A 41,887-nucleotide genomic window follows, 5' to 3' on the forward strand; every position below is an offset into this window, starting at 1 on the left:
TTAGCATGAGTAGTTTTACAGGCAAAGCCGAAACGGATGATAACCACCTACTGAAGTAGGTGGTTTAGGGCTGAAAAACAAAAAGAGCGACCGATATGGTCGCTCTTTTCTAAATCTAAGTGGGTACCAAGCTAACTAAGCCGATAATGATGCTATCACTTGGTTGACTTCTTTAAAGATGGTGAGCCTTTTATGATCGTTGACGTCAGGTAGTAACACTTTGCCATTGTCGAACTGAAAACAGCCAACCCCAACAATAAAAAATTGACCTTTGAACAACGTTTTAACAAAACGGGCCACTTGTAATGGTCGATATACAGCAAACTCACGTAGCATAACTCACCTCAATTCCTTTGAGAAAACACGGATTGCTTATTTTTCCTCTGCAATCTTAATGCGCAATTTGCGACGGAACTCATTTTAGCAAATTCTAAATATAACGCAAGATTACACCACTCCATACGTTAAATAAATGTTATCAACGGTCCTACAAATTTCTAGGATCTGGATATATACTGGAAGCTTCCAAACCTCGTACGGAATATAACAATATGAAAACTAAGACTCTCCTACCTCTACTACTGGCCTTAACGCCAAGCTTGACCTTTGCACACAACTTGTCAGTGGGAAAAAGCGTTCCTCCTGTCAATGTTGCCGCTTACGGCGAGATTGTTTTACAAGGCGAAGGCGTTGCATACCAACCCTGGGCAACTCAACATATGCAAGGCAAAGTTCGTGTTATTCAAGCCATCGCAGGCCGTAGCAGCTCAAAAGAGATGAATGCCCCTTTAATGTCGGCAATAACAGCGGCAAATTTTCCACAAGAAAGCTACCAGACCACGACTATCATCAACCAAGATGATGCAATTTGGGGGACAGGCTCGTTCGTGAAGTCTTCAGCTCAAGACAGCAAAAAAGAGTTTCCTTGGTCATCCATGGTTCTTGATGAAAATGGCGTAGTTGCTAATACTTGGGACCTGAAAGAAGAAAGTTCGGCCATTATTGTTCAAGACAAAACGGGCAAAGTTCTGTTTGTCAAAGAGGGCGCACTTGAGCAAGATGAGATAACAAAAGTCATTGAGCTTATTAAACAGAACATCTAGCTTCATTGAATGGCTCCTTGTTCCTGTTGTAAGGAGCTATATGAATTTGATTAGAAGCATGGGCAGTGATAACTCTGCTCTTTATAAGTGCGACACTTCCATCAGAGAGTATTACCAATATTTTTCGGCACGTATGTGTTGAGTTAAATTTTTCTGCTAGCCAACAAAAGAGTGAACTTTTATTCATTATGGGTGTTATATTATAACAGTCGGTAAGAGGAGCTCAGATGTACCACCACCAGCAAAAAATACTAAGATATTGGTATCGCACTGCTTTATTTTTCAGTGTTGCGTTGCTGATCGCTTGGAACTTTGCGGTTGTACTTCATCAAGTCGATCTGACGCCCGAGCATCATACCCATCATCATTGCCAATTATTTTCTGGTGTTCAGCACGGTATAGCAAAGGTACAACCTACCCTCTCTACACCGACTTTTACGCGCGCCCAGCATCATCATGTTTTTTTGCATCTCGTGTACCGCGAAGAAGTTCTTGGCGCTGCTCGTGCCCCTCCTTATTTTGCTTAATTTCCAAACTATTCCACACTCAAAATTATTGAGTTCATTTCCGCACCTAGTGTGTCAGGAACAATAACTTAGTGAAACTCGAATCTGAGCAATACCGCCTTTGGTTAATGCCAGTAAAATTAGGAAAAATACAATGTCATCAAAACACGTTTTAGCCCTTGCTATTGGCCTCACTTTATCGACAGCAGCGAATGCAAACGAATACCGCCAGCATGGTGCTCATGTGCATGGTCACGTCGAGTTTAATATCGCCCAAGATGGCAAAGATCTGTTAGTAGAGATCACAGCTCCTGGAGCTGATGTTGTGGGTTTCGAACATGCTCCAGAAAACGCACAACAAGAGCAAGCGCTTAAACAAGCCGTCGCTACACTCGAAGACAGCAACGCATTGTTCGCTATTAACTCACAAGCTGATTGTAATATTGAAGAAGCTTACGTGAGCCACAACCTAAGCGAAACTCATGAGGAACATGATCATAGTGAGCACGACCATGATGACCATGCACATCACGATCATGAAGGGCACGAACACCATGATCATAATGAACATCATGATAAACATGACCACCATGACGCTCATGATGAGGCGCACGATCATGGCGGTCACGGTGAATTTTCGGTGCAATATCGCTTCAGTTGCGAACAAGTTAATCAGCTTAGCCAAATCCAAACCGATTGGTTTAACCAATTCCCAACTACAGAGTCCATCAGCGTCAATATATTCACTGATACCATGCAATCAGCAATTAAATTAAGCAAAGATAACACCCAAATCGTAATCAAATAACACGAGTGGCGTGTAAGTACCCACTTACACGCCACAGCTTTGGTGATTTAATATGACTGAAACCACACCAAATGTTGTCGAGCTAGAGGATGCCCAATTTTTCTGGCCCGGTTCAACCAACCCAACCATCCACATCCCCAAATTACACATTACACAAGGCGAGCATGTGTTTATCAAAGGTCCAAGTGGCTGCGGTAAATCGACCTTGCTCGCTTTGTTGACGGGGATTAACACATTAACTTCAGGCTCTCTATCTGTACTCGATACTGACCTTGCTAGTTTAAGTGCCAGTCAGAGAGACCGCTTTCGCGCCAATCATATTGGCTACATCTTTCAACAGTTCAATTTATTGCCGTACCTTAACGTACTTGAAAACGTATTATTGCCATGTCAGTTCAGTAAAATACGACGTGACCGTGCCCATTTAGGTGCCTCATCTCAAACATTAAATGAACAGGCTCAGGCCCTACTAGAACGACTGCACTTGCCAAACGAGCTTCATACACGCCCTGTCTCTGAATTGAGTATTGGTCAACAACAACGTGTGGCTGCGGCTCGAGCTCTGATAGGACATCCAGAGTTAGTGATCGCTGACGAACCAACCTCAGCTTTAGACTATGACAATCGTAAAGCATTTATTGAGCTCCTTATGGAGCAAGCGAATCAAGCCAATGCCACACTGGTATTCGTTAGCCACGACCCAACACTCGAACCCTTATTCGATCGCACGCTTAATCTACCCGACATTAATCAAGTATCTAGCCTAGGAGCCATATCATGAGTGCTGTTGTAAAGCTCGCCTGGAAAAGCTTGATGAACCGCAAAGCGACGGCAATTCTAACCATCATGACCGTTGCGATTTCAGTGGTACTCCTCTTGGGCGTCGAGCGTATCCGAACTCAAGCCAAGGATAGCTTCGCCAATACAATTTCAGGCACTGACCTCATTATTGGTGGACGCTCTGGGCAAGTGAACCTATTGCTCTATTCTGTGTTTCGTATTGGTAATGCGACCAACAACATCGATTGGAAAAGCTACCAAGAGTTTGCCAATCATCGTTCAGTCGATTGGGCTATTCCAATCTCGCTTGGCGACTCGCATAAAGGCTTCCGAGTTATGGGAACCAATCACAGTTACTTTGAGCATTACAAGTTTGGAAGTAAGCAACCACTAACATTTAACAAGGGCAGAGAATTCAATGGTTTATTTGAAACCGTGCTAGGTTCTGATGTCGCTAAACAACTTGGTTATGATATCGGTAGCGAAATCATCATTGCCCACGGCATTAGCGACGTTGGCTTTAGCCGTCATGACAATCTGCCATTTAAAGTTGTCGGTATCCTTGCACCTACAGGAACACCAGTCGACAAAACTGTCCATGTATCATTGGAAGCCATCGAAGCCATTCACGTCGGATGGGAAAGTGGTGCGCGTTTGGGCCCGACACCCAAGGCACAAGATCTCAAAAACAGAGACTTTCAGCCCAAACAAATTACCGCTATGCTCGTTGGTTTGAAATCTCGTATTCAAACTTTCGCCCTGCAAAGACAAATTAACACCTACCCCAAAGAGCCGCTTAGCGCCATTATGCCCGGCGTTGCGTTGCATGAGTTATGGGGAATGATGTCTGTTGCAGAGCAAGCCCTAATGGCAGTATCTGGTTTTGTCGTGATCGCAGGGTTGTTAGGTATGTTAAGCAGTCTATTAACTAGCCTACAGGAACGCCGCCGTGAAATGGCGATTTTGCGTGCCATGGGAGCAAGGCCTCGTCATGTTTTCTCACTCTTAATTAGTGAAGCCAGCTTGCTTACTGCTGCTGGTATTATTACTGGCGTTACTGGGCTGTATGCCATTCTTGCTATCGCGCAGCCGATCATCCAACAGCACTATGGAATACATCTCACCTTAAGCATCTTATCTACTTATGAGTGGATGCTATTAGGTTTCGTACAATGCGCTGGTATTGTGATTGGTTTCATTCCCGCACTCCGCGCCTACCGACAGTCACTGAGTGACGGAATGACAATAAGGATTTAATAAAATGTGGAAAAAAATTCTCGCAAGTTGCTTGCTGGTCGTCGCATTCACAGCGCCTGTTATGGCCAGCGAAGAACCATTGAAGCTTGACTGGATTGACCTTGTTCCAGAAAAAGAGCGTAAGTTATTCGACAGTATAGGCATGCCCGCATCTGATCACAGTGGTGGCGCAGCCCAGCAGTCCAAGATTGGTAACGTTCGACCAGAACTGAACGGAAGCCAAGTTAAAATTCCAGGGTTTGTTATCCCACTTGAAGGTGATGCCGATACCGTCACCGAATTTTTATTGGTGCCATATTTTGGAGCTTGTATTCACGTGCCACCACCGCCTCCAAACCAGATCATTTACGTGAAGTTTCCGAAAGGCGCGCCTGTTCAAGAGTTGTGGGATGTCATATATGTGGTTGGAACGTTGAAAACCGAGACGATAAACCACGAACTGGCAGAAACGGCTTACGTTATTGAGGGATCAGAAATAGAAGCCTACGACGATATGTAATTTAAGTCGTCGATAAGCCTCGCTACACCTAAGGCGTCACACTGGCGCCTTTTTTAGCTTTGTGCTACACGATATAACGAGATAAATACGCTAATACGCCCACATAAATAACCAAAAGAAACGCTATCGACAGGTGCTTTTTGAGTTTACCTGCTTCTGAGAACTTCATAGCCCCTCCAAAATAACGATAACAATTTTAACAACTCATTATCATTTTGAATAGCCCTATTCGTTCAAAAACTGAGAACTCCTGTCTGGTCGCTTGGTCAGATAAGGTGTAAATTTAAACGTGCGAACCGCGCAGTTCTTGGTAGGAAAACGAATGGCAGACCCGACAAAGCAACCTGTTGTCATCGAACATCAGTCAGACACAAAAAAAAATACGCAACAAGAAAAGAAACAAGGCTACATAAAAGACAGTGCTAGTAAGGTAAAAACCATAGCCCAAATACACGGTCTTGACGCCTTACTGCAAACCGAACCGCCAGCCAAATCTGCGTTTGAAAGAGCCCAATTGCGAGAGCAAAGACGCCAAGAACAGCGACAAAAAAACTTAGAACAGATTTTAAAATTAGCGCACAGTTCATGCCGAGATGAGACAGCGGGAGAGCCAGACCAAGATTGGTTGCATCGATTTTTTGAGATGGCTCAAGACATCCATAACAGCGCGATGCAAAAGCTATGGGCTCAAGTGATGAAGCGTGAAGTGACCAATCCGGGTTCAACGTCCATGAAAGCGTTGAAAACCCTCAAGGATATGTCACCAAAGGAAGCACAAACTCTGCAAAGAGCCGCCTCTTTAGCGTGCAGTTTTGGAGGGGATCACAGCAGAAAACTGCTGATTGGTTACAAAGCGCAAGGAGGCATATTTAGCTTCGGCAAGCGAGACGTCGCTAACAGCCTAAATATGGGAAGTTTTCAACTGCCCTATTCAAGCTTGTTGCTCTTAATTGAATTAGGGCTGCTGCACAGTGCCGAACTTGAATCTGGCGAAATTAGTATCGAGACACCGTTGGTCCTCACCTACCAAGGTAAAAACTTGTCACTGAACGTAAACAGTAAAGGTGTCCGCCTTTTATATTACCGCTTCACACCCACAGGTAATGAGCTCTGTACCTTGCTCGGAAACAAACCACATGCCGAATACTACGCTCAAATGCTTGCACTGTTAAATCATAGATTTAGTGTCCATAGTGAAGCTAAAAGTACGGTTCATCATACCGTCTAGCCAGCTTGAGAAGCATTTGATCACCTATGATCCAAATACTTCTCAAGCAGCTCAAAGAGCTTTAGGTCACCTATGATCTAAATGCTTTTTTATCGGATCACACCGCGTTGTTTAAGATCGATTAAGCACAAATCCACCAGCTCATCGACACTCTTTTCTCCCGCGGGCAAATCGATTTCAGGGTTCTCTGGCGCTTGATATTCCGAATCAATACCAGTGAAATTAGGAATCTCTCCCGCACGGGCTTTACGGTATAAACCCTTAGGATCTCGACCTTCGCAAACCTCTAGAGATGCATTGACATACACTTCGATAAACTCGCCTTCTGGCAATAAATCGCGTACTAACTTCCGCTCTGCACGATGCGGTGAAATAAACGCCGACAGAACAATTAAACCCGCATCTGCCATCAACTTCGCCAGTTCACCAATACGACGAATGTTCTCGCGCCGGTCCTGTTCAGAAAAACCTAAATCGCTACACAAACCATGTCGTACATTGTCACCATCCAATAAATAGGTGTGGTAACCCAATGCTGCAAGGCGATTTTCCAACGCCCCAGCTACGGTTGATTTACCCGCTCCAGATAAACCAGTGAACCACAATACGGCAGGTTTTTGCTTCTTTAATTCAGCACGAAACTGTTTATCAACCGAATGCTGGTGCCAAACAATGTTTTCATCTTTTACCGTCGTTTCGGCAGTCATAACGTATCCTTGTAAATATCGGAATTAAAACGGGAAAAAGACCGGGATCAAAGTAAGTACTAATACAGAGTACACAATCGAAATTGGCACTCCAATTCTCACGTAGTCGGTCAATTTGTAATTTCCTACGCTGTACACCAGCAGGTTAGTTTGGTAACCGTAGGGAGAGATAAAGCTCGCACTCGCGCCGAACAAAACCGCCATGATGAATGGCATCGGATCCACGCCATAACCCACCGCCATGCTATAGCCGATAGGAAAAGAAAGCGCAGCCGCGGCATTGTTTGTCACCAATTCAGTGAGTACCAATGTCATGATATAAGTCGCCACCAAGGCACCAAATACTCCCCAGCCATTAAACGCTTCAATAAACATCACTCCCATTCTTTCTGACAATCCAGAAGAGATCATCAGTTGAGCAATAGACAAAGCGGAACCGACAATCACGACGATATCGATCGGAAAACGGCGGCGCAGTTCTGAAATCTGCACAATACCAAACGCAATAAGCGCGATAAGGTACGCAGCTAGACCTTTAATAATCGGCACTAACTCTAATAGAGCGCATCCAATTACGGCTGCAAAGCCCAGTAATACAATGGAAGACTTATTCGTATCAAGCCGAGCGCTAGAGTCCAAGTCATGCACTAAAACAAACTCTTTACGATGAGCTCGGCGTTCAGACTCAAAACGCTTGCCTGGAACCAGAACTAACGTGTCCCCTGGCGCTAAGGTAATGCTACCCAAGCCACCTTCTAGGCGTTCGTGGCCTCGGCGAATCGCCACAACAACGGCATCGAATCGGTCGCGGAATCGGCTCTCTTTGAGGGTTTTGTAGCAAAATGTCGCCGACGAGCTCACCACAACTTCGATAAAGTTTTGCCCATTTAAGTGCTGCTGACCAAACAACTTGAGGCCCGGAATTTCTTGCAGGGTCGCGACGCTCTCAACATCGCCACAAAATAACAGGCGGTCTTTTGCGTTGAGCACAAAATCCGGTCCCACAGAAGAAACAGTAACACCATCGCGCACCACTTCTGCAAGAAACAGTTTGCGCAGCGCACGTAAATTATTCTCGCTGATCGTACGCCCAACTAGCGGTGAGCCAGGCTCAACGCGAGACTCAAGAAAGTAAGGTAAATCTTCTTGGTTTTGATCATCATAATTCGGTAGCAAGTAGCTCAGTGGAATAAGAATCAGCATCCCTCCCACCAGCACAGCCAAACCTATCATCGTAGGTGTAAAAAAGCTCAGGCTCGGTAAGCCTGCGTCTTCGACAAAGCTGTTGATGATTAAGTTAGTCGACGTACCAATCAAAGTTAATGTGCCACCAAAAATGGCGGCGTAAGACAAGGGGATAAGTAATTTCGAAGGTGCATGCTGCTGATTACGCTTAATCGCCCCAATCAATGAAACAACCACAGCGGTATTATTCGTAAATGAAGAGAGCAAGGCGGTCGACACACCGAGCTTAGCAATCACGCTGCCTAACTGGCCCTCAGAGATACTTCGGCTCACCCAACTGATCAGCAGTGTTTTTTCTAGAGCACAGGATGCAAGAATCAATAGAACCAGGGTTAACAATGAAGAGTTGGTAAAATTGGATGCGATAGTGGCTGAATCCATCATCCCAGCCATGAATGCAATAAAAGCGGCACCCGCAAAGACATAACTAGGCTTAATTTTCGTGACAAGCAAGCAAGTGATAATGCCAAGCAAAATCGCTAACACAAACCCTTGTTCCCACATAGCCTTTCCTTACCAAATAGCCCTAAAGGGCACAACAACGACTCATTTATCCATGAATCACCGACAAACGAGCAAACAGACAAAAATCAGCGCAAGCGAAAAGAACATCAGAATGCTCGGTTTCTTGGGCTCCACCGAAGCATTCTGGTATTAGGAGAATACCTAACGACATTTCGCAATTCAGTTAGGTAGCGACGCCCCAAGTACAACAGCAAACAGTGCCTGAAATTATCGTACTTGGGTGAGCCAGTTACTTTTTCAGAAACTGGCTGACGTCTTTTGCTTCCCAGTGTGGGAAGTGTTTACGGACAAGCGCATTAAGCTCAACTTCAAACGCAGAGATGTCCGTCAAATCGCGCTCAACCACGGCGAGGCTCTCTTTAACCATGCCAGCACCAACCGTCACGTTTGTCAGACGATCGATAATGATAAAGCCACCGGTATCTGCACAGTCTTGATAATTGTCCAGCGCGACTGACTCATTAAGGGACCATTCACACAAACCAATACCATTCAATGGCAGCTCTGCCGAGCTATGAGTCGAGAGATTATTAATGTCATATTGATGACGAATCGCTTCAACATGACCTACGGTTTTCTTACCTGCGATTTTGATGTCATAGTCACGACCCGGTTGCAGGGGTTGCTCTGTCATCCACACGACATCGGCAAGCAAATGGTTTGTGGTTTCCACTTGAGCATTATCTAGAACAATTAAGTCGCCACGGCTAATATCGATCTCATCGCTTAGCGTCAGAGTGACAGCTAATCCGGCACGAGCTTCTTCGATATCACCATCAAAGGTCACAATACGTGCCACTGTTGACGTTTTACCCGATGGCAATGCTTTAATGGCATCACCGACTTTGATCGAACCAGAAGAAATGGTCCCCGCAAAACCACGGAAATCTAGGTTAGGGCGATTAACGTATTGCACAGGGAAGCGGAATTCACCCGCGCCTTTTTCTTGATCCACATCGACCGTTTCAAGAAGCTCAAGCAATGATGGGCCTTTAAACCAAGTCAGGTTTTGGCCTTTATCCACCACATTGTCCCCTTCAAGCGCTGAGATCGGGATGATTTGAATATCAATATCCCCTGTCAGATTCTCAGAGAACTTCAAATACTCGTCGCGGATCTCTTCAAAGCGCTCTTGGGAGTAATCCACTAAGTCCATCTTGTTGATCGCCACAACAAAGTGCTTCAAACCCAACAGGTTGGAAATGAAAGAGTGACGACGAGTTTGATCGAGAATGCCCTTACGTGCATCAACCAGAATCACAGCTAAGTCACATGTCGATGCACCTGTAGCCATGTTACGTGTGTACTGCTCGTGTCCAGGAGTATCTGCAATGATGAATTTACGTTTCTGCGTCGAGAAATAGCGGTAAGCCACATCAATCGTGATCCCCTGCTCGCGCTCAGCTTGTAAGCCATCGACCAACAACGCAAGGTCAGGCTTTTCACCCGTGGTGCCCACACGTTGGCTGTCTGAGTGCACTGCCGCTAGCTGATCTTCATAAATTTGTTTTGAGTCATGGAGTAAGCGACCGATTAATGTACTTTTACCGTCATCCACCGAGCCACAAGTCAAGAATCTAAGTAACGACTTGTACTGGTGTTGTGTTAAATAGCCTTCGATACCAAGCTCGGCTAATTGAGCTTCAACTGCACTGTTCATTATCTTTCCTTAGATCCTTTAGAAGTAACCTTGACGTTTCTTAAGCTCCATCGATCCTGACTGATCGTGGTCGATCGCTCGGCCTTGGCGCTCACTCGACGTTGCCACCAGCATCTCTTCGATAATGCCAGTTAAAGTGTTTGCTTCAGACTCGATGGCCCCGGTCAATGGATAACAACCAAGGGTACGGAAGCGCACGCTCTTCTCTTCAATCACTTCACCCGGTTGAAGCTCCATACGATCATCATCCACCATGATCAGCATGCCATCGCGTTCAACAACTGGGCGTTTGTCCGCGAGGTAAAGCGGCACGATCTCGATGTTTTCTAAATAGATGTATTGCCAGATATCAAGCTCAGTCCAGTTAGACAGTGGGAATACACGAATGCTCTCACCCTTATTAACCTGACCGTTGTACGTCTTCCATAGCTCAGGACGTTGGTTTTTAGGGTCCCATGTATGGTTCTTATCGCGGAATGAATACACGCGCTCTTTCGCCCGTGATTTCTCTTCGTCGCGGCGCGCACCACCAAAGGCAGCATCAAAACCGTACTTGTTCAGCGCTTGTTTTAAGCCTTGAGTCTTCATGATGTCAGTGTGCTTAGAAGAACCATGAACAAACGGGCTACAGCCCATGGCTAGACCTTCTGGATTCTTATGAACCAAAAGCTCAAAGCCGTATTTGGCCGCGGTACGATCACGAAATTCAATCATCTCGCGGAACTTCCAATCGGTGTCGACATGCAGCAATGGAAATGGAATCTTACCTGGGTAAAAAGCTTTACGCGCTAGGTGCAGCATCACTGATGAGTCTTTACCAATCGAATACATCATGACTGGGTTATCAAACTCAGCCGCAACTTCGCGGATAATATGGATACTCTCCGCTTCGAGTTGTTTAAGGTGAGTTAAACGTTGTTGGTCCATGTTTTGTATTTCCTTTTTAAGCTTGAAGGCGCATTACGTCTCTAATCTTTGGTCTGAAATTATATGGAGCTGGCAATAGCACTTTTGTTGAATTCAGTACTAGACAAAAACCAGTCTAACTTTTGAGACAGTCGCACTACCTCTCCGACAACAATCAAAGATGGCGATTGTGCTTCCTTCGATAAATCAGAGAGTTGGGAGAGTTCTCCCGTAAATACTTTTTGTTGAATCTGCGTGCCACGCTCAATAATGGCAATCGGAGTCGACGCTGAACGGCCATGCTTAATGAGTTGATTCTGAATATAGTGTGATTTCATCAGCCCCATGTAGATCACTAAAGTCTGATTCCCACGCGCCAACGTGGACCAATCCATCTCATCACTTTCTTCTTTCAAGTGGCCAGTCACAAAGATGGCCGATTGCGCATAATCACGATGAGTCAGTGGAATACCAGCATAAGCGGTTGCGCCAGCTGCTGCGGTAATGCCAGGGACAACTTGAAAACGAACGCCGGCATCAGCAAGCACTTCTAACTCTTCACCACCACGACCGAATACAAACGGATCCCCACCTTTAATGCGCACTACTTTGTAGCCCTGCTTGGCAAAATCCACCAAAAGCTGATTCGTCTTCTCCTGCGGCACACTGTGATGCCCAGCTCGCTTCCCAACGCACACCAAAATCGTATCGCTTGGAATCAATGCCATGATTTCTTCAGACACCAAGTAGTCGTACAAAACCACGTCAGCTTGCTGCAAGCAGTTCAGTGCTTTCACCGTCAGAAGTTCAGGATCGCCTGGTCCTGCACCTACTAAGGCGACTTCACCAGGCTGTAGCGATTGCTTTGCAAAACGAGTAACACCAGCGACTGGGTTGTCAGAAACTAACCGGGGCTTTGGTTTAGGAAAAGAAGTGACTGAATCGTTCGTTGCCATGTGCTTGCTCATCGTCCATTGATATCGTTATGCAAGCATTATGGCGGGGCGTTTATATTACCTGAAATTCTAAAATTTCATTTTTTATTCAAAAATCTGCTAAGAAGTTTTTGTTTGGTCTCATTCAAAAGCGTGAAAAAGTCGGCGGTTAATATGAATAAGGTTCAGTAAACTGATTAATGTTCACAGTTTTCTGTATCTTTATCATCGAGTTGCACCTGTGTTTGATACATTACGCAGTACGATTTCCCCTTATCATTGAATTGGAGCACCAAATGAAAGTGGCAGTTCATCCTATTTCCCTCGCAGTTTTAAGTGGCATGCTAACGCTTGCTGGCCCAGCAATGGCCGATACCATCAAGCTTCGTATTATCGAAACCACCGACATTCACACCAACGTGATGGATTACGATTACTACAAAGACCAACCATCACAGCAAATCGGTTTAAGTCGCGCAGCAACAATAGTGAAACAAGCTAAGTCCGAGGCAGAAAACTCGGTACTAGTAGATAACGGTGATTTAATTCAGGGCAGCCCAATGGGCGATTACATGGCATCAAAGGGGATTAATCCCGGCGACGTGCACCCAGTCTACAAAGCGATGAACCAGCTAGACTACGATGTGGGCAACATTGGCAATCATGAGTTCAACTATGGCTTAGATTTTCTACAAAAGACGTTGAAGGGGGCAAACTTCCCTTACATCAACGCAAACGTATTTGATAAACAAACCGGTGAGCATTACTTCAAGCCTTACCTCATCAAAACTCACACATTTAAAGACACAAACGGCGAAGCGCATCAAATAAAAGTGGGTTACATCGGCTTTGTACCACCACAAATTATGGTGTGGGATAAGAAGAACTTAGAAGGCAAAGTCTTTGCTAAAGACATTAAGGAAACAGCAGAGAAACTGATTCCTCAAATGAAGAAAGAAGGCGCAGACGTGATTGTGGCGATTCCACACTCGGGCATTTCTACTGATCCATACAAACTAGGCGCTGAAAACTCTGTTTACTACCTCACAGAAGTTGAAGGTATTGATGCGATTGCTTTTGGTCACTCTCACGCCGTCTTCCCAGGGAAAGACTTCGCAAACCTACCTGGTGTTGATATAGATAAAGGGACCATCAATGGTGTAACGTCAGTGATGCCTGGTCGCTGGGGAAGTCACGTAGGTGTGATGGATTTGATGCTGAAAGAGAAAGACGGCAGATGGCAAGTCGTCGAAGGCCAAGCAGAAGCACGCCCTATCTTCGATAAAGTAAATAAGAAGTCATTAGCTAAAGCCGATGCAGATATTGTGAAAGCGTTAGAAGAAGATCACAAAGGCACTCGTGAATTTGTAAACCAACCAATCGGCAAAGCAAATGATGTCATGTACAGCTTCTTGGCATTAGTGCAGGACGACCCCACCATTCAAATCGTTAACCTTGCTCAGAAAGACTACGTAGAACGCTTTATTCAAGGCGACCCAGACCTTTCTGACATTCCAGTACTGAGTGCGGCAGCACCATTTAAAGTCGGCGGTCGTAAGAACGATCCGAATAACTTTACAGAAGTAGAGTCCGGTCAGCTCACCTTCCGTAATGCGGCCGATCTTTACTTATACCCAAACACCTTGGTTGCGATGAAAGTGAAAGGTAAAGAAGTTCGCGAATGGCTAGAGTGCAGTGCGGGTCAATTCAACCACATCGACATCAACAATCCTAAACCGCAACCTTTGATTGATTGGGATAATTTCCGTACTTACAACTTCGATGTTATTGATGGGGTTAACTACCAAATCGACGTTACCCAACCGCCGAAGTACGATGCAGATTGTAAAGTGATTAATCCAGATTCTCAGCGTATTGTGAACCTGACGTTCAATGGTAAGCCTGTCAATCCGAAGCAAGATTTCATCATCGCAACCAATAACTACCGTGCTTATAGCAATACTTTCCCTGGTACAGGCCCAGATTTCATTGCGTTTGACGCACCAGATGAAAACCGCTCTGTCGTCGCCACTTATATTTCTCGCGTGAGTGAAGAAAAAGGAGAAGTGACACCAAGCGCTGACAACAACTGGTCTTTCGCACCGATTAAGTCCGATAACAAGCTAGATATTCGTTTCGAAACCTCCCCTAGCGATAAAGCGGCGCAGTTCATCAAAGAGAAAGGACAATACCCAATGAAACGCGTGTCAACAGACGACATTGGTTTCGCAATTTATCAAATCGATCTGAATAAATAAGGTTGATTTGACAACAACACTAAGCGGCTCTCATGAGCCGCTTTTTTGTTATCAATAAAACCCGTTAAAATAAAGAAAACCGTTTCTGAGTTATCACATGCACAGCGATCTTTTTTCAGACTTAGTCAAACATGGCTTTTTAGAGACAGAAGCAAACCAACTTATTGAAAATGGTGAGTTGCTCGAACTGCCTACACGCCACATTCTTAATCACCAAGGGGAGTTTAGCTCACACCTTTACTTCATCATTGAGGGGTTATGCCACGCAAGCTATCTTACTGAGCACGGCAAAGAATTTAGTAAAGAATTTTATTGGGAGAAGGACTGGGTTATCGGGTTTGAGAGCATAATAAAGGACCAACCTTCGCCTTACTTATTGGAAACGCTGAACGCTTGTCAGCTATTTTGCTTGCCAATTGAAACGTTGCATCACTGGCGAGCAGAAAAGCACGCCATTTACTTAAAGCTACTCGAAAACCAACTGGTTAATAAAGAGAACAAAGAACGCTTTATGTTGCTCTACTCTCCAGAAGAACGATATCAATTATTTTGCGCTCATTACCCAGATTTAAAGCAACGTATTACCGATAGTCAAATTGCGGCCTACCTCGGCATTACGCCAATCAGTTTGAGCCGAATCAAAGCGCGCTTAACCAAAGATCACACTCTCAAATAAACTCAAAAAAGAAAAAAGCTCTTCAAACGAAGAGCTTTTTCTCTGCTATTTGAGCTATTTAAGAATTCGCGCCCGGAACTGTCGCCCTTTCATCTTGCCGTTACTAATGGTCTGTAGAGCCTTTTTAGCCACAGACTTTTCGACGGCAACATAAGCGCGTACAGGGAACAGGTGAATCTTTCCGACTTGAGAGCCTGGAATACCATTTTTTCCTGTCAAACAACCTAAAATATCACCCGGTCGTACTTTCTGTTTCTTACCGCCATCAATGTTAATCGTCACCATCTTCGCTTGGTATGGCTGCTGATTTGATTTGGCAGGCAATGTTGCTGGTACCACGTCCATCTCTAGGTATTCTTCAATACGAGCTACACGTAAACCGTCTTTCTCACCAAAAAAGCTGAACGCTAAACCTTTACTACCCGCACGACCTGTACGACCAATACGGTGCACATGAACCTCAGGATCGCGCGATAGCTCAAAGTTAAAGACAGCATCAAGATTATCAACGTCCAAACCACGCGCCGCAACGTCTGTTGCAACAAGGATAGACACACTCTTGTTAGCAAACTGCACCAATGCTTGGTCGCGTTCACGCTGCTCTAAGTCCCCATGGATATCGATAACGCTGAATCCTTTGTGATGCAACTCATCTGCGACACTTTGAACTTCTTTTTTGGTATTACAAAAAACCACCGCGGACTCTGGTTGGTGAGTCAGCAGCAAATTAGCCAACGCTTCATCACGTGCTTCCGAGCCTTCAACTTTATAGAAGTACTGCGCAATGCTTGAGGTATCATGCGTCGATTCCACCTTAATCACTTCCGGTGTCTGCATTATACGCTGCGCAATTTGCTCAATTTTTTCTGGAAAAGTAGCACTGAAAAGTAGAGTTTGACGCTGCTTTGGCGCTGCATCGATGATTGCATCTAATGCGTCTTGGAACCCCATGTCCAACATGCGATCAGCTTCATCTAGCACCAAGGTATTCAGTTCGCTAAGATCAATTCGGCCTTTTTCAAGGTGATCCAAAATACGACCAGGAGTACCAACTAGGATATGCGCACCATGCTCCAGCGAACCAATTTGTGGCCCCATAGGCATCCCACCGCAGAGAGTAAGCACTTTAATATTATGAATGCCGCGACCTAAAGTACGAATTTCCTTCGCTACTTGGTCTGCAAGCTCACGCGTTGGACACAATACTAATGACTGGACACGAAAGCGTTTGACGTTGAGGTTCGATAAAACCCCTAAACCAAATGCAGCGGTTTTACCTGAGCCCGTTTTACCCTGCCCGATGACATCACGATGTTTTAGGATTGTAGGCAAGCTCAAAGCTTGAATTGGCGTCATGTGGGTATAGTTCAGGGAATCAAGTGTGGCAAGTAACGCTGGGTTAAGCCCTACTTGATCGAATGTTTGTTTGCTCACGGGGATATCCTCAGGTGAGATGGAAAGAGGGCACATTATCACCAGATTTGGTGGGAAAACCAGTGCTAATTAACCTTTGTTAATGAGTATGAGCTCAAAACAAAGTAAAGTCAGTCACTCTATTCTCATTACGGATGACAACATGCTCACTTGGATTACTTTGCCCTTTGCTCAGCTAACAACCACACAGCTGTATGAAATGATGAAATTGCGTGTGGATGTATTCGTTGTTGAACAAACCTGCCCTTATCCTGAACTTGATGGTAAGGACACGCTGGAAGGCGTTTATCATCTAATAGGCTATCACGGTGATGAACTGGTTGCTTGCGCACGATTACTGCCCGCAGGCACTACGTATGACAATGTGAGTATTGGTCGAGTGGTGACAAAGCAGACCGCGCGAGGCGGTGGCTTAGGTCATAAGTTATTGGACAAGGCATTGGCACAATGCGAAACATTATGGCCAGGGCAGACAATAGATATAGGTGCTCAAGAACACCTCATCCAGTTTTATGCAAGTCATGGATTCAAGGTTATCTCAGAGTGCTACCTTGAAGATGGTATCCCTCATGTGGATATGCGGAAAGAATCCGTAGCGCTATAAGTTTCAATTCGATTGGTTACTATGAAAACTAATCGAATTAAAAAACTAACTAAAAAGACGCGATATATTCGCGTCTTTTCATTTGAAGCGTTTACTTGTTACGCCCAAAGGTCCCATCCGACAAACGGAAAAACATAACGGACCGCCCGCTTTTTTCCAGCTGTAGCATATCTAACTCGCCTTCGTCACTAAGCTTAAAGCGAATCAACTGTCCCTGCTTTATTTGGCTTAGCGGCTTATCACTGCCTTCTATTTTGACCAGAGCGCTAAGATCCGCCATAGAGAGCTGATTACTTCTGAAAACCTGCGCTAATGTATCACCATTTTTAACCGTGTACTCTTTCCAGTCTTCAGATTTCGGTCCAGAGTTCTGAGAGGTTCTCTGCTGGCTTAAACTCTGCGCGTTCAGCTCAATCGCTACGCGTTGATGATCGACCTCAGTCTGCTCAACTGGTTGATCTGTTTTATTTGGCAAAGGAATAACAAGGAGTACCAGAATCAATGGCACTAAGACCATCAAAGCACGCTGATGAAATTTAGGCAGACGCAACCAAAACTGCTTAACAGGCTGTATACGCTCCAACCGTTGCTCTTTGTTGAACGGCTGCTTCCAGTCGATAGCAGCGAATTTTTGTTTAACCAATTCGACATAGTCGACTTGCTGCTTTTTCTTTCTGCGACGATTCATTGTAATGAGTCCCTTAATACTTCTACGGTCAGTATAAAAATACCGACGCGGAGAGTATATGTTTTTCACCAAACTAAAATGGAATTGGGATTAAATTAGCAGAAATTTCACTTGGAGTAAGAGATAAGTCACAACCTGGCCGCCTCAATTAAGCATTCAGTCGCAATCATTTAAACCTAAGCTCGAAACTGATATCCTGTCACCTTTATCACTCCTAATAAGAGCGACATTCATGTCTGAAATTAAATTTGAAACTGCAGAACAAAAAGCAAGCTACGGCATTGGTCTGCAAATGGGTCAGCAACTTGCAGGCTCTGGTCTTGAAGGTCTTAGCGTTGATGCTATCGCAGCAGGTATTGCAACAGCACTAACTGGTGACATGCCATCAATCGAAATTGATGAAATCAACAAAGCACTACAAGAACTTCACACTCGTGCAGAAACAGCTCGCCAAGAAGCAGCAAAAATTGCGGCAGCAGAAGGCGAAGCGTTCCTAAAAGACAACGCTCTACGACCTGAAGTTAACGTTCTAGACTCTGGTCTTCAGTACGAAATCATTTCTGAAGGTACTGGTGCAGTTCCTACAGCAGAAAGCTCAGTTCGCGTTCACTACCACGGTGAGCTAACTGACGGTACTGTATTCGATAGCTCTGTATCTCGCGGTCAACCTGCTGAATTCCCTGTTACAGGTGTAATCAAAGGTTGGGTAGAGGCACTACAACTAATGCCTGTTGGCTCTAAGTGGAAGCTATACGTACCACAAGATCTTGCGTACGGTGAGCGTGGCGCTGGTGCGGCTATCCCTCCATTTGCAGCTTTAGTTTTCGAAGTAGAACTATTAGATATTATCTAATTGAAACCATTTTCAATTATGATTAAATAAAACGGCGCACTAGCGCCGTTTTTTTTGTCTAAACTGAATAGACTTTCTCACCTCTGAACCTTTCACTCTGATAGCCTTTAAAAATAAAATCACTTTTAAAAAACGCTCAACCTTTGGAGGTACTATGCGTAAAACACTCCTAACTCTAGCACTCCTATCAATCAACATTGGTAGTGCGCACGCATTCTTAGATTCAGTCACTCAAAAAAGTAAAGAAAGTGGCCTGATGGACATGGTCGGCAGCAGCTTGAACACCGAGTCATCTCCATTAACAGACATGCTAACTAGCCAATTACCAGTATCCACTGAGCAAGCAGCCGGAGGCAGTGGTGCGCTACTCGCTTTGGCTCAAAGCCAGCTTTCGCAAGAAAATAGTAGTGAATTACAGTCTTTGATTCCTGGACTTTCAAACTTGCAAGGAGCACAAAGCTTACTAGGAAATATTGAGAATATCAGTGCAGTCAAAAGTGCATTCGATACGTTAGGTTTAGACCCATCTATGATCAGTCAGTTTGCTCCAGTCATCTTGGATTACTTGAACAAGCAAGGCGCTAGCGAAGGGCTTCTAAGTTCGTTGGGCGGATTGTGGAATACTAGTAAATAAGCGTAAGTGATAATCACTTTTTAAATTGCCAGTCTGCATGGGTTGAAATAAATGCAGACTGGATATAAAGGTTTACTGAATTACAGATACAAAAAAGCCGAGCTAATGCTCGGCTTTCTCGTTCTTACGAACTGATTACTCAGCAGCTTCTTCAGCAGCTGGGCGATCTACAAGCTCAATGTAAGCCATTGGAGCTTTATCACCAGCACGGAAGCCAGCTTTTAGGATACGAGTGTAACCGCCCTGACGAGCAGCAAAACGTGGACCTAGTTCGTTAAATAGTTTTGCAACTACTTCGTTGTCACGAGTACGTGCAAATGCTAGACGACGGTTAGCAACACTGTCAGTCTTAGCTAGTGTAATCAAAGGCTCAACTACGCGACGTAGCTCTTTTGCTTTTGGCAAAGTAGTCTTGATAACTTCATGACGTACTAGAGAGCTAGCCATGTTGCTGAACATCGCTTTGCGATGTGAGCTGTTGCGGTTGAGTTGACGACCACTCTTACGATGGCGCATGACCTAATCCTTCTAACTAGTATCGATTAATCTTCAGCGATTGATGCAGGTGGCCAGTTTTCTAGGCGCATGCCCAGAGACAGACCACGTGACGCAAGTACGTCTTTAATCTCAGTAAGAGACTTTTTACCAAGGTTAGGCGTTTTAAGTAGCTCAACCTCAGTACGTTGTACTAGATCACCGATGTAGTGAATCGCTTCTGCTTTCAGACAGTTAGCAGAGCGAACTGTTAGTTCAAGATCGTCTACAGGACGCAGTAGGATCGGATCGAATTCTGGCTTCTCTTCCTTCTCCTCAGGAACTCGTACATCACGAAGATCTACGAATGCATCCAATTGTTCAGCTAGGATTGTAGCTGCACGACGGATTGCTTCCTCAGGTTCTAGAGTACCGTTTGTTTCCATATCGATAACAAGCTTGTCTAGATCAGTACGCTGTTCTACACGAGCTGCTTCTACAGCGTAGGCAATTTTGTCTACTGGGCTGTAAGTAGCATCTACTAGTAGGCGACCGATAGGACGCTCGTCTTCTTCGTTATGGATACGCGCAGAAGCTGGAACATAACCACGACCACGTTCAACTTTGATACGCATTGCGATCTCAGCGTTGTCATCCGTTAGGTGACAAATTACGTGTTCAGGGTTAGCGATCTCTACATCACCATCATGGGTGATGTCACCTGCAACCACAGGGCCCGAGCCTGATTTGTTCAAAGTAATGAACACTTCATCTTTGCCTTCGGCAACGCGCACAGCCAAACCTTTAAGGTTTAGAAGAATTTCAAGAATATCTTCTTGAACGCCTTCTTTCGTGCTGTACTCATGAAGTACGCCTTCAATTTCTACTTCTGTTACAGCACAACCTGGCATAGAAGATAGAAGGATGCGGCGAAGTGCATTACCCAGAGTATGACCAAAGCCACGCTCTAATGGCTCAAGAGTTACTTTTGCGTGAGTCGAGCTGATTTGTTCGATGTCAACTAGACGTGGCTTAAGAAATTCTGTTACAGAACCCTGCATTGTGTCCTCTCTTTAGTTTAAACCTTACTTAGAGTAAAGCTCGACGATCAATTGTTCGTTGATGTCAGCTGATAGATCAGAACGCTCAGGCATACGCTTGAATGTACCTTCCATCTTGCCACCATCTACTTCAATCCAAGTTGGTTTTTCACGTTGTTCAGCAACTTCTAGAGCTGCTTTGATACGAGCTTGCTGTTTAGCTTTCTCGCGAATAGAAACAACGTCATTAGCCGCTACTTTGAAAGAAGGAACGTTTACAACTTTACCGTTTACTAGGATAGCTTTGTGGCTAACTAGCTGACGTGCTTCTGCGCGAGTTGCGCCAAAGCCCATGCGGTAAACTACGTTATCAAGACGACCTTCAAGAAGCTGAAGTAGGTTTTCACCAGTGTTGCCTTTTAGGCGAGCAGCTTCTTTGTAGTAGTTACGGAATTGTTTTTCTAGAACGCCGTACATACGACGTACTTTTTGCTTCTCACGAAGCTGAACGCCATACTCAGATAGACGACCGCGACGAGCGCCGTGTACACCTGGTGCGTTATCAATTTTACACTTGGTATCGATCGCGCGAACACCAGACTTAAGGAATAAGTCAGTGCCTTCACGACGGCTAAGCTTCAGCTTAGGACCCAAATATCTTGCCATGATTCTTCTCCAATTGTCCTAGAAACGTTATACGCGACGTTTCTTAGGTGGACGACAACCGTTATGAGGGATTGGTGTAGCATCAACGATGTTTGTGATGCGGAAACCAGCGGCGTTTAGTGCACGAACAGTAGATTCGCGACCTGGACCAGGACCCTTAACCATAACTTCCAAGTTCTTTAGGCCGTATTCTTTAGCCATTTCAGCACAACGCTCAGCAGCAACCTGTGCAGCGAACGGAGTAGACTTACGAGAACCACGGAAACCAGAACCACCTGCAGTAGCCCATGCAAGAGCGTTACCTTGACGGTCAGTAATGGTTACGATTGTGTTATTGAAAGAAGCATGGATGTGCGCAACGCCATCTGCAACTTGCTTGCGTACGCGCTTACGAGCGCGAGTTGGTTGTTTAGCCATTGTACTCTACCTTCCCGATTATTTCTTGATCGGCTTACGCGGACCCTTACGGGTGCGAGCGTTGGTTTTAGTACGCTGTCCACGTAGTGGTAGACTGCGACGATGACGAAGACCACGGTAACAGCCAAGGTCCATAAGACGCTTGATGTTCATAGATACTTCACGACGTAGATCACCTTCTACAGTGTACTTAGCTACACCATCACGCAGTTGATCGATCTGCTCTTCAGTTAGTTCACTGATCTTAACATTTTCAGCAATACCCACTTCAGCTAGGATAGCTTGAGAGCGAGTTTTACCGATGCCGTAGATCGCTGTTAGAGCGATTACTGCATGTTTCTGATCAGGAATGTTAATGCCTGCTATACGGGCCATTATTCACTCCTAAGTGTTTCTATAAAAGAATTAGCCGCAGCAAAGCCCGTTATGGATACGCTGCGGAATACTACTTCTTTTGCACGCAAAAGGTAGGCCGAGGAATATACTCGACCCAACCTTCATTTTCAAGTAAAAATTTCTGCTAATTAGCCTTGGCGCTGTTTGTGCTTTGGCTCACTGCAAATCACGCGAACGACACCGTTACGCTTGATTACTTTACAGTTACGGCAGATTTTTTTAACGGAAGCACGAACTTTCATTGCTAAACTCCGTAAATGAAACTGAGTCTACCGCCGGATTAACGGCCGTAGCCTTTCAGATTCGCTTTCTTCAACACAGAATCATACTGTTGAGACATCAGATGAGTCTGTACCTGTGCCATAAAGTCCATAATTACAACAACTACGATTAGTAGCGATGTACCGCCGAAGTAGAAACGTACGTTCCACGCGACCATCATGAACTCGGGAATCAGACAGATAAAGGTAATGTACAGTGCACCAGCAAGGGTTAAACGTGTCATTACTTTATCAATGTATTTCGCTGTCTGCTCACCTGGGCGGATACCGGGTACGAATGCACCAGACTTCTTCAAGTTATCTGCTGTTTCACGCGGGTTGAAAACCAACGCAGTGTAGAAGAAACAGAAGAAGATAATTGCTGCTGCATAAAGCATTACATACAACGGTTGACCAGGGCTAAGAGCCAAAGACACGTCAGTTAACCAACCGAACGCGCTGCTCTCACCGTTTTGACCAAACCACTGAGCCAATGTTCCTGGGAACAAGATAATACTTGATGCAAAAATCGCTGGAATTACACCTGCCATGTTAATTTTAAGAGGCAAGTGCGAGCTTTGCGCAGCAAACACTTTACGACCTTGTTGACGTTTCGCATAGTTAACGACGATTCGGCGTTGACCACGTTCCATGAAAACAACGAAGTAAATTACTGCAAAAGCTAATACCGCGATTAGCAACAGAAGAAGTACATGCAATTCACCTTGACGCGCTTGCTCGATTGTTTGACCGATTGCAGAAGGCAATCCAGCAACAATACCTGCAAAAATCAGTATCGAAATACCGTTACCAATTCCGCGCTCTGTAATTTGTTCACCTAACCACATCAAGAACATGGTACCGGTTACTAAACTTACGGTAGCAATTAGCGTAAACATGGTTTGGTTGATAACAACCAGATTGTCGACCATGTTTGGTAGGCCAGTTGCAATACCTATAGCTTGGAAGGTTGCAAGTACAAGCGTGCCGTAGCGTGTGTATTGGCTTATCTTACGACGGCCTGCTTCACCCTCTTTTTTGAGTTCAGCTAACGCTGGATGAACTACAGTTAGCAATTGGACAACAATAGATGCCGAAATATACGGCATGATGCCCAATGCTAATATAGATGCACGCTCAAGAGCACCACCGGAGAACATGTTAAACATTTCAACGATGGTACCTTTTTGCTGTTCGAACAAATCGGCAAGTACAGCAGCGTCAATACCAGGAATCGGCACAAAAGAGCCGGCTCGGAATACTAAAAGTGCACCAATTACGAATAACAAGCGCGACTTTAGTTCACTTAAGCCGCTCTGAGCACTACGAAAATCTTGTCCTGGTTTCTTAGCCATCTGTACCTCGTTCCTCGAGATTATTCCTCGATTTTACCGCCTGCAGCTTCGATTGCAGCTTTAGCGCCTTTAGTCACACGTAGACCTTTAACAGTCACTGCTTTGTTGATTTCACCAGAAAGAACAACTTTTACAAATTCGATGTTCTTAGTGATGATGTTAGCAGCTTTAAGACTGTTTAGATCAACTACGTCACCAGAAACTTTCGCTAGCTCAGCTAGACGAACTTCAGCAGACACTAGGCTCTTACGAGAAGTGAAACCGAATTTTGGTAGACGTTGTTTCAGAGGCATCTGACCGCCTTCGAAACCTGGACGAACACTGCCGCCAGAACGTGATTTTTGACCTTTGTGACCACGGCCACCAGTTTTACCTAGGCCTGAACCGATACCACGACCTACTCGCTTCGCAGAAGTTTTCGCGCCAGCAGCCGGTGCTAGAGTATTCAAACGCATTCTGATTACTCCTCAACTTTAACCATGTAGTAAACCTTGTTGATCATACCGCGAATACACGGAGTATCTTCAAGTTCTACTGTGTGGTTGATTTTACGAAGACCTAGACCGCGCAAAGTAGCTTTGTGCTTTGGCAGACGACCAATTGAGCTTTTAGTTTGAGTTACTTTAATAGTTGCCATGGTGTTCTTACTCCGAAATAGATTCAACAGTTAGACCACGTTTAGCAGCAACCATTTCTGGTGACTTCATGCTACCTAGTGCATCGATCGTTGCACGAACGATGTTGATAGGGTTCGTAGAACCGTACGCTTTAGATAGTACGTTGTGTACACCAGCAACTTCTAGTACTGCACGCATCGCACCACCTGCGATAACACCAGTACCTTCTGCAGCAGGCTGCATGTAAACTTTAGAGCCCGAATGGCGACCTTTCACTGGGTGGTGAAGAGTGCCTTCGTTTAGAGCGATCGTAGTCATGTTACGACGCGCTTTTTCCATTGCTTTTTGAATCGCTGCAGGTACTTCACGAGCTTTGCCGTAACCGAAACCTACACGACCGTTACCGTCACCAACTACTGTTAGTGCAGTGAAGCTCATGATTCGACCACCTTTAACCGTTTTAGAAACACGGTTAACTGCGATTAGCTTTTCTTGCAAATCATTCGCTTGAACTTGTTGTTCTTTAGCCATCTTCCAACCCTACCTTAGAATTTCAGACCAGCTTCGCGAGCAGATTCTGCTAGCGCCGCTACTCGACCGTGGTATTGGAAACCAGAACGATCAAATGCAACTGCAGTTACGCCCTTCTCTAGAGCGCGCTCAGCAATAGCTTTACCCACTGCTTTAGCTGCATCAACGTTACCAGTGTATTTCACTTGCTCACGGATCGCTTTTTCTACAGTAGAAGCTGCTGCGATAACCTCAGAGCCGTTAGCCGCGATAACCTGTGCGTACACGTGACGAGGAGTACGGTGTACAACTAGGCGAGTCGCACCCAGTTCTGCAATCTTACGACGTGCACGTGTAGCACGACGGATGCGAGATGCTTTCTTATCCATAGTGTTACCTTACTTCTTCTTAGCTTCTTTAGTACGCACATTTTCATCTGCGTAACGAACACCTTTGCCTTTGTATGGCTCAGGCTCACGGTAAGAACGAATGTCAGCCGCAACTTGACCAACTAGTTGCTTGTCAGCACCAGTGATCACGATTTCAGTTTGGCTTGGACATTCAGCTTTAATACCCGCTGGCAACTCGTGCTCAACTGGGTGTGAGAAGCCTAGTGTTAGACCTACAGCGTTGCCTTTGATAGCAGCACGGTAACCTACACCTTTAAGAGTTAGCTTCTTAGTAAAGCCTTCAGTAACACCAACAACCATGTTGTTAACTAGAGCGCGAGCAGTACCTGCTTGAGCCCATGCGTTAGCAACACCTTCTTTAGGACCGAAAGTCAGGTTATTTTCTTCCTGAGCGATTACAACTGCGTTGTTAAGAACGCGAGTTAGTTCGCCTTTCGCACCTTTTACAGTGATTTCTTGGCCGTTTAGTTTCACCTCTACGCCAGCTGGAATAGCGACAGGTGCTTTTGCAACACGAGACATAGTCTACTCCTTATTAAGCTACGTAAGCGATGATTTCACCACCAAGACCTGCTTTACGTGCAGCGCGGTCTGACATAAGACCCTTGGAAGTAGAAACGATAGCAATACCAAGACCACCCATTACAGAAGGAAGTTCATCTTTCTTCTTGTAAACACGTAGACCTGGACGAGAAACACGTTTAAGTTGCTCGATTACTGGTTTAGCTTGGAAGTACTTAAGTGTAACTTCTAGCTCAGGTTTTGCTTCGCCTTCAACAGCGAAGTCAACGATGTAACCTTCAGCTTTTAGTAGTGCAGCAATTGCAACTTTAAGCTTTGAAGAAGGCATTTTTACAGCAACTTTGTTTGCTGCCTGACCGTTACGAACGCGGGTCAGCATATCCGAAATCGGATCTTGCATGCTCATATGATTTACTCCAAATGATTAAGTGGCAATTACCAGCTAGCCTTACGAAGACCCGGAATCTCGCCTTTCATGCAAGCTTCACGAACCTTAATACGGCTTAGACCGAACTTACGTAGGTAACCGTGTGGACGACCAGTTTGGTTGCAACGGTTGCGCTGACGTGATGCACTTGAATCACGTGGAAGAGATTGCAGTGTAAGAACCGCGTTCCAACGATCTTCTTCAGATGCGTTTACATCGCTGATGATAGCTTTTAGCGCTGCACGCTTTTCAGCGAACTTAGCTACTAGCTTCGCACGTTTTGCTTCACGTGCTTTCATTGAATTTTTAGCCATAACAGTAACCCTTCACCTTACTTACGGAATGGGAAGTTAAAGGCAGCCAGCAGAGCACGGCCTTCCTCATCAGTACCAGCAGACGTCGTAATAGTGATGTCTAGACCGCGTACTCGATCAACTTTATCAAAGTCGATTTCCGGGAAGATGATTTGCTCGCGAACGCCCATGCTGTAGTTACCGCGACCGTCAAAAGACTTAGCGCTAACACCACGGAAGTCACGTACACGTGGAAGAGCGATGTTAATTAAACGCTCAAGAAAATCCCACATACGTTCGCCACGCAAGGTTACTTTACAACCGATAGGGTAGCCTTCACGGATTTTGAAACCTGCAACAGATTTGCGCGCTTTTGTGATAAGTGGCTTTTGACCAGAGATCGTTGCCATATCAGACGCTGCATTTTCTAGCAGTTTCTTATCGTTGATTGCTTCACCAACACCCATGTTTAGGGTGATTTTCTCGATTCTAGGGACTTGCATGACGCTTGTGTAACCGAACTGTTTGGTCAGTTCAGCGACTACAGACGACTTGTAGTAATCATGCAGTTTCGCCATAGTAGAACTCCAAATTACTTCTATTAGTTAGAAACGGTTTCGCCGTTAGACTTGAAGAAACGAACTTTTTTGCCGTCTTCAAAACGGAAACCGATACGGTCAGCTTTACCAGTAGCTGCGTTAAAGATAGCCACGTTAGAAACGTCGATAGCTGCTTCTTGCTCTACGATACCGCCTTGGATACCCATAGCTGGAACAGGTTTCTGATGTTTCTTAACTAGGTTGATACCTTCAACGATAACTTTACCAGTTGCTAGAACCTTAGTTACTTTACCTTTCTTGCCTTTGTCTTTACCAGCAAGAACGATTACTTCGTCATTACGACGGATTTTAGCTGCCATTTCTACGTGCTCCTTACAGAACTTCTGGAGCCAGTGAAACGATCTTCATGAACTTATCGCCACGAAGTTCGCGTGTCACAGGACCAAAGATACGTGTACCGATTGGTTGCTCAGTATTGTCGTTTAGCAATACGCAAGCATTTCGGTCGAAGCGAATGACAGAACCGTCAGGACGACGTACGCCTTTACGGGTGCGCACTACCACCGCCTTCAGAACATCACCTTTTTTAACTTTACCGCGAGGGATTGCTTCCTTCACAGTAACTTTGATGACGTCACCGATATGTGCATAACGGCGGTGAGAGCCACCCAGAACCTTAATACACATTACGCTGCGTGCGCCTGAGTTATCAGCTGCGTCCAGCATACTTTGCATTTGGATCATGTTAGTGCTCCGCTAAATATTAATAACTAGACCCATCACGGGTCGGGCTGCCTCTTTAAAAGGGACGCGAATTGTACCACCCTTTTTTGTGATTGGGTAGTCAAAAAATAAACGGCTCCAAAAATATTTTGGAGCCGCTTTAGTTTCATAGAATTAACGAGATTAAATCTTCGCCTTTTCTAGAACTTTTACCAAAGTCCAAGACTTAGTCTTAGACAGTGGACGACACTCTGCGATTTCAACTGTGTCGCCTAGGCCACACTCGTTGTTCTCGTCATGTGCGTGTACTTTAGTCGTACGTTTTACGTATTTACCGTAGATTGGGTGTTTTACGAAACGTTCGATAGCAACAGTGATAGACTTGTCCATCTTGTCGCTAACAACACGACCTTGTTGAGTACGTTTTACTTCGCTCATTATGCGCCTGCCTTCTCAGTCAAAACAGTTTTCACACGTGCGATATCACGGCGTACAGCTTTCAGAGTATGAGTTTGCTGTAGTTGACCAGTCGCAGCTTGCATGCGCAAGTTGAACTGTTCGCGTAGCAAATTCATTAGCTCAGCGTTAAGCTCTTCAACGCTTTTCTCGCGTAGATCTTGTGCTTTCATCACATCACCTGCTTAGTTACAAATGTAGTTTTGAAAGGCAGTTTACGTGCCGCAAGACGGAACGCTTCACGTGCCAATTCTTCAGGTACACCACCCATTTCGTACATAACCTTACCAGGTTGGATTTGGGCTACCCAGTACTCAACGTTACCTTTACCCTTACCTTGACGAACTTCAAGTGGTTTTTCTGTGATTGGTTTGTCTGGGAACACACGGATCCAGATTTTACCTTGACGCTTAACGTGACGTGTCATTGCACGACGTGCCGCTTCGATTTGACGAGCAGTTAGACGACCACGGCCAACAGCTTTAAGACCGAATTCGCCGAAGCTTACATCAGTACCTTTAGCTAGACCACGGTTACGACCAGTCTGAACCTTACGGAACTTAGTACGTTTAGGTTGTAGCATCTGTCGACTCCTTACTTACGGCCTTTACGCTGCTTCTTAGGCTTGTCGCCTTTAGGCTCTACAGCGTTAGCTGCTGGCATACCACCTAGGATTTCACCTTTGAAGATCCAAGTTTTAATGCCGATCACACCGTATTGAGTGTGAGCCGAAGAAGTTGCGTAATCAATGTCAGCACGTAGAGTGTGTAGAGGCACACGGCCTTCACGGTACCACTCTGAACGTGCGATTTCAGCGCCGCCTAGACGACCGCTTACTTCCACTTTGATACCTTTAGCGCCTAGGCGCATTGCGTTTTGTACTGCGCGCTTCATAGCACGACGGAACATAACACGACGCTCTAGCTGAGACGCGATGCTATCACCAACAAGTTGCGCATCTAGTTCAGGCTTACGTACTTCAGCGATGTTAATTTGCGCTGGTACACCTGCAATTTTAGCTACAGCTGCGCGTAGCTTCTCAACGTCTTCACCTTTCTTACCGATAACAACGCCTGGACGAGCAGTGTGAATAGTCACACGGATGCTCTTAGCAGGACGCTCGATAACGATACGTGATAGAGACGCTTTTTTCAGTTCACTTGTAAGGAACTGACGTACCTTGAAGTCGCCGTCTAGGTTGTCAGCGAAATCTTTGGTGTTAGCAAACCATGTAGCATTCCAAGGCTTAACGATGCCTAGACGAATACCATTTGGATGTACTTTTTGACCCATTGCTTACTCTCCTAGTCTCTAGCGATCTGCTACAACAACAGTGATGTGGCTTGAACGCTTCAAGATACGATCCGCACGACCTTTAGCACGAGGCATAATACGCTTCATGGTTGGGCCTTCATCTACAAAGATTTTTGCGACATTCAGATCGTCAATATCTGCACCTTCGTTGTGCTCCGCGTTAGCGATAGCAGACTCTAGAACTTTCTTAACTAGTGCAGCAGCTTTTTTGTTGCTGAACGTTAGGATTTCTAGAGCTTGGTCAACAGATTTACCACGGATTAGATCCGCAACTAAGCGAGCTTTCTGAGGCGAAATGCGAGCAAAGTTATGTTTAGCAATTGCTTCCATTATCTACTCCTTAGCGCTTCTTAGCTTTCTTATCCGCAGCGTGACCGCGGTAAGTACGTGTTGGTGCGAATTCACCCAGTTTGTGACCGATCATTTCATCAGTTACAAATACTGGTACGTGCTGACGACCATTATGGACAGCGATGGTCAAACCGATCATCGTAGGGATGATCATTGAACGACGGGACCAAGTCTTAATAGGCTTTTTGTCTCCGCTTTCCACCGCTTTCTCTACCTTCTTCAGCAAGTGTAGGTCAATAAAAGGACCTTTCTTGAGAGAACGTGGCATGGCGATTCCTCTTTATATAGATTACTTGTTACGACGACGTACGATGTACTTGTCAGTGCGTTTGTTCTTACGAGTCTTGAAGCCTTTAGTAGGCATACCCCAAGGAGATACTGGGTGACGACCACCAGAAGTACGGCCTTCACCACCACCATGTGGGTGGTCAATCGGGTTCATTACAACACCACGAACCGTTGGACGGATACCGCGATGACGTGATGCACCTGCTTTACCAAGTTCACGTAGCATGTGCTCAGAGTTACCAACTTCACCGATTGTTGCACGGCCTTCAGAAAGAACTTTGCGCATCTCGCCAGAACGTAGACGGATAGTTACGTACGCACCGTCGCGAGCAACGATTTGAGCGTAAGCACCAGCCGAACGAGCTAGCTGACCACCTTTACCAGGCTTAAGTTCAACGTTATGTACTGTTGAACCTACTGGGATATTACGCATTGGTAGAGTGTTACCAGCTTTGATTGGTGCATCAACACCAGACTGAATAACATCACCAGCTACAACACCTTTAGGTGCTAGGATGTAGCGACGCTCACCGTCTTTGTAAAGAACTAGAGCAATGTTTGCGCTACGGTTTGGATCGTATTCAAGACGCTCAACTGTCGCTGGAATACCATCTTTAGTACGTTTGAAGTCAACTACACGGTAGTGATGCTTGTGACCACCGCCGATGTGACGTACTGTGATACGACCCTTGTTGTTACGACCACCGTTCTTAGAGTTTTTCTCTAGAAGAGGTGCGTATGGCTTGCCCTTGTGTAGGTCAGCGTTAACAACTTTAACAACGTGACGACGACCAGGGGAAGTCGGCTTACATTTAACAATAGCCATTTTTAACTACTCCTGTTATTCCGCGCCGCCAACGAAGTCAAGATCTTGACCTTCTTTCAAAGTAACGTACGCTTTCTTAACGTCGCTGCGGCGACCTTGGCGTAGACCTTGACGTTTGGTCTTACCCTTAGTGATAAGAGTATTTACAGACTTAACTTCAACTTCAAATAGCTTTTCTACAGCTGCTTTGATCTCTTTTTTAGTCGCATCTTTAGCTACTTTGAAAACGATAGTGTTCGCTTTCTCAGCTGCCATAGTTGCTTTTTCAGAGATGTGCGGTGCACGTAGAACTTTTAGGATACGCTCTTCAGTGATCATGCTAGCATTTCCTCTACTTGCTTAACTGCTTCTGCAGTCATTACAACTTTGTCAAACGCGATTAGAGATACTGGATCGATACCAGCAACATCACGTGCGTCAACTTTGTATAGGTTACGAGCAGCTAGGAATAGATTCTCATCTACTTCGCTAGTCACGATTAGAGCGTCAGTTAGCTCAAGCTCTTTAAGCTTAGCAACTAGCTCTTTAGTCTTTGGTGCTTCAACTGAGAAGTTATCAACAACGATTAGACGCTCTTGACGAACAAGCTCAGAAAGAATGCTCTTCATAGCACCACGGTACATTTTTTTGTTTACTTTTTGGCTGTGATCTTGTGGTTTCGCAGCAAAAGTAACACCACCTGTACGCCAGATTGGGCTACGGATTGTACCAGCACGCGCACGGCCAGTACCTTTTTGACGCCATGGCTTAGCGCCACCGCCAGAAACTTCTGAACGTGTTTTTTGAGCACGAGTACCTTGACGAGCACCTGCTGCGTACGCAACAACTACTTGGTGTACAAGAGCTTCGTTAAACTCACGTCCGAAAGTAGTTTCGGAAACAGTTAGTGCATCGGCACCTTTAACCATTAGTTCCATTACTTACTCCTGAGACGTTATGCTTTAACAGCTGGTTTAACGATCACGTTGCCGCCAGTTGCGCCTGGGACTGCACCTTTAATAAGAAGCAGGTTGCGCTCAGCGTCAACACGTACGATCTCTAGGTTTTGAGTCGTTACACGCTCAGCACCCATGTGACCTGCCATTTTCTTGCCTTTAAATACGCGACCTGGAGTCTGACATTGACCGATAGAACCAGGAGCACGGTGAGACAATGAGTTACCGTGAGTCATATCTTGAGTACGGAAGTTCCAACGCTTAACAGCGCCTTGGAAACCTTTACCCTTAGATGTACCAGTAACGTCTACTTTCTTAGTTTCGTTGAATAGTTCAACAGTTAGTTCTGAACCAACTTCGAACTCTTCGCCGTTTTCTAAACGGAATTCCCAAAGACCGCGACCAGCTTCAACGCCAGCTTTAGCAAAGTGACCTGCTTCAGCTTTGTTTACACGGTTAGCTTTCTTAGAACCAGCTGTAACCTGGATTGCTGCGTAGCCGTCAGTTTCAAGAGTTTTCACTTGAGAAACACGGTTAGCTTCAACCTCAACAACTGTTACTGGGATAGAAACGCCTTCTTCAGTAAATACGCGGGTCATGCCCACTTTACGACCGATTAGACCAATCATACTTCTAATCTCCCTTAACCTAGGCTAATTTGAACGTCAACGCCCGCAGCAAGGTCTAGACGCATTAGAGCATCAACAGTCTTGTCTGTTGGCTCAACGATGTCGATTAGACGCTTGTGAGTACGGATTTCGTACTGGTCACGTGCTTTCTTGTTAACGTGTGGAGAGATAAGAACTGTGAAACGCTCTTTACGAGTTGGCAGTGGGATTGGACCACGAACCTGTGCGCCAGTGCGCTTAGCTGTTTCAACGATTTCCGCTGTAGAAGCATCGATTAGTTTGTAATCGAAAGCTTTTAGGCGGATACGGATACGTTGGTTCTGCATGAGACAGAGCTCCAAATTTAATAAATTACACAAACAATATCGCCACTCAAACTCGTCAAGACGAGAGAATGCCGATTGATTTATGTGAAACCGTAGCATCCAAGATTAGGACGCATTGTCAGTTAATTTTCGATTAACTATCCCTATATGCCAAAGTCACCTTTGAGGATAGTTTTTCCGAAGAAAAGATAGCTAATTGTATTAACCGCGAACATAAGCTGAGTATACATTACCTCACAAATCCTTAGATTTGCTCGCTCCTCACTGCTCATTGGTTCACAACTGGCTTAACCAGTGCGCTGCATTATACAGATCACACTTTAGGTTGCAAGCGCTGAGTGAAAAATAATCGGGAATATTCCAAATCCCATACATTCCTCTTCGCTTGGTAGCCATTAAAACAAAAAGGACGCCGAAGCGTCCTTTTCTAAACTGTAATCGTAATAGCGGCTGCTATTATTTCTTACCGCTTGATAGTGCACCGAAACGCTTGTTGAAGCGATCAACACGGCCGCCTGTATCAACGATACGTTGCTTACCAGTGTAGAATGGGTGACACTTGTCACATACGTCTAGGTGGATAGACTCTTTACCTAGAGTAGAGTTGAACTCAAAAGAGTTGCCGCAAGAACAAGTCGCTTTTACTGCTTTGTATTCTGGGTGGATACCAGCTTTCATGGGATAACCTCAATAGTAGGCCGTGTCGCTATACGAATCTAAGCCGCACACCACACGCAATTAATAATAAAATGGGATACCGCATCAACTAATTGCCGAAGCCATATCTCAAGGCGCGATATAGTAAAGAATCACATTGCTCGGATCAACACATTTGGCAACTTTTTCGCCACTTTTTTAGCCAGACTAATCATAGAGGCACGATTCACGCTGAATCGCATTGCTTTACTCGAATTTCCATACCGATTTTAATAGACTCTCATTTCCTTTCCCTCTTTTTTAATAGCTAAGAATTTATGCGTCCAACCATTGCTAGAGTGGCATTACCCGTTCCGCTCGACAAACAATTTGATTACGCCATTCCGGGGCACCTGTTTCCGATCATTGGTGGACGCGTTTCCGTACCTTTTGGACGCCAAACGTTAGTTGGCATCGTCACCGCGATGGTTAATCAATCGGACTTTCCCAAAGATCAACTCAAGCCAATCAAAGCAGTTCTTGATTCTCAGCCGATATGGTCTGAAAAGCTTTATTCGTTGCTGACTTGGTGCAGCCAGTTCTACCAATACCCACTTGGAGATACGCTACACAATGCGATGCCAGCAGCTCTACGTAAAGGAAAGCCTGCAGATTTTGCGACGCTACAAGAGTGGCAAATTACCGAATCCGGTAAAGACAAGCTGATGCAAGGGCTTGATCGTCGAGCGGTCAAACAACAGAAGGTCTTGCAAATGTTGGTTAACGGCGCTTTGCCTCACCAGGAATTTGTCGACCAAGAGATAGCCTCAACAGTACTAAAGTCTTTAGAAGAGAAAGGCTGGATTGAACGTATCGAGAAGAAGCCTGTAATCACCCAGTGGGGACAGCACGTTGAATGCGACGTCGAAAAGCCAAAGCTCAACCACGAACAAGCGCTGGCTATTGCGAGTGTAAATAGCCAAACAGGCTTTGCTTGCTATTTATTAGAGGGAGTAACTGGCTCTGGTAAAACCGAAGTTTACTTAAACCTTATCAAGCCAGTTTTAGAGCAAGGGAAACAAGCCTTGGTTTTAGTACCAGAGATTGGCTTAACGCCCCAAACCATCAACCGCTTTAAACACCGTTTTAATGTGCCAGTTGACGTCATCCACTCCGGGTTAAACGAGACGGAGCGTCTGAATGCGTGGCTTTCTGCACGCGACAAAGCGGCCGGAATCATTATCGGCACACGCTCTGCCCTACTCGCGCCTTTTGCTGATCTCGGGATTATCATTGTGGACGAGGAGCATGACACCTCTTACAAACAACAAGATAGCTTGCGTTATCATGCACGCGATGTTGCTGTAATGCGCGCCCATAAAGAGCAAGTACCGATTGTCCTCGGCTCAGCGACGCCAGCATTAGAAACTTTGCATAATGCGCTGTCTGGTAAATATCACCATTTAACACTAACCCAACGAGCTGGCTCTGCCGTACCAACCACCAATAAAGTGTTAGATGTAAAAGGTCAGTATTTAGAAAGTGGCTTATCTGCCCAACTGATTGCCGAAATGCGCAAGCATTTAAAAGCGGGCAATCAAGTAATGTTGTTTCTTAACCGTCGAGGCTTTTCGCCCGCTTTGATGTGCCATGAATGCGGTTGGATTGCAGAATGTAAACGCTGTGATGCGTACTATACGTTCCACCATTACAGCAACGAAATACGCTGCCATCACTGCGGCTCACAACAACCGGTGATTCATCAATGTCAGGGGTGTGGTTCAACCCAATTGGTTACCGTCGGCGTAGGAACGGAACAACTCGAACAACAATTGGCTCAGTTATTTCCAGAATACAACGCCATTCGCATCGACAGAGACAGCACACGTCGCAAAGGTAGTTTGGAAGATGCCCTTGAATCGATTCGTAAAGGTGAACATCAAATTCTGATTGGCACCCAAATGCTGGCTAAGGGGCACCATTTTCCAAATGTAACGCTCGTTGCTCTTTTGGATGTTGATGGCTCTCTTTATAGTAGTGACTTCCGCGCTTCCGAGCGACTAGCGCAGTTGTTTATTCAGGTCGCAGGTCGTGCCGGCCGCGCAAGTAAACCTGGCGAGGTTATCCTACAAACCCACCATCCTGAGCACAGCTTGCTGCAGGCCCTGCTTCAAAAAGACTATCGCCACTTTGCTATGACTGCTCTGGAAGAACGCAAACTGGCTCAGCTTCCGCCTTATAGTTTCTTGACTCTGTTTAAAGCAGAGGCGAACCAAAGTGAGGTAGTTGAAGACTTCCTGCGTCAGGTTCGCTTTACGTTAGAGTCACACCCTCTGTTCGATGATTCCTGCATGGTGTTAGGCCCTACTCCTTCACCTTTGGCCAAGCGGGCTGGTAAATACCGTTGGCAACTATTACTGCAAACTCAGCATCGTTCATTGATGCAAAAGTTATTAACCAGTGCCAAACCTGCTATTGAGTTGTTGCCAAATGCTAAGAAAGTACGCTGGAATTTAGACATAGAACCACAAGATCTCAGCTAGCAAACGTTTAACTATGTAATGAATTACCATTTAATGTGACCAGAATCACACCAAGATTACAATTTTTGTTAAACAGACCGTAACTTTCACTTTAGAAATGAATAGACTATCCAAATTAGAAAAGTCTAAAGTGACTTGTTTGCACAGGCTTAGATTAAAACAATGACTATTCCCACAAATTGATATCGCGGTGAAGAATCCATTTTCCCACTCGTTAACACGAACTGAGCGAAGAGCAAACACAGCTCTAACTCGGTTTGATTACTCTGATTTCAAACCGGAATAACGTCATCTTGGCAAAAAATAAATGAGAGGTTAAAAACTATGGCGACAATGAAGGATGTTGCCCAGCTTGCGGGAGTGTCTACGGCTACGGTATCTCGAGCCTTAATGAATCCAGAGAAAGTCTCTTCTTCTACAAGAAAGAGAGTAGAAGATGCCGTACTTGAAGCGGGTTATTCTCCAAACTCATTAGCGCGTAACTTACGTAGAAACGAATCAAAAACCATTGTTACTATCGTTCCCGACATCTGTGATCCTTATTTTTCTGAAATTATTCGCGGTATTGAAGATGCAGCCATGGAACATGGCTATCTAGTCCTGCTGGGCGATAGCGGACAACAGAAGAAACGCGAAAGCTCTTTCGTTAACCTCGTATTTACTAAGCAGGCAGATGGAATGCTACTGCTTGGTACAGATCTACCATTCGATGTCAGTAAGCCAGAGCAAAAGAACTTACCTCCGATGGTAATGGCGTGTGAATTTGCGCCAGAGCTCGAGCTTCCGACAGTACATATTGATAACCTGACCTCAGCATTTGAAGCGGTGAATTACCTGACTCAATTAGGTCATAAACGCATTGCTCAAATCTCTGGACCAGATACAGCAATATTGTGTCAGTTCCGCCAGCAAGGCTACCAACAAGCCCTGCGCCGTGCCGGCATCAATAAAGATCCACAATATAGTGTCATTACTGAGTTCTCTTTTGATGGCGGAGCAAAAGCCGTTCGTAAACTGCTCGAATTGCCAGAACCACCAACGGCTATTTTCTGTCACTGTGACACAATGGCCATCGGCGCAATTCAAGAAGCGAAAAAGCTTGGCTTACGAGTACCGCAAGATCTCTCTGTTGTGGGCTTTGATGACATTAACTTCGCTCAGTACTGCGATCCACCGTTGACCACCATCTCTCAACCTCGCTATGAGATTGGTCGACAAGCGATGCTAATGATGCTCGAGATGTTAAAAGGCCACGACGTGCATTCAGGCTCGCGTCTGCTTGAAACTAATCTCGTCATTCGTGGAAGTGCAGCGCCACCACAGCGCCCTTAACCTAAAGATTAGGTATTCATCCCCAAAGCGGTGCCAAGGCGCCGCTTTTTATTTACCCCTCCTGCTTTTTGTATATCCCCGAATAAACATAAGCGAGAACAGAAACACACTCCTACACTCGGACGTTGTCGCGCTTTAGCTATCAAGATTCTATCAATAGGGTGTTTTCTCAACTCGTTCTGGATTAACATATTTGCAAGAATCCTTGATGACCAGAAATAACCGTGGCAAATAGAGATTATGTAAGACGGGGGCGAGGCGCCCCAAAAAAGTCGACAAAAAAACAGCCGCCGAGAAGAAAAAAACCTTGGCGCAGTGGCCTGCTCGCTATCTTGCTCGTGGGCGGTTTTGGCTATGGTCTTTACCTTTTGAGTAGCGACCCAGAACCTAAACAACCAGTCGTGAAGCAGCCAACAACCACTGTCAGCAAACCAAAGCCGAAAAAAGACTTGCCGCCACCACCAGAAGAAAAATGGGAATATGTTGAGTCACTACCGAAACGTGAAGTTGAAGTTGTGGCTAAAGAAATTGAAGTTTCTAAAATTCCTTACATCATGCAGTGTGGCGCGTACAAAACTCAGGCACAAGCGGAAGAGCGCAAGCTTGCAATCGCGTTCCAAGGGATGTCGAGCAAGATTCGTAAGAAAGAAGGCAGTTCATGGTATCGCGTGGTGCTAGGTCCGTATAAGTTCAAACGTGATGCAGAACGTGACCGCCATAAACTGCAACGCGCGAAAATCGAGCCGTGCGCGATTTGGAAAGAAAATCTTTAAACTCAGGCCCTAGGAGCTAAGATCCTAGGGCCTTTCTTTTTGCCCCCTTGAATCCCCATTTCTCCTCCCCCATATACTGAATTAAATCCAAAGAGAAATAATCAAGAGGTCGACTGTGACTACCATTGTATCTGTACGTCGAAATAATAAAGTCGTCATCGCGGGTGATGGCCAAGTATCTCTAGGCAATACCGTAATGAAAGGTAATGCGCGCAAAGTTCGCCGCCTATACAACAACCAAGTACTAGCGGGCTTTGCCGGCGGTACTGCGGATGCCTTCACCCTTTTTGAGCGCTTCGAAAGCAAACTGCAAATGCACCAAGGTCACCTAACCAAAGCGGCAGTTGAGCTAGCCAAAGACTGGCGTAGCGATCGTGCTTTGCGCAAGCTCGAAGCCTTACTTGCCGTTGCCGACGAAACCGCATCGTTAATCATTACCGGTAATGGTGATGTCGTACAGCCAGAACATGACCTGATTGCGATTGGCTCTGGTGGTGCTTACGCACAAGCTGCCGCAACCGCCCTACTAGAAAACACAGATCTAGATGCTCGTGAGATCGCGGAAAAAGCTCTCAATATCGCGGGTGATATTTGTGTCTTCACTAACCATCACCACACGGTAGAAGAGCTAGACTCAACAGTAGAGCCTGAAAAACCAACCGCGTAATCGTAACGAAGTAAGGAAAGAATATGTCTGAAATGACGCCTCGCGAAATCGTTCATGAATTGAACCGCCACATTATCGGTCAAGAAAAAGCCAAGCGTTCGGTTGCGATTGCACTTCGTAACCGCTGGCGCCGCATGCAGCTTGAAGAAAGCTTGCGTGCCGAAGTGACGCCAAAAAACATCTTGATGATTGGTCCTACTGGTGTTGGTAAGACTGAAATCGCACGACGCCTCGCAAAACTGGCAAATGCCCCTTTCATCAAAGTTGAAGCGACAAAATTCACCGAAGTGGGTTACGTTGGTAAAGAAGTTGAAACCATCATCCGTGACCTAACCGATGTCGCTGTGAAAATGACGCATCAACAAGCAATGGAGAAAGTGAAATTCCGCGCAGAAGAGCAAGCGGAAGAACGCATTCTTGATGCGCTACTGCCACCAGCACGTGATAGTTGGGGTCAAGCAGAGCAAACGGAAGAGTCTTCTCACACTCGCCAGATCTTCCGTAAGAAACTGCGTGAAGGCCAACTAGACGATAAAGAAATTGAAATCGACGTAGCCGCACCGCAGATGGGCGTAGAGATCATGGCGCCTCCTGGTATGGAAGAGATGACTAACCAGCTGCAAGGCATGTTCCAAAACCTGGCAGGCGACACTAAGAAAAAACGTAAGCTGAAAATCAAAGACGCAATGAAAGCGTTAGCGGAAGAAGAAGCGGCGAAACTGGTAAACCAAGAAGAGCTAAAAGAAGCAGCGATTTTCAACGTTGAAAACAACGGCATCGTATTTATCGATGAGATCGACAAGATCTGTAAACGCGGCGAGAGCTCAGGCCCAGACGTTTCACGCGAAGGTGTTCAGCGCGACCTACTTCCATTGATTGAAGGCAGCACGGTATCAACCAAGCACGGCATGGTAAAAACAGACCACATTCTGTTTGTTGCATCTGGTGCATTCCAAGTGGCAAAACCATCTGACTTGATCCCAGAATTGCAAGGCCGTCTACCAATTCGTGTTGAGCTAGAAGCACTAAGCAGCAACGACTTCAAACGCATTCTGACAGAACCAAAAGCCTCTCTAACAGAGCAGTACGTTGCGTTGATGAAAACGGAAGATGTGGACATCGAATTCACAGAAGACGGCATCACGCAAATCGCGGAAGCGGCATGGACGGTCAACGAAAGCACAGAAAACATCGGTGCTCGTCGCTTACACACCGTAATGGAACGCTTGATGGATGAAATCTCTTACGACGCAGCGGAGCAATCTGGCGCTAAATTCGTTATTAATTCCGCTTATGTGAAAGAGCGCCTAGGCGACACGATTGAAGATGAAGATCTAAGCCGCTTTATTCTTTAACCGCAATCTATCCCACCAAAGCCCAGAACCTTGTTTCTGGGCTTTTTGTTTAGAATGGCGGTGACTTTGACAACATCTAAATCAAAAGCTCTCGTCATTCTAGCGAGCTCAAGCGAGACTAAGAATCTGCTAACAACAGACGCCTACTCTTCCTCGCTCACCTTAATCATCGCACAATCGGACGATAGATTCTGAATCACACTCGTTCCTCGCTGTTCAGAATGACGGTTACTGTGACAACACCTAAATCAAAAAGATCTCGTCATTCTAGCGAGCTTAAGCGAGACTAAGAATCTGCTAACAGCAAACGCCTATTCTTTCTCTCTCACCGTAACACTTCACAATCGGATGATAGATTCTGAATCACACTCGTTCCTCGCTGTTCAGAATGACGGTGACTTAGACAACATCTAAATCAAAAAGATCTCGTCATTCTAGCGAGCTTAAGCGAGACTAAGAATCTGCTAACAGCAAACGCCTTTCTTTCCAACTCACCTTCACCACTTCACAATCGGATGATAGATTCTGAATCACACTCGTTCCTCGTTGTTCAGAATGACGGTGACTTTGACAACATCTAGACCAAAAGCTCTCGTCATTCTAGCGAGATCCAGCGAGACTAAGAATCTGCTAACAGCAGACGCCTATTCTTTCCCACTCACCTTCACCACCGCACAATCGGATGATCGATTTTGAATCACACTCGTTGTTAAGAATGACGGTGACTGTGACAACACCTAAATCAAAAGACCTGGTCATTCTAGCGAGCTCAAGCGAGACTAAGGATCTGCTAACAGCAGACGCCTATTCTTTCCCACTCACCTTCACCACTGCACAACCGGACGATAGATTCTGAATCACACTCGTTCCTCGTTGTTCAGAATGACGGTGACTTTGACAACATCTAAATCAAAAGACCTGGTCATTCTAGCGAGCTCAAGCGAGACTAAGGATCTGGTAACAGCAGACGCCTATTCTTTCCCACTCACCTTCACCACTGCACAACCGGACGATAGATTCTGAATCACACTCGTTGTTCAGAATGACGGTGACTTTGACAACATCTAAATCAAAAAGATCTCGTCATTCTAGCGAGCTCAAGCGAGACTAAGAATCTGGTAACAGCAGACGCCTATTCTTTCCCACTCACCTTAACCACGGCACTATTGGGACGATAGATTCTGAATCACACTCGCTGCTCGCTGTTCAGAATGACGGTGACTTTGACAACATCTAAATCCAAAAGATCTCGTCATTCTAGCGAGCTCAAGCGAGACTAAGAATCTGGCAACAGCAGACGCCTATTCTTCCCCACTCACCTTAACCACCGCACAATCGGATGATCGATTCTGAATCACACTCGTTGTTCAGAATGACGGTGACTTTGACAATACCTAAATCAAAAAAGATCTCGTCATTCTAGCGAGCTCAAGCGAGACTAAGAATCTGGCAACAGCAGACGCCTATTCTTCCCCACTCA

Annotated in this window: 54 protein-coding genes; 17 read left to right on the top strand and 37 right to left on the bottom strand. The window is 45.4% G+C overall.

Features of this window, described 5'->3' with window-relative positions; translation table 11 throughout:
- Nucleotides 1–135 precede the first annotated feature (135 nt).
- The gene (locus tag R7O03_RS21125; RefSeq protein WP_005379612.1) at nucleotides 136–336 is read right to left on the bottom strand and encodes a DUF1107 domain-containing protein; all 201 of its coding nucleotides are present in this window, start codon (nucleotides 334–336) and stop codon (nucleotides 136–138) included.
- A gap of 215 nt (nucleotides 337–551) precedes the next feature.
- On the opposite strand from R7O03_RS21125, the gene R7O03_RS21130 reads away from it, so the two are divergent.
- The 7 genes from R7O03_RS21130 (at nucleotide 552) to R7O03_RS21160 (ending at nucleotide 6,181) form a co-directional block, all read left to right on the top strand.
- Entirely contained in the window at nucleotides 552–1,103 is a 552-nt protein-coding gene (locus tag R7O03_RS21130; protein WP_005383122.1) for a YtfJ family protein, read from the top strand.
- Between the two features lie 227 nt (nucleotides 1,104–1,330).
- Nucleotides 1,331–1,630: a DUF2607 family protein gene (locus R7O03_RS21135; RefSeq protein WP_318132002.1), complete on the top strand. Its 300-nt coding sequence runs from the start codon at nucleotides 1,331–1,333 to the stop codon at nucleotides 1,628–1,630.
- 133 nt (nucleotides 1,631–1,763) lie between these two features.
- On the top strand, nucleotides 1,764–2,417 hold the full coding sequence (zrgA, locus tag R7O03_RS21140) for a zinc uptake protein ZrgA (RefSeq protein WP_033906016.1): 654 nt from the start codon (nucleotides 1,764–1,766) through the stop codon (nucleotides 2,415–2,417).
- Between the two features lie 52 nt (nucleotides 2,418–2,469).
- Nucleotides 2,470–3,198 (top strand): ABC transporter ATP-binding protein, encoded by a 729-nt coding sequence (locus tag R7O03_RS21145; RefSeq protein WP_005379603.1) that lies wholly within the window; start codon nucleotides 2,470–2,472, stop codon nucleotides 3,196–3,198.
- Entirely contained in the window at nucleotides 3,195–4,454 is a 1,260-nt protein-coding gene (locus R7O03_RS21150; RefSeq protein ID WP_042522449.1) for an ABC transporter permease, read from the top strand. The genes R7O03_RS21145 and R7O03_RS21150 overlap by 4 nt, the downstream gene beginning before the upstream one ends.
- 4 nt (nucleotides 4,455–4,458) lie before the next feature.
- Nucleotides 4,459–4,953, top strand: coding sequence for a DUF3299 domain-containing protein (locus R7O03_RS21155; RefSeq protein WP_005379600.1), 495 nt, complete (start codon nucleotides 4,459–4,461; stop codon nucleotides 4,951–4,953).
- Between the two features lie 322 nt (nucleotides 4,954–5,275).
- Entirely contained in the window at nucleotides 5,276–6,181 is a 906-nt protein-coding gene (locus R7O03_RS21160; protein WP_258484472.1) for a TIGR03899 family protein, read from the top strand.
- A gap of 89 nt (nucleotides 6,182–6,270) precedes the next feature.
- On the opposite strand, the gene cysC is transcribed toward R7O03_RS21160, so the two are convergent.
- The 5 genes from cysC to cobA all read right to left on the bottom strand — a co-directional run bounded on the left by cysC (nucleotide 6,271) and on the right by cobA (nucleotide 12,180).
- Nucleotides 6,271–6,888 carry an adenylyl-sulfate kinase gene (cysC, locus tag R7O03_RS21165; protein ID WP_005379598.1) on the bottom strand — a complete coding sequence of 206 codons (618 nt, stop codon included), beginning with the start codon at nucleotides 6,886–6,888 and terminating at the stop codon, nucleotides 6,271–6,273.
- Nucleotides 6,889–6,912: 24 nt separating this feature from the next.
- A complete protein-coding gene (locus R7O03_RS21170; RefSeq protein WP_005379596.1) occupies nucleotides 6,913–8,637 on the bottom strand; it encodes an SLC13 family permease in 1,725 nt (574 codons plus the stop codon).
- 250 nt (nucleotides 8,638–8,887) lie between these two features.
- Nucleotides 8,888–10,318, bottom strand: a complete 1,431-nt coding sequence (cysN, locus tag R7O03_RS21175; RefSeq protein WP_017633444.1) for a sulfate adenylyltransferase subunit CysN — start codon at nucleotides 10,316–10,318, stop codon at nucleotides 8,888–8,890.
- Between the two features lie 18 nt (nucleotides 10,319–10,336).
- Entirely contained in the window at nucleotides 10,337–11,245 is a 909-nt protein-coding gene (cysD, locus tag R7O03_RS21180; protein ID WP_005379592.1) for a sulfate adenylyltransferase subunit CysD, read from the bottom strand.
- 59 nt (nucleotides 11,246–11,304) lie between these two features.
- Nucleotides 11,305–12,180, bottom strand: coding sequence for a uroporphyrinogen-III C-methyltransferase (cobA, locus tag R7O03_RS21185; protein ID WP_318132003.1), 876 nt, complete (start codon nucleotides 12,178–12,180; stop codon nucleotides 11,305–11,307).
- A gap of 275 nt (nucleotides 12,181–12,455) precedes the next feature.
- Between cobA and cpdB the strand changes: the two genes are divergently transcribed.
- Together cpdB and R7O03_RS21195 are read left to right on the top strand one after the other, a co-directional pair.
- The gene (cpdB, locus tag R7O03_RS21190) at nucleotides 12,456–14,417 is read left to right on the top strand and encodes a 2',3'-cyclic-nucleotide 2'-phosphodiesterase (RefSeq protein ID WP_318132004.1); all 1,962 of its coding nucleotides are present in this window, start codon (nucleotides 12,456–12,458) and stop codon (nucleotides 14,415–14,417) included.
- Between the two features lie 97 nt (nucleotides 14,418–14,514).
- Nucleotides 14,515–15,093 (top strand): Crp/Fnr family transcriptional regulator, encoded by a 579-nt coding sequence (locus tag R7O03_RS21195; protein ID WP_318132005.1) that lies wholly within the window; start codon nucleotides 14,515–14,517, stop codon nucleotides 15,091–15,093.
- Nucleotides 15,094–15,147: 54 nt separating this feature from the next.
- Here R7O03_RS21195 and dbpA read toward each other — a convergent pair whose 3' ends face one another.
- Nucleotides 15,148–16,527 (bottom strand): ATP-dependent RNA helicase DbpA, encoded by a 1,380-nt coding sequence (dbpA, locus tag R7O03_RS21200; protein WP_411977483.1) that lies wholly within the window; start codon nucleotides 16,525–16,527, stop codon nucleotides 15,148–15,150.
- Between the two features lie 142 nt (nucleotides 16,528–16,669).
- Here dbpA and R7O03_RS21205 point away from each other — a divergent pair, with 142 nt between their 5' ends.
- Nucleotides 16,670–17,131 carry a GNAT family N-acetyltransferase gene (locus R7O03_RS21205; RefSeq protein ID WP_017820295.1) on the top strand — a complete coding sequence of 154 codons (462 nt, stop codon included), beginning with the start codon at nucleotides 16,670–16,672 and terminating at the stop codon, nucleotides 17,129–17,131.
- A gap of 91 nt (nucleotides 17,132–17,222) precedes the next feature.
- Here the strand turns inward: R7O03_RS21205 and R7O03_RS21210 are convergent, their stop codons facing one another.
- Nucleotides 17,223–17,819 (bottom strand): LysM-like peptidoglycan-binding domain-containing protein, encoded by a 597-nt coding sequence (locus R7O03_RS21210; RefSeq protein ID WP_262666668.1) that lies wholly within the window; start codon nucleotides 17,817–17,819, stop codon nucleotides 17,223–17,225.
- A gap of 232 nt (nucleotides 17,820–18,051) precedes the next feature.
- On the opposite strand from R7O03_RS21210, the gene R7O03_RS21215 reads away from it, so the two are divergent.
- Both R7O03_RS21215 and R7O03_RS21220 read left to right on the top strand, forming a co-directional pair.
- Complete coding sequence (locus R7O03_RS21215; RefSeq protein ID WP_005383137.1) at nucleotides 18,052–18,672, top strand: FKBP-type peptidyl-prolyl cis-trans isomerase; 621 nt, start codon at nucleotides 18,052–18,054, stop codon at nucleotides 18,670–18,672.
- A gap of 154 nt (nucleotides 18,673–18,826) precedes the next feature.
- Entirely contained in the window at nucleotides 18,827–19,306 is a 480-nt protein-coding gene (locus tag R7O03_RS21220) for a DUF2780 domain-containing protein (protein ID WP_017820297.1), read from the top strand.
- A gap of 135 nt (nucleotides 19,307–19,441) precedes the next feature.
- Here the strand turns inward: R7O03_RS21220 and rplQ are convergent, their stop codons facing one another.
- The 29 genes from rplQ to rpmE all read right to left on the bottom strand — a co-directional run bounded on the left by rplQ (nucleotide 19,442) and on the right by rpmE (nucleotide 33,779).
- Nucleotides 19,442–19,822, bottom strand: a complete 381-nt coding sequence (gene rplQ, locus R7O03_RS21225; RefSeq protein WP_005383141.1) for a 50S ribosomal protein L17 — start codon at nucleotides 19,820–19,822, stop codon at nucleotides 19,442–19,444.
- 26 nt (nucleotides 19,823–19,848) lie between these two features.
- Nucleotides 19,849–20,841, bottom strand: coding sequence for a DNA-directed RNA polymerase subunit alpha (locus R7O03_RS21230; protein ID WP_005383143.1), 993 nt, complete (start codon nucleotides 20,839–20,841; stop codon nucleotides 19,849–19,851).
- Nucleotides 20,842–20,865: 24 nt separating this feature from the next.
- Nucleotides 20,866–21,486, bottom strand: a complete 621-nt coding sequence (gene rpsD / locus R7O03_RS21235) for a 30S ribosomal protein S4 (RefSeq protein ID WP_005383146.1) — start codon at nucleotides 21,484–21,486, stop codon at nucleotides 20,866–20,868.
- 27 nt (nucleotides 21,487–21,513) lie between these two features.
- Complete coding sequence (gene rpsK / locus R7O03_RS21240; RefSeq protein ID WP_001118870.1) at nucleotides 21,514–21,903, bottom strand: 30S ribosomal protein S11; 390 nt, start codon at nucleotides 21,901–21,903, stop codon at nucleotides 21,514–21,516.
- An 18-nt stretch (nucleotides 21,904–21,921) separates the two neighbouring features.
- Nucleotides 21,922–22,278 carry a 30S ribosomal protein S13 gene (rpsM, locus tag R7O03_RS21245; RefSeq protein WP_005383154.1) on the bottom strand — a complete coding sequence of 119 codons (357 nt, stop codon included), beginning with the start codon at nucleotides 22,276–22,278 and terminating at the stop codon, nucleotides 21,922–21,924.
- A 149-nt stretch (nucleotides 22,279–22,427) separates the two neighbouring features.
- On the bottom strand, nucleotides 22,428–22,541 hold the full coding sequence (rpmJ, locus tag R7O03_RS21250; RefSeq protein WP_000868186.1) for a 50S ribosomal protein L36: 114 nt from the start codon (nucleotides 22,539–22,541) through the stop codon (nucleotides 22,428–22,430).
- Nucleotides 22,542–22,579: 38 nt separating this feature from the next.
- A complete protein-coding gene (gene secY / locus R7O03_RS21255; RefSeq protein WP_005379562.1) occupies nucleotides 22,580–23,914 on the bottom strand; it encodes a preprotein translocase subunit SecY in 1,335 nt (444 codons plus the stop codon).
- A 20-nt stretch (nucleotides 23,915–23,934) separates the two neighbouring features.
- Nucleotides 23,935–24,369 carry a 50S ribosomal protein L15 gene (gene rplO, locus R7O03_RS21260; RefSeq protein ID WP_005383155.1) on the bottom strand — a complete coding sequence of 145 codons (435 nt, stop codon included), beginning with the start codon at nucleotides 24,367–24,369 and terminating at the stop codon, nucleotides 23,935–23,937.
- Between the two features lie 5 nt (nucleotides 24,370–24,374).
- Entirely contained in the window at nucleotides 24,375–24,551 is a 177-nt protein-coding gene (rpmD, locus tag R7O03_RS21265; protein WP_005379565.1) for a 50S ribosomal protein L30, read from the bottom strand.
- Nucleotides 24,552–24,558: 7 nt separating this feature from the next.
- Nucleotides 24,559–25,062 carry a 30S ribosomal protein S5 gene (gene rpsE, locus R7O03_RS21270; protein ID WP_004745894.1) on the bottom strand — a complete coding sequence of 168 codons (504 nt, stop codon included), beginning with the start codon at nucleotides 25,060–25,062 and terminating at the stop codon, nucleotides 24,559–24,561.
- Nucleotides 25,063–25,076: 14 nt separating this feature from the next.
- Nucleotides 25,077–25,430 carry a 50S ribosomal protein L18 gene (gene rplR, locus R7O03_RS21275; RefSeq protein ID WP_005379568.1) on the bottom strand — a complete coding sequence of 118 codons (354 nt, stop codon included), beginning with the start codon at nucleotides 25,428–25,430 and terminating at the stop codon, nucleotides 25,077–25,079.
- 9 nt (nucleotides 25,431–25,439) lie between these two features.
- Nucleotides 25,440–25,973 carry a 50S ribosomal protein L6 gene (rplF, locus tag R7O03_RS21280; protein ID WP_005379570.1) on the bottom strand — a complete coding sequence of 178 codons (534 nt, stop codon included), beginning with the start codon at nucleotides 25,971–25,973 and terminating at the stop codon, nucleotides 25,440–25,442.
- 13 nt (nucleotides 25,974–25,986) lie between these two features.
- Complete coding sequence (rpsH, locus tag R7O03_RS21285) at nucleotides 25,987–26,379, bottom strand: 30S ribosomal protein S8 (protein WP_005379572.1); 393 nt, start codon at nucleotides 26,377–26,379, stop codon at nucleotides 25,987–25,989.
- A 29-nt stretch (nucleotides 26,380–26,408) separates the two neighbouring features.
- Nucleotides 26,409–26,714, bottom strand: coding sequence for a 30S ribosomal protein S14 (rpsN, locus tag R7O03_RS21290; RefSeq protein WP_004410442.1), 306 nt, complete (start codon nucleotides 26,712–26,714; stop codon nucleotides 26,409–26,411).
- A 17-nt stretch (nucleotides 26,715–26,731) separates the two neighbouring features.
- On the bottom strand, nucleotides 26,732–27,271 hold the full coding sequence (gene rplE / locus R7O03_RS21295; RefSeq protein WP_005379573.1) for a 50S ribosomal protein L5: 540 nt from the start codon (nucleotides 27,269–27,271) through the stop codon (nucleotides 26,732–26,734).
- A 23-nt stretch (nucleotides 27,272–27,294) separates the two neighbouring features.
- On the bottom strand, nucleotides 27,295–27,612 hold the full coding sequence (rplX, locus tag R7O03_RS21300) for a 50S ribosomal protein L24 (RefSeq protein WP_005379574.1): 318 nt from the start codon (nucleotides 27,610–27,612) through the stop codon (nucleotides 27,295–27,297).
- Nucleotides 27,613–27,625: 13 nt separating this feature from the next.
- On the bottom strand, nucleotides 27,626–27,997 hold the full coding sequence (rplN, locus tag R7O03_RS21305) for a 50S ribosomal protein L14 (protein ID WP_004410450.1): 372 nt from the start codon (nucleotides 27,995–27,997) through the stop codon (nucleotides 27,626–27,628).
- A gap of 162 nt (nucleotides 27,998–28,159) precedes the next feature.
- Nucleotides 28,160–28,414, bottom strand: coding sequence for a 30S ribosomal protein S17 (rpsQ, locus tag R7O03_RS21310; RefSeq protein ID WP_005379575.1), 255 nt, complete (start codon nucleotides 28,412–28,414; stop codon nucleotides 28,160–28,162).
- Nucleotides 28,414–28,605 (bottom strand): 50S ribosomal protein L29, encoded by a 192-nt coding sequence (rpmC, locus tag R7O03_RS21315; protein ID WP_005379576.1) that lies wholly within the window; start codon nucleotides 28,603–28,605, stop codon nucleotides 28,414–28,416. Before rpmC ends, rpsQ begins: the two co-directional genes overlap by 1 nt.
- Nucleotides 28,605–29,015 (bottom strand): 50S ribosomal protein L16, encoded by a 411-nt coding sequence (gene rplP / locus R7O03_RS21320; RefSeq protein ID WP_005379577.1) that lies wholly within the window; start codon nucleotides 29,013–29,015, stop codon nucleotides 28,605–28,607. The genes rpmC and rplP overlap by 1 nt, the downstream gene beginning before the upstream one ends.
- A gap of 11 nt (nucleotides 29,016–29,026) precedes the next feature.
- Nucleotides 29,027–29,725 carry a 30S ribosomal protein S3 gene (gene rpsC / locus R7O03_RS21325; RefSeq protein WP_005383161.1) on the bottom strand — a complete coding sequence of 233 codons (699 nt, stop codon included), beginning with the start codon at nucleotides 29,723–29,725 and terminating at the stop codon, nucleotides 29,027–29,029.
- Nucleotides 29,726–29,743: 18 nt separating this feature from the next.
- Nucleotides 29,744–30,076, bottom strand: coding sequence for a 50S ribosomal protein L22 (rplV, locus tag R7O03_RS21330; protein ID WP_005383164.1), 333 nt, complete (start codon nucleotides 30,074–30,076; stop codon nucleotides 29,744–29,746).
- A 10-nt stretch (nucleotides 30,077–30,086) separates the two neighbouring features.
- The gene (gene rpsS / locus R7O03_RS21335; protein WP_004394525.1) at nucleotides 30,087–30,365 is read right to left on the bottom strand and encodes a 30S ribosomal protein S19; all 279 of its coding nucleotides are present in this window, start codon (nucleotides 30,363–30,365) and stop codon (nucleotides 30,087–30,089) included.
- 21 nt (nucleotides 30,366–30,386) lie between these two features.
- Nucleotides 30,387–31,211 (bottom strand): 50S ribosomal protein L2, encoded by an 825-nt coding sequence (gene rplB, locus R7O03_RS21340; RefSeq protein WP_005383168.1) that lies wholly within the window; start codon nucleotides 31,209–31,211, stop codon nucleotides 30,387–30,389.
- Between the two features lie 15 nt (nucleotides 31,212–31,226).
- Nucleotides 31,227–31,529: a 50S ribosomal protein L23 gene (gene rplW / locus R7O03_RS21345; protein WP_004398471.1), complete on the bottom strand. Its 303-nt coding sequence runs from the start codon at nucleotides 31,527–31,529 to the stop codon at nucleotides 31,227–31,229.
- Nucleotides 31,526–32,128 (bottom strand): 50S ribosomal protein L4, encoded by a 603-nt coding sequence (gene rplD, locus R7O03_RS21350; protein ID WP_005379556.1) that lies wholly within the window; start codon nucleotides 32,126–32,128, stop codon nucleotides 31,526–31,528. The genes rplW and rplD overlap by 4 nt, the downstream gene beginning before the upstream one ends.
- A 17-nt stretch (nucleotides 32,129–32,145) precedes the next feature.
- A complete protein-coding gene (gene rplC / locus R7O03_RS21355) occupies nucleotides 32,146–32,775 on the bottom strand; it encodes a 50S ribosomal protein L3 (RefSeq protein WP_005379555.1) in 630 nt (209 codons plus the stop codon).
- A gap of 14 nt (nucleotides 32,776–32,789) precedes the next feature.
- Complete coding sequence (rpsJ, locus tag R7O03_RS21360) at nucleotides 32,790–33,101, bottom strand: 30S ribosomal protein S10 (protein WP_004410492.1); 312 nt, start codon at nucleotides 33,099–33,101, stop codon at nucleotides 32,790–32,792.
- A gap of 456 nt (nucleotides 33,102–33,557) precedes the next feature.
- Nucleotides 33,558–33,779, bottom strand: a complete 222-nt coding sequence (rpmE, locus tag R7O03_RS21365) for a 50S ribosomal protein L31 (protein ID WP_005379546.1) — start codon at nucleotides 33,777–33,779, stop codon at nucleotides 33,558–33,560.
- A 296-nt stretch (nucleotides 33,780–34,075) separates the two neighbouring features.
- Between rpmE and priA the strand changes: the two genes are divergently transcribed.
- The 5 genes from priA to hslU all read left to right on the top strand — a co-directional run bounded on the left by priA (nucleotide 34,076) and on the right by hslU (nucleotide 40,407).
- Complete coding sequence (priA, locus tag R7O03_RS21370) at nucleotides 34,076–36,280, top strand: primosomal protein N' (RefSeq protein ID WP_151514468.1); 2,205 nt, start codon at nucleotides 34,076–34,078, stop codon at nucleotides 36,278–36,280.
- 303 nt (nucleotides 36,281–36,583) lie between these two features.
- Nucleotides 36,584–37,612 carry a DNA-binding transcriptional regulator CytR gene (gene cytR / locus R7O03_RS21375; RefSeq protein WP_254901949.1) on the top strand — a complete coding sequence of 343 codons (1,029 nt, stop codon included), beginning with the start codon at nucleotides 36,584–36,586 and terminating at the stop codon, nucleotides 37,610–37,612.
- 224 nt (nucleotides 37,613–37,836) lie between these two features.
- A complete protein-coding gene (ftsN, locus tag R7O03_RS21380) occupies nucleotides 37,837–38,385 on the top strand; it encodes a cell division protein FtsN (protein ID WP_017820300.1) in 549 nt (182 codons plus the stop codon).
- A gap of 115 nt (nucleotides 38,386–38,500) precedes the next feature.
- On the top strand, nucleotides 38,501–39,052 hold the full coding sequence (gene hslV, locus R7O03_RS21385) for an ATP-dependent protease subunit HslV (RefSeq protein WP_005383176.1): 552 nt from the start codon (nucleotides 38,501–38,503) through the stop codon (nucleotides 39,050–39,052).
- A gap of 23 nt (nucleotides 39,053–39,075) precedes the next feature.
- Nucleotides 39,076–40,407 (top strand): HslU--HslV peptidase ATPase subunit, encoded by a 1,332-nt coding sequence (hslU, locus tag R7O03_RS21390; protein WP_047101881.1) that lies wholly within the window; start codon nucleotides 39,076–39,078, stop codon nucleotides 40,405–40,407.
- Nucleotides 40,408–41,887: the final 1,480 nt, after the last annotated feature.

The sequence above is a fragment of the Vibrio sp. Vb2960 genome, assembly GCF_033337665.1.
In the GTDB taxonomy this organism is placed as follows: domain Bacteria; phylum Pseudomonadota; class Gammaproteobacteria; order Enterobacterales; family Vibrionaceae; genus Vibrio; species Vibrio alginolyticus.

Bases quoted from the DNA above. Each gene is read 5' to 3' on its own strand.
- rpsJ (WP_004410492.1), bottom strand. From the start codon at position 33,101: ATGCAGAACCAACGTATCCGTATCCGCCTAAAAGCTTTCGATTACAAA.
- rpsM (WP_005383154.1), bottom strand. From the start codon at position 22,278: ATGGCCCGTATAGCAGGCATTAACATTCCTGATCAGAAACATGCAGTA.
- R7O03_RS21125 (WP_005379612.1), bottom strand. From the start codon at position 336: ATGCTACGTGAGTTTGCTGTATATCGACCATTACAAGTGGCCCGTTTT.
- R7O03_RS21205 (WP_017820295.1), top strand. From the start codon at position 16,670: ATGCTCACTTGGATTACTTTGCCCTTTGCTCAGCTAACAACCACACAG.
- rplE (WP_005379573.1), bottom strand. From the start codon at position 27,271: ATGGCGAAACTGCATGATTACTACAAGTCGTCTGTAGTCGCTGAACTG.
- rpsS (WP_004394525.1), bottom strand. From the start codon at position 30,365: ATGCCACGTTCTCTCAAGAAAGGTCCTTTTATTGACCTACACTTGCTG.
- rpmC (WP_005379576.1), bottom strand. From the start codon at position 28,605: ATGAAAGCACAAGATCTACGCGAGAAAAGCGTTGAAGAGCTTAACGCT.
- rplO (WP_005383155.1), bottom strand. From the start codon at position 24,369: ATGCGTTTGAATACTCTAGCACCGGCTGCTGGCGCGAAAACTTCTGCG.
- hslU (WP_047101881.1), top strand. From the start codon at position 39,076: ATGTCTGAAATGACGCCTCGCGAAATCGTTCATGAATTGAACCGCCAC.
- R7O03_RS21150 (WP_042522449.1), top strand. From the start codon at position 3,195: ATGAGTGCTGTTGTAAAGCTCGCCTGGAAAAGCTTGATGAACCGCAAA.
- rplF (WP_005379570.1), bottom strand. From the start codon at position 25,973: ATGTCTCGTGTTGCAAAAGCACCTGTCGCTATTCCAGCTGGCGTAGAG.
- rplP (WP_005379577.1), bottom strand. From the start codon at position 29,015: ATGCTACAACCTAAACGTACTAAGTTCCGTAAGGTTCAGACTGGTCGT.
- rplX (WP_005379574.1), bottom strand. From the start codon at position 27,612: ATGGCAGCTAAAATCCGTCGTAATGACGAAGTAATCGTTCTTGCTGGT.
- rplQ (WP_005383141.1), bottom strand. From the start codon at position 19,822: ATGCGCCATCGTAAGAGTGGTCGTCAACTCAACCGCAACAGCTCACAT.
- rplB (WP_005383168.1), bottom strand. From the start codon at position 31,211: ATGGCTATTGTTAAATGTAAGCCGACTTCCCCTGGTCGTCGTCACGTT.
- rpmJ (WP_000868186.1), bottom strand. From the start codon at position 22,541: ATGAAAGTTCGTGCTTCCGTTAAAAAAATCTGCCGTAACTGTAAAGTA.
- rpsE (WP_004745894.1), bottom strand. From the start codon at position 25,062: ATGGCTAAAGAACAACAAGTTCAAGCGAATGATTTGCAAGAAAAGCTA.
- R7O03_RS21135 (WP_318132002.1), top strand. From the start codon at position 1,331: ATGTACCACCACCAGCAAAAAATACTAAGATATTGGTATCGCACTGCT.
- R7O03_RS21155 (WP_005379600.1), top strand. From the start codon at position 4,459: ATGTGGAAAAAAATTCTCGCAAGTTGCTTGCTGGTCGTCGCATTCACA.
- cobA (WP_318132003.1), bottom strand. From the start codon at position 12,180: ATGGCAACGAACGATTCAGTCACTTCTTTTCCTAAACCAAAGCCCCGG.
- rpsN (WP_004410442.1), bottom strand. From the start codon at position 26,714: ATGGCTAAAAATTCAATGAAAGCACGTGAAGCAAAACGTGCGAAGCTA.
- cysD (WP_005379592.1), bottom strand. From the start codon at position 11,245: ATGGACCAACAACGTTTAACTCACCTTAAACAACTCGAAGCGGAGAGT.
- rpmD (WP_005379565.1), bottom strand. From the start codon at position 24,551: ATGGCAACTATTAAAGTAACTCAAACTAAAAGCTCAATTGGTCGTCTG.
- R7O03_RS21160 (WP_258484472.1), top strand. From the start codon at position 5,276: ATGGCAGACCCGACAAAGCAACCTGTTGTCATCGAACATCAGTCAGAC.
- zrgA (WP_033906016.1), top strand. From the start codon at position 1,764: ATGTCATCAAAACACGTTTTAGCCCTTGCTATTGGCCTCACTTTATCG.
- rplN (WP_004410450.1), bottom strand. From the start codon at position 27,997: ATGATCCAAATGCAAAGTATGCTGGACGCAGCTGATAACTCAGGCGCA.
- R7O03_RS21170 (WP_005379596.1), bottom strand. From the start codon at position 8,637: ATGTGGGAACAAGGGTTTGTGTTAGCGATTTTGCTTGGCATTATCACT.
- cpdB (WP_318132004.1), top strand. From the start codon at position 12,456: ATGAAAGTGGCAGTTCATCCTATTTCCCTCGCAGTTTTAAGTGGCATG.
- rpsH (WP_005379572.1), bottom strand. From the start codon at position 26,379: ATGAGCATGCAAGATCCGATTTCGGATATGCTGACCCGCGTTCGTAAC.
- rplR (WP_005379568.1), bottom strand. From the start codon at position 25,430: ATGGATAAGAAAGCATCTCGCATCCGTCGTGCTACACGTGCACGTCGT.
- cysN (WP_017633444.1), bottom strand. From the start codon at position 10,318: ATGAACAGTGCAGTTGAAGCTCAATTAGCCGAGCTTGGTATCGAAGGC.
- R7O03_RS21145 (WP_005379603.1), top strand. From the start codon at position 2,470: ATGACTGAAACCACACCAAATGTTGTCGAGCTAGAGGATGCCCAATTT.
- rplV (WP_005383164.1), bottom strand. From the start codon at position 30,076: ATGGAAGCAATTGCTAAACATAACTTTGCTCGCATTTCGCCTCAGAAA.
- rpmE (WP_005379546.1), bottom strand. From the start codon at position 33,779: ATGAAAGCTGGTATCCACCCAGAATACAAAGCAGTAAAAGCGACTTGT.
- cysC (WP_005379598.1), bottom strand. From the start codon at position 6,888: ATGACTGCCGAAACGACGGTAAAAGATGAAAACATTGTTTGGCACCAG.
- R7O03_RS21130 (WP_005383122.1), top strand. From the start codon at position 552: ATGAAAACTAAGACTCTCCTACCTCTACTACTGGCCTTAACGCCAAGC.
- rpsK (WP_001118870.1), bottom strand. From the start codon at position 21,903: ATGGCTAAACAACCAACTCGCGCTCGTAAGCGCGTACGCAAGCAAGTT.
- rpsD (WP_005383146.1), bottom strand. From the start codon at position 21,486: ATGGCAAGATATTTGGGTCCTAAGCTGAAGCTTAGCCGTCGTGAAGGC.
- rpsC (WP_005383161.1), bottom strand. From the start codon at position 29,725: ATGGGTCAAAAAGTACATCCAAATGGTATTCGTCTAGGCATCGTTAAG.
- R7O03_RS21195 (WP_318132005.1), top strand. From the start codon at position 14,515: ATGCACAGCGATCTTTTTTCAGACTTAGTCAAACATGGCTTTTTAGAG.
- rplW (WP_004398471.1), bottom strand. From the start codon at position 31,529: ATGATCACTGAAGAGCGTATCCTAAAAGTTCTACGTGCACCGCACATC.
- R7O03_RS21230 (WP_005383143.1), bottom strand. From the start codon at position 20,841: ATGCAGGGTTCTGTAACAGAATTTCTTAAGCCACGTCTAGTTGACATC.
- secY (WP_005379562.1), bottom strand. From the start codon at position 23,914: ATGGCTAAGAAACCAGGACAAGATTTTCGTAGTGCTCAGAGCGGCTTA.
- priA (WP_151514468.1), top strand. From the start codon at position 34,076: ATGCGTCCAACCATTGCTAGAGTGGCATTACCCGTTCCGCTCGACAAA.
- rpsQ (WP_005379575.1), bottom strand. From the start codon at position 28,414: ATGAGCGAAGTAAAACGTACTCAACAAGGTCGTGTTGTTAGCGACAAG.
- rplD (WP_005379556.1), bottom strand. From the start codon at position 32,128: ATGGAACTAATGGTTAAAGGTGCCGATGCACTAACTGTTTCCGAAACT.
- R7O03_RS21210 (WP_262666668.1), bottom strand. From the start codon at position 17,819: ATGAATCGTCGCAGAAAGAAAAAGCAGCAAGTCGACTATGTCGAATTG.
- R7O03_RS21215 (WP_005383137.1), top strand. From the start codon at position 18,052: ATGTCTGAAATTAAATTTGAAACTGCAGAACAAAAAGCAAGCTACGGC.
- rplC (WP_005379555.1), bottom strand. From the start codon at position 32,775: ATGATTGGTCTAATCGGTCGTAAAGTGGGCATGACCCGCGTATTTACT.
- R7O03_RS21220 (WP_017820297.1), top strand. From the start codon at position 18,827: ATGCGTAAAACACTCCTAACTCTAGCACTCCTATCAATCAACATTGGT.